Origin of the sequence: Falsiporphyromonas endometrii, assembly GCF_042654485.1 — a bacterium.
Taxonomy (GTDB): Bacteria; Bacteroidota; Bacteroidia; order Bacteroidales; family Porphyromonadaceae; genus Porphyromonas; species Porphyromonas endometrii.
In genome coordinates this window covers 1-57,671 of record NZ_JBHSGO010000217.1, presented here as the reverse complement: position 1 = coordinate 57,671, position 57,671 = coordinate 1, and the positions used below count along the sequence as shown (strand labels likewise).

Sequence of the window (57,671 nt, the reverse complement as noted above, 5' to 3'; positions counted from 1 at the left end):
TGCCATCATAATCCGCAAAGAATTGTTGCTTCCTATCCTTTGTGGCGTTTTTATAGCAGAAGGGCTGTCTGTGATTATTCAAGTATTCTATTTCAAATATACCAAGCATAGGTACGGAACAGGTAAAAGGATATTTAAGATGACTCCTTTGCATCATCATTTTCAAAAGCCGGGAAATGCAGGAATAGATGCAAAGTTGCAACATCCATTGGCTCCTATACCTGAGTCAAAGATTACTATTCGCTTTTGGTTGATTGGCCTATTGTTGGCAGTCATTACCATTGCTACGTTGAAAATGAGATGATAACAAATAAATATATTCGGTATGAGTGATATAAAACAATTCGATATTGTTGTGCTTGGAGCCGGTGAAAGCGGCGTGGGAGCAGCAATATTGGCAAATAAATATGGGTTATCCGTTTTTGTTTCAGATTACGGGAAAATCTCTCCTCGTCATCAAGAGGAGCTTGCAAGATATAATATTCCTTATGAAGAAGGACATCATTCGTTAGATATTATTTGCAATTCAAAAGAGATTGTCAAGAGTCCGGGTGTGGCAGAAGAGACCCCGGTAATGAAAGCGGTTAGAAGTGCGGGTATAAATGTTATTTCTGAGATCGAATTGGCCTCCAGATATACAGACGCCTATATGATTGGTATTACCGGTAGTAATGGTAAGACGACAACAACTATGTGGCTTCATCATACCCTTAGAGAAGCAGGCCTTGATGTCGGATTGGCCGGAAATGTTGGTTTTAGCCTGGCTCGTCAGGTTGCCTATGAGCCTCATCAGTATTATGTGATTGAGCTAAGCAGTTTCCAATTGGATGATATGTATAAATTTAGAGCGAATATTGCTATTCTTTTGAATATCACCCCGGACCACCTGGATCGTTATAATCATAGCTTTGATTTGTATGCTCAGGCGAAGATGCGCATTATGCAGAATATGACTTCTGATGATACCTTTATCTATTGGGCTGATGATCCCTATATCAGTAGAAAGGTTGCCGAAAAGAATCCTAACGTGAAAATCAAACCGTTCTCTATATCAAGGTTGGATAGTAAGGTTTCGGCAATGCTCAATGAAAAGGATGAACTCGAAATAGAGGAAGATGGAGAGTCCGTTTTTACAATCAAGCGTTCTGATTTGGCCCTTCCCGGAGCTCACAATTTGCAAAACGCAATGGCTGTAGCATTGGCCGCCAAAACTGTTGCCATCTCCAACGAAGTGTTGTACAAATCCCTTCATGTATTTAGAAATGTTCCTCACAGACTTGAGTTTGTAAGGGAGTTGAGAGGTGTACGCTATATCAATGATTCTAAGGCTACCAATATTCAGTCTACGGTGGCTGCTCTTGAGAGTATGACGACTCCAATTATTTTGATCTTAGGTGGTACAGATAAGGGTAATGATTATTCTATTATTGAGAAGGATGTCGTAAAGAAGGCCAAAGGATTGGTGTTCTTGGGTGTAGATAATAAGAAGCTCCATGCCGCTTTCGATGGTAAGGTCCCACAGATTGCTGATGCTTTATCTATGCCGGAAGCCGTTCGATTAGCTACCAACATGGCAGAAGAGGGGATGACTGTATTACTATCTCCATGTTGTGCAAGTTTTGACCTATTCAATAATTACGAAGATCGCGGAGACCAATTTAGATCTTGTGCATTGGCTATAAGTTAATAAGTCTATTATATGTCTTCATTCAAACTAAGCAATTTTTTTGCCGGAGATAAATTTCTATGGTCGTTATATGGCATTTTTGCTACTATATCGATTGTAGAGGTCTTTAGTGCCAGCAGCTCGTTGGGGTTTCACTCCGGCCTTTATAAGCCTATCCTTGGGCATATCTTCATTATTATCATGTCTGTTATATTGATGATCTTTGAAGTTAGAGCTTTAAGTAAGCGTAATATGAGGCTTATATTGGCGTTGGTCTATTTGATAGGAACGGTGCTCCTACTTCTTTTGCCGTTCATTGGAGTGTCTATCAACGATGCCAATAGATGGATGAGGATAGGGGGTATCAATATACAACCATCTGAGATCATAAAGATTGGGATGATTTCGGTAGGTGCGGGACTTATGTGCCGTATGAATAAAAATGCCCCTTGCGATTCCAATTCGACCGATCCTCAAGAGATTCTTAAGCAGAAGGAGTTTGATGATGAGCGCAGGAAACTGACCTATTATTATTTCTTGCTCATGTTTATCCCTATATTCCTGATCTTATTTCAGAACTTTTCTACTGCATTTATGTTGGGGGGCTTTACATTTTGTTTTGCTCTGATTGGTAATGCACATCAAAAAGTTGTAGGCAAGATTTTTTTGATTACAGTCATTGTAGGATTGATAGCAGGTATTGCTTTGATGTCATTGCCCGAAAAATCTTTAGAGGGTTTTGGTCGAGCTACGGTGTGGCGATCCCGTATCGAGAGTAAGTTGCAGCGATTTACAGACAAGGAAGCTGCCGATTCAGCCAAGTTTGTTATCAATGATGATAATCTTCAGGAGAAACATGCCTTCATTGCGATAGCCTCCGGTGTTGGCTTGGGGGTTGGTGCCGGCCATAGCAAGGAGCGCTTTATTTTGCCTCAGGCATATGCAGACTATATATATTCCATTATTATTGAAGAGTGGGGTATCCCGGGTTTGTTACTTATACCATTTTTGTATTTGGTATTTTATTTCAGAATAGATTATCTGGCTCGACAAACTAACTTTGCATACTTCAAGAATGTGCTATTTGGAGTAGGATTTTTGTTTGTGTCACAGGCTCTTGTCAATATGACAGTAGCTACGGGAATATTAGTAACCGGGCAGACTTTACCACTGATCAGCAGGGGTGGTAGTTCGTATGTGATGACAAGTCTTTCGTTTGGTGTAGCTATTGCTGTATCCTATATCGTAGAAAAGAAAAAAAGGATGGACAATCAGTCTGCCGACTCTTCGTCTGCTGATCAAAAAGAGAATTTAATTTTGGGGCAGGCACCATTGGAAGGTGAAGAGAAATTGATCAAAGAAGATGATTGCTAATTCTTCACTTGTGAATAATCGCCCTATCTTTGCACTCGCAGAGTTTTTGATGAAGATATAAATTTGAGAAGGGGTATTTCCCCAAAAAGCTGTATCCCATTTTTTGTGGCGTTAGTAAATCATAAGGTTGTTGTCGTGCATCTTACCTTTACTTTGTATCATTGGAATGTACTGAGATTTCAACAACCTAAAACATAAGACTTAACTAAATAATATGAAACGAGTGATCATAAGTGGTGGTGGTACGGGAGGACATATCTTCCCTGCGATTGCCATAGCTGATACGATCAAAAGAAAGTATCCCGATGTACAGATTTTGTTTGTTGGGGCAGAGGGAAGAATGGAAATGGACCGAGTGCCGAGAGCCGGTTACGAGATTGTAGGTTTGCCTATTAAGGGCCTTAACCGCAAAAATCCCCTTAAAAATATCCCGGTTGCAGTCAATTTGGTTAAGAGTCTTATCCTGGCTAAGCGGACAATCAAGCGATTCAATCCGGATATTGCCATTGGTGTCGGAGGTTATGCCAGTGCTCCGGTTTTGAAGGAGGCACAGAAGGCCGGCATTCCTACTCTTATCCAAGAGCAAAACAGCTATCCCGGGGTTACCAATAAGTTGTTGGCAAAGCATGTCAATAAGATTTGTGTGGCTTATCCCGATATGGAGCAGTTTTTCCCGAAAGAGAAAATTATCTTGACCGGTAACCCTATCCGCAAAGATTTAGAGCATATGAATGTGACCAAAGAGGAGGCTATCTATCACTTTAGGTTGCCGAGCCAGTCTGATAAGATTTTGCTTGTATTGGGCGGTAGCTTGGGTGCTCGCACAATCAATGAGTCTGTAAAGTCTCATTTGATAGATTTGGCTGAGGCAGGAGTGACACTTATTTGGCAGACCGGTAAGTCTTATATAGATGAAGCGAGGGATGCTATAGACCGTGTGCCACAATTACATTGTCATGTGACAGATTTTATTGAGCGCATGGATTATGCTTATGTAGCTGCCGACTTGGTAATCTCTCGTGCAGGAGCACTCTCTATTTCTGAGATTTGCCTTCTTCGTAAACCGGCTATTTTGGTGCCTTCTCCCAATGTTGCAGAAGACCATCAAACCAAGAATGCCAAGGCTTTGTCTATGCGTGGAGCAGCTGACCTTATCACAGATGCAGAGGCCAATGAGAAACTTATCCCTGAAGCGATAGAAGCTCTGGATAGGCCTAAGCAACTCGAAGATATGGGTAATGCGGCAGGCAAGTTGGCCACTCCGAATGCAGCGGAGCATATTGTTCGTCAGGTCGAAATCGTCTTGGGCTTGAATAGTTGATCATCTCAGTGGTATTGTAGCGGAATATTGAAAGAAGATGCCTTCTTTCAGTTTCCGCTTTTTTGTGCTTTGTAGATTCTGTACATTTTTTAGCTTAATCATAATATGAAAGTTTGTATTGCCGAGAAGCCTGCTGTTGCAAGAGAGATTGCATCTTGCCTTGGAGCAACGACTAAGCGCGATGGTTATATTGAAGGGAATGGGTATCAGGTAACCTGGACTTATGGACACCTTTGTACACTCAAAGAACCGGATGATTATAATCCGGTTTGGAAAAGATGGGCCCTCAACAACCTTCCTATGATCCCGCAACGTTTCGGTATCAAACCTATTCCACAAGACATCTATATCAAGCAACTCAATATCATTAAGTCTTTGATTGATCAAGCTGAAGAGGTTATTAATTGCGGTGATGCCGGGCAGGAGGGAGAGCTTATTCAAAGATGGGTCTTGCAGTATGTCGGTTGTAAATGCCCGGTTAAGAGATTGTGGATCTCTTCGCTTACAGCAGAAGCCATCAAAGAGGGTTTTGAAGACTTGAAGCCTTCTTCTCATTATGAAACGCTTTATGAAGCAGGTTTGGCAAGAGCTATTGGAGATTGGATGCTTGGAATGAATGCCACTCGGCTTTATACATTGAGATATGGCGCTCCCAAGCAAATACTATCGGTTGGGAGGGTGCAGACTCCAACTCTTGCACTCCTTGTACAAAGAAGATTGGAGATCGAAAATTTTGTTCCTCAACCTTACTGGGAACTCAAGACTACATATAGGGAGGTCGTTTTTAATGCCTCAAAAGGTCGCTTTGAATCGGAAGATGAGGCAAGAAAAGCGGCTGAAAAAATAAAGGATAGTCTTTTTGAGATTACATCAGTAAAGGGGAAAAAAGGGAAAGAACTTCCACCATCGTTGTTTGACCTTACGTCTCTTCAAGTAGAGTGCAATAAGAAATATGGTCTTTCGGCAGAGGAAACACTCAAGACAATTCAAAGCCTTTATGAGAAAAAATTAACAACATATCCGCGTGTAGACACGACCTATTTGCCGGATGATATTTATCCGAAAGTACCGACTATCTTGCAAGGTCTTTTCTTGTATAAAGATTTTATCGAACCACTTTTTGCATCACCTCTTAGAAAAAGTAAAAAAGTATTTGACAATTCGAAAATAACGGATCACCATGCTATTATCCCTACCGGGCAACCGGGCAATTTAGTTGGTAATGAAGCTAAAGTATATGATTTGATTGCGAGGAGATTTATTGCTGCATTTTACCCGGACTGTCTGTTCAACACAACGACGGTAGAAGGAGAAGCTGCAAAAATACCTTTTAAGGCGACCGGAAAAACTATCCTTCAAGACGGTTGGAAAGTTCTTTTTCAAAAAGTTGCCAACAAGGAGGATGAAGAAGATAAGAAGGATGATGATGAGCGGACATTGCCTGATTTTAAGAAAGGGGAGAGTGGTCCTCATACGCCGGATTTGCAAAGTAAGTTTACTCAGCCTCCAAAGCAATATACTGAGGCTACTCTTCTTAGAACGATGGAGACTGCGGGTAAGCTGACGGATGATGAAGATTTGAGGCAGGCAATGAAAGAAAATGGTATTGGCAGACCATCTACCCGAGCAAATATTATAGAGACTCTGATGAATAGAACTTATGTAGAGCGCAAGGGTAAGAGTCTTATAGCAACTGATTTAGGAGTTAAGATGATTGAACTTATTCAGTCGGATTTATTAAAGAGTGTGGAGCTAACGGGACTTTGGGAAAGAAAACTCAGACTTATAGAAAAGAAAGAAGTAAAAGCTACAGACTTTATAGCTGAGCTTAAAAATATGGTTGTGGAGGTTGTTGCTCAAGTCCTTTATCCCCAGATGTTTGTGCCTAAACTTGCAGATGTATCGGGTGTGTTGTGTCCAAAATGCCACAAAGGGCACCTGCTTAGAGGAAACAAGGCTTTTGGTTGCTCTGAATGGAAAAATGGATGTGACTGGGTGTTGCCTTATAGTGCGTGTCCTGCCACGAGTTCGTTGCAGCAAATTGTGGAATTAGCCGAAAAATATAAATAAGAGTAAAGCTTTTTTTAGTGCTCTAAATACCTAATTGATCCTTTATTTGATAATTATTGTTAATATGATTGGCTGTTTTTATGCACTTGAAACAGCCTTTTTTGACCTTAAAAACGGATTCATTCTCTACAAGTCATTGTGTGGATAAGACGTTTTCGTACTATCTAAATGTTAATAGATGTATAAGCTGTTTTTTATGGACAAAATAGCGGCTTAAAAACCCCCTTTAGGCTGCTTTTTTTGGAAGGTCGCGCGACTTGCAATCCATTCTCGCGCTACCTTGAACCTATACTAGCGCGAGGTTGCACCTGAAGTAGCGCGACTTTGCATGTCAAGGTCGCGCGAGATCAGATCGAAAGTCGCGCGAGAATGGATTGCTTCCCGCGCGAGCTTATTTGTTAAAATAGCGCATAAAAAAGCCCGTTTCGTACTAATAAAACGGGCAAAGTGTGTATAAGGTCCGAGTTCTCTAACCTTGAATTATATGAAATCTGAAATGAATAAGTGTCGTTTGTCCTCCTTTTTGAACATTTGAGAGGATAGCGGTATTTAACAAATTAAGACATCTTTTGGAGAGCTTCACAGCCCATAGAAACAGACGAATTGTATGTTTACTTATGAAGATTGTCGAGATGGATATTTTCCGGGAGCCAATGGAATGCACTACAGCCTCTCGGAAGTGTAATCTGCCAAGCTGCACTAAGATCAAAAATATGGTCAGTAGTATGAGTATTTCCATGGTCATTTTGTATATCTATATTGCTAAGGTACTAATAATCATTTGTCTTAGCAATTTCTTTTTTGATTGTTAGGAGTTTTGGATACGGGTTATTTGTCCGAAATGTCTGCCCTTTTTCTTCATGGTCGATTTATCTATATGACAATAAATGCAAGAGTAGGCTTTACTTTTCTCTTTTCTTTAAAAAATCATTATTACCTTTGGGACGGTTCCGGTGGACTCATCGGTTGGGTGTGAGAAACTATTTACATTGTAGTGTGTTATTGATCATGTATTAATTCCAAAATTATATAATAATGAAAGTTCTTAAACGACTTGTGGGTATTTTTGTGTTCTTCACTTTGTTAGGAGTAGTAGCTATGGAGGCACAAAGACTAACACCGAGAATTGATGCGTCCATTGGCTTCAGTAATGGTGATTATAAGGTGAAACATTTAAGGGATTTTAGTGGTAAAACCATTATGGGGTATCGTCTCTCGGCCACATTGGATGTGCCTCTTGTATCGGTACTTTATCTAAATTCCGGTTTGGTGTTTCATTCCAAAGGATCTAAGGCTGATGTTGCTGTCTCTTCCGATATGAAAATGTCGCCGATTAAGACAAAGATCCATTATCTGGAGATCCCGGTCCAGTTAGGGGTGCGTTTCAATCTTCCTTTTAGACTGTTCTGTCAAGTGCAAGCTGGTCCATATTTCTCCTATGCCATGTCAGGAACGGCAGAGGTCAAAGATCTTGGAGTCAAAAACTCTTACGACCTTTTTAAGCACCATGCGGGAGAGTTTTTTAAAGTGAAAGGAAAGCGTTTTGATACAGGTATTGGTGTCAGCGCAATATTAGGAAGAGGTAGATTGTATGCATTGCTTGGTGCTGATTTTGGCCTTGTCAATACAATTGATGATGCTGTGGACAAATTTAATTCGGACAATTTTGATATGACGATGAAGAATGCATCTTTTCATTTTGGTATCGGTTGTCGTTTCTAAGCGGGAATACAGATTTTACGAAATGACACTTTGTAGATAATGTTGTGACAGTTTGCATATTGTAAGGTCTTCATTTGACGAAAATGGGTCCTCTTTGGCAGTGTTTGTACAACATTGATAACAAGATATATCCGTATGGCTGTGCTTTTATATTTGGTCGGTCGTAAATGACGTACTAAATGAGTACATTTGCAGTTTGAAACATGTATTTACTATAGACATAATATGGCAAAGGTTATGAGAATTAAGAAAGGCCTCTCGCTCAATTTGAAGGGTAAAGCCCCGCAAGAGTGCCTGTCTCCTCTCTCTCAAAGCTCTACTTATGCAGTCGTCCCCGATGATTTTCCGGGATTGACGATGCCTAAGATTATGGTGCGTCCGGGGGACCAGGTTAAGGCCGGTACCCCTCTTATGCATTATAAGGGTTGTGAGGAATTGGTATTTACTTCTCCTGTCAGTGGAGAGGTGACAGCTGTCAACCGTGGTGCGAAAAGAAAGGTCCTCAGTATTGAGGTGAAGCCCGACGGCAAGCAGGATTATGAGGAGTTTCAGATTGGAAAAGATCTGAAAGCAGAAGAATTGAAGCAGATATTGCTCAAATCCGGTATGTGGACGCTCTTGCGTCAACGTCCGTTTGATCGTTTGGCTAATCCTGCGATTGAGCCAAGGGACATCTTCGTAACAGCAAATTTTACAGCTCCGCTTGCAGCTGAGTTTGACTACCTTGTACAAGGTAGGGAAGATGATCTTCAGGTAGGTTTGACGGCATTGTCCAAACTGACTAAGGGACAGGTCTATTTCGGAATCAAGTCCGGATCTAAGATTAGTGTGAAGGATGTGGTTACTGTAGAGATTGAGGGCCCTCACCCGGCTGGTCTTTGCGGTACTATGATCAATAAACTTGCACCTATCAACAAAGGCGAGACTGTTTGGACTCTTAAGGCTACTGATGTCTTGGTGATGGGTAGATTCCTTCGCACCGGCAAAGTCGATTATACCAGAAAGATTGCCGTGACGGGTAGCGATGCTGCTCAACATGGCTATGTCGATATTATGCCGGGACAAAAGATTGAAGAGGCTTTTGGCGGAAAACTTTGCGTCAAAGCAGACCATGAGAGAGTGATTGCCGGTGATGTACTTACCGGTCGTCGTGTGTCGTCGGAGTCTCCATTCTTCCCTCAAGGTTGTGATCAGATTACGGTTATTCCGGAAGGGGATGATGTGGATGAATTTTTCGGTTGGGCCACACCCGGTTTTGGCAAATTTAGTATGAGTCGTACATTCTTCTCATGGATGTGTGGGAAGAAGAAAGAATATGTAATGGATGCTCGTATCAAAGGTGGTGAGCGTGCCATTATCATGAGCAACGAGTATGACAAGGTTTTCCCATTGGATATTTTCCCGGAGTATCTTATCAAAGCCATCATTGCGTTTGATATTCCTCGTATGGAAGCTTTGGGTATCTATGAAGTGGCTCCGGAAGACTTTGCTCTTTGCGAATTTGTCGATACTTCGAAAATAGAACTCCAGCATTTGGTCCGCGAAGGATTGGATCATTTGTATAAAGAAATTAATTGATCATCTCTCAAAAGATTACAATTGTGAAAGGTTTAAGAAAAAAACTCAATGAGATAAAGCCCAACTTCGAAGAGGGGGGTAAGTTCTCAGCGTTCCGTTCGGTCTTTGAGGGATTAGAAACATTCCTATACGTTCCGAACACAACATCTAAAACCGGTGTCCATGTGCATGATGCCATTGACTCTAAGAGAACCATGACCGTGGTTATTTTGGCTCTTATGCCGGCACTGCTTTTTGGTATGTATAATGTAGGATACCAACACTACTTGGCTATCGGTGAGTCAGCAGGTTTCTGGGCTCTTTTTGGCTTTGGATTCTTGGCTGTGCTTCCTAAGATAGTCGTATCTTATGTAGTGGGACTTGGTATCGAGTTTGTTGCGGCACAAAAGAAGCGCGAAGAGATCCAGGAGGGTTTCCTCGTTACCGGTATGTTAATTCCGATGATTGTGCCTGTCGACACACCCCTTTGGATGATTGCGGTGGCTACAGCCATGGCAGTTATCTTTGCCAAAGAGGTATTTGGTGGTACCGGTTATAATATCGTTAATGTTGCATTGGTGACACGTGCCATTCTTTTCTTCGCTTATCCGAGCAAGATGAGTGGCGATAGTGTTTTTGTTCGTACAGCAGATACTTTTGGTATGGGCTCCGGACAGGCCGTTGATGCTTTTTCGGGTGCTACTCCCTTGGGTCAGATTGCAGTATCTCACGATGTGGCAACACCTATAGCAGATCAGCTTCACAACATCGTTGGCCAACCTCTTACCATGCTCCAAGAGTTTATTGGTCTTATCCCGGGTTCTATCGGAGAGACTTCTAAACTTTGCATCTTGATTGGTGCCGTTATTTTGATTTGGACAGGTATTGCAAGTTGGAAGATTATGGTATCAGGTGTAGTCGGTGCAAGTGTAATGGCATGGATTTTCAATGCTGTTGGAAGTACAGCATCCATGATGGTAAGCCCACTACAGCATATCTTGTTGGGTGGCTTCCTATTCGGTTTGGTATTTATGGCTACAGACCCTGTTACATCAGCTCGTACAGAGACCGGTAAGTGGATTTACGGATTCTTGGTCGGTGTGATGGCGGTGTTTATCAGAGTATTGAACCCCGGTTATCCGGAAGGTATGATGCTTGCTATCCTATTTATGAATGTGTTTGCTCCATTGATTGACTACTTTGTTGTTGATGCCAATATCAAACGTCGTCTTAAGAGAGCTCAACAGAGTGCTAATGCCAAATAATATAGTCGTATGAATAGAGAAAGTAATTCCTATACAGTTATATATGCCATCATTATGGTGGTGTTGGTTGCTGTTGGTTTGGCTTTTACAGCACAAGTACTTAAGAGCCGTCAGGACAAAAATGTCCAAATAGATAAGATGCAACAGATCCTTGGTTCTGTCGGAACTCACGAAAAGGATATGGCTAAGGTAGAAGGTCTTTATAAATCAATCATCAAACAAGAGTTGCTTGTAATGCCTGACGGCAGTATTAAGGAAACTTTTGAGGGTGATAAGATTGCAGATAATGAAGCCTTCGAAATGAATACAGCAAACCAATTCAAAGAGGTAGCTTCCGGCAAGGATCTTCCACTTCCTGTTTATGTGGCAGAGGTGGATGGTCAGAAAAAGTATATCTTCCCGATGAATGGTGCCGGACTATGGGGCCCGATCTGGGGATATATAGCCGTTGATGCAGACGGAGACACCGTCTTTGGTACCAACTTCAGTCACCAGGGAGAAACTCCGGGCTTGGGTGCTGAGATCGCTACCGCTAAGTTTGAGAATCAGTTTAAGAATAAGAAGCTCTTTGTTAACGGCCAGTTTGAAAGTGTGGCAGTTGTTAAGGCGGGAAGACAGCCTTCCATCCCCGGACAATCTTATGTTGATGGAATCTCGGGTGGTACATTGACTTCTAACGGAGTCAACAATATGCTTCTGAGTTCACTTAAACCCTATGTGAAGTTTTTGGATAGTCTCAAAGCTTCAGTTAGCTCTGACGTAAAAGCAGAAGAGCCTGCTGTAGCAGAAGCTGCTCAAGATATGACACAACAGGATTCAACCACAATTGATAAATAATTATAGCTATGGCTTTTTGGAATAAAAAGAATAAAGAAATTCTGCTTGGCCCGCTCAGCAAAAACAACCCGGTTGTTGTTCAGATGTTGGGTATTTGTTCAGCCCTTGCTGTCACAGCCAAGCTGGAACCGGCAATAGTAATGGCCATCTCTGTAACAGTTGTGGTGGCTTTTGCCAATGTGATTATATCACTCCTTCGCAAGACAATCCCTTCACGTATTCGTATCATTGTGCAACTTGTGGTAGTGGCAGCTTTGGTTACGATCGTCAGTGAATTTCTTCAGGCTTTCGCTTATGATGTAAATAAGCAGCTCAGTGTCTTTGTAGGGTTGATTATTACGAACTGTATTTTGATGGGTCGTCTTGAGGCATTTGCTCTTGGCAATGGCCCGTGGGAATCTTTCCTTGACGGTATTGGTAATGGTGCCGGATATGGATTGATTTTGATTATTATAGGTTTCTTCCGTGAGTTGCTTGGATCTGGTACTTTACTTGGTTTCAAGGTGATCCCCGATGCATTCTACGATATGGGATATATGAACAATGGTTTGATGGTGATGCCTCCTATGGCTTTGCTGCTTGCCGCTTGTGTTGTATGGGTACATCGTTCACGCAACAAAGATTTGCAGGAAGAGAATTAATTCACTGTTGTTTAATTAAGACAATCAAATAGTATGGAATATATAAGCTTATTCGTCCGCTCCATTTTTGTGGACAATATGATCTTCGCCTTCTATCTTGGTATGTGCTCTTTCTTGGCCGTATCAAAGAGTGTGAAGACTTCTATCGGATTGGGAGCAGCAGTGACGTTTGTCTTGGTCTGCACTTTGCCGATTAACTATATGCTCGAAAACTATGTCCTTAAGAGTGGTGCTTTGTCTTCATGGCTTGGCGAATCATTTAAGGATGTGGATTTGAGCTTCCTTTCTCTTATCATCTTTATTGCGGTGATTGCTTCATTTACACAGCTTGTAGAGATGGTGGTAGAGCGTTTTAGCCCATCTTTGTACAATTCACTTGGTATCTTCTTACCTCTTATTGCTGTGAACTGTGCAATCTTGGGAGGATCACTTTTTATGCAACAGCGTGAATTCCCCAATGTAGGTATGGCCACTGTATACGGTCTTGGATCGGGTCTTGGTTGGATGCTTGCTATTGTGGGTATGGCAGCTGTACGTGAGAAGCTTCAGTATTCGAATATCCCTAAGCCTCTTCGTGGTTTGGGTATTGCGTTTATCATTACCGGACTGATGGGTATTGCATTCCTCAGTTTTAGTGGTGTGAAGCTATGATCTTGATGTCTAACTCTAAGTATGCTGTCAATTCATTATGATGCAGATAATTTTAACCAGCGTGGTAGTCTTTGTGGTGATTACTTTGATTTTGGTAATTGCCCTTTTGGTAGCCAAGAGCAAGCTGGTGCCTTCGGGTAACGTTAAGCTCACAATCAATGGCGAAAAAGAGGTTGAAGTGCCTATCGGTGGTACTCTTCTCAATACGCTCCAAAGTAACAATATCTTCCTATCTTCAGCATGTGGTGGTAGTGGTAGCTGTGGTCAGTGCCGTTGCCAGGTAACCCAGGGTGGAGGAGAAATTCTTCCTACTGAGATGCCACATTTCTCTTACAAGGAACAACATAACCATTGGCGTCTCTCTTGTCAGACCAAGGTAAAGGAAGATATGTCAATCATTATCCCCGAAAGTGTCTTCGGTGTGAAGTCTTGGGAATGTGAGGTGGTAAGCAACCGCAATGTCTCAACCTTTATTAAGGAGTTTGTAGTGAAGCTTCCGGAAGGTGAAGTGCTAAACTTCCAATCAGGTAGCTATGCTCAGATTACTATTCCCAAGTACTCTATGAAGTATTCGGATATTCAAGTTGAGGATAAGTTCAAAGGTGACTGGGATAAGTTTAAGATGTGGGACCTTGTCGCTACAAACGATGAGGAGACCGTTCGTGCTTACTCAATGGCCAACTACCCGGCGGAGGGTAATATCATTACTTTGAACGTCCGTATTGCTACTCCTCCTATGGATAGAAATACTCATACATGGATGGCCGGAGTAAAACCGGGTATCTCTTCTTCTTATATCTTCTCCCTCAAACCGGGCGACAAGGTACAGATGAGTGGACCTTACGGTGAATTCCATATCCAAGATACAGATGCCGAAATGCTCTATATCGGTGGTGGTGCAGGTATGGCACCGCTTCGTGCGCAGATTCTTCACCTCTTTAAGACCCTTAAGACAGGTCGTAAGGTATCTTACTGGTATGGTGCTCGTAGTAAGAAAGAGATTTTCTATGAAGAAGACTTTAGAGAAATCGAGAAGGAATTCCCGAACTTTAGCTTCCATATAGCTCTTTCTGATCCACAACCGGAGGATAATTGGACAGGTTATACAGGCTTCATCCACCAGGTGATTTATGACAATTACCTCAAAGATCATGAAGCTCCGGAAGATATAGAATATTACATGTGTGGTCCGGGTCCGATGGCAAATGCCGTGAAGGTAATGCTTGACAACCTTGGGGTAGCGCGTGAACAGCTATTCTTCGACGACTTCGGTTGATGTCGTTATAGTAGATACAAAAGTTAAAGGGAATGCATCCAACGCGAATGCATTCCCTTTATTTATTTACGAAGTACAAAAAACTACAATCTCCTTCGTCGTTTGCAAAATCAAAATGGAAGATAGACCTTTTGCAGTACCTCGTTATATTCATCTTCCGGCTTGCTGTGTATGGTGATACCTCCTCCGGAATGAAATCTAAACATGGGTGTTTGTTCACTTGATTGAGAAGAAGCCTCTTCTTCATCCATTGTCTGATCCACCTGTTCTATATATCGAATCATAACGGCCGAGTCCAATGTCTTGCCATCATAATAGCCAAATACTCCGCTATAAAAACCTCTTTCTCTTTGTTCAGCCTCTCGTATCGCATGGCAAGTAGCCTCTTTGGGAGCTCCACTTATGGACCCTGCCGGAAGGAGTTGGCTTATAACATTGCCCAATCTATTCATGTCTTCGGTGGATAGCTGACCACTAATTTCTGAACTCATTTGCAATATTTGCGAATCAGTCGTTATTATCTTATCGAGATAACCAAAACGATCAACTCTGACATGTTTGGAAACTTTGCTCAAATCATTTCTTATAAGGTCTACAATTGTATAATGTTCGGATTTTTCTTTATAGTCATTCTGAAGAACCTTAGCTGCATTGGGAATCGTGGCGTCTATTGTCCCTTTCATAGGGTAAGACGATATCTTTCCATCTTGAGTTATATGAACAAATGCTTCGGGAGAATAGCAAACCAATCGCTTGGGGATGTGGAGCTTGTACGGCGCTTTGGCATAGTCGTATATTTCATTCAATTGCAAACTGCAATGGATAGGGGTCGCAATAGTTAGGTTGGCAAGAAAGCTATTGCCATCTATTTCTGCCTTATGTATGACTTCAAATCGTTTTAGATACTGCTCATAACTTTCCGGAAATGCCTTGAAAGAATAGGCTTTGTCAGGATTTTTCTCATTTGTAGCATTACCTTTGCCATGAATACAGAAGCGAATCTCTTCTTGTTCGATTGGATTGGGAATGAAATAGGCTTCTTGCATTTCATAATCAATAGCAAACAGGAATGGCTCTTTGGCTTGTGAGAATTTGTCCATCTGAGCAAATAGAGTTTCAGCTGATATTGATTTTGTCGTCATATTGTTATTCTTTTGACAGCAAAAGTAATACCTTTGGTCCGCATATGAAGAATATTCTTTTTATCGACAATCATGACTCCTTTGTTTATAACATTGTTGAGTTGTGTAGAGAGGTGCTTGATTATCCTCTCGAAATTGTCTCTGTCGATGATGTACACATGTTAATGAGTCAACTGCATGAGTATGCCGGGATTATCATATCTCCCGGTCCGGGCTTGCCTCAGGATCGTCCTATCCTAAAAGAGGTCATTCGAGCTTCGGCTAATGACAAATGTCCTATTCCTCTGTTGGGAGTTTGTTTGGGACACCAAGCTATCGCCCAATATTTTGGTGCTGAATTGTACCATCTTGATGCACCTAAGCATGGCCATTTGTCTCATCTCGAGATTATGCCAAGTCGATTTCTTAAGGATGTCTCAGCCGAAGATTGTATTGGTAGATATCACAGCTGGGCTGTGAGCCAAAATCATTTTCCAAAAGATTTGTGTATCACTGCATTGAGTGCAGATGATTGGGTGATTATGGCTTTTGAGCATTGTTCGTTACCGATTGTTGGTGTGCAGTTTCATCCCGAAAGCATTATCTCAACATGTGGAAAAAAGATTGTTCTAAATTGGTCGAAATCACTGAATAACTAAATATTAAATTACATCATGGAATATTTTGAAAAAGCTGATGTCGCTGTGACTGTGTGTGACAAGGAAGGTCGAATCATAGAAATGAACGAACAGTCACGACAAGTCAATTTGAAGCCCGGACAAGATTTAATCGGGAAGAATGTGCTGGATTGTCATCCCGAACCGGCCAGAAGTATGCTTAAGAATATGATGGACAATGAGATTAAGCATGTCTATACCATAGAAAAAGCCGGTAAGAAGAAACTGATATACCAAATCCCTTGGTATGATAATGATGGCAATTATGCCGGTTTTATTGAATTGTCAATGATCATTCCATTTGAAATGGAACACAAGATTAGAAAACCTAAGGCTTAAGAAGTTACTTGTAAAACTTGTATCAGATAGTACAAATATAAACTGCAGGGAAGATATTTTGGATGAATAAATAACTTCTAACTGCAATATGGAAGCAACCTTATCGATGGGACGCAATATTAATATGATAGCGTCCCATTTTTTGTGCCCAATTCTGATACACATTTTGTGGGCTTTGCAAAAAGAATGAGATGTAAGGATTTGAGATTGAATATAGCTTTGACGATAGGAGCCGGATTCTAATGCCGGTCATTAAGAATTGTTTTTCTTCATAAGCTATACCTTTATAAAAGGATTGCTGTCAGATAAATAATGCTCACTATTTGGGTCTGTTATCATAAATCCATAAATGACTTTGGATGCTTGAAAGTAAATGAATCTCTAATCATCTAAAGACAAATTTGCTCTGAAGGGAGTCAACTCATATACCTAACCAAAGTCGAATACCGAAATTAGTGAAGCAGATTACCTTTGTGCAATAGTCTTTATTTGCTTTTTGCGGGGAGTCCTTCTTGATTGACCTCTTCCTCTAAAGATGTATTTCAGTTAAATTGCCTTATTAACTATTGATAATTTGTTCTTGGCCTTACGCAATTATTATTGATGATTGGGCTGTTGTCATATATTCACACTTTCACTTTTTATATATTATGCCGTCATTCTGTTTGAATATGCTTCTAATGATGGCTTTTTGTGAAGAAAAAATGTATGAATATTAGATATAAACAAAATTTTATTCTACATTTGTGTAGAGCTAATGGCACATATGTAAATGAATATTGTTTTACTCTTTATTAATAGTGTGCTTAGCGTATAACGGTTGAATGTAAATTAAGAATATCAATTTAAACCATAATTATTATAAGCTATGAAGAAGAAAGTACTATTGATAGCAGCTGCTTTGCTGTCTATGTCGTTTGCTTTGAATGCACAGAGCGAGCGCAAGTTGGGATTTCGTGTTCAGGCCGGTGCTAATGCATCGTCTATTACAAACTTCGCTTCTAAGATTGACAATCCTAATGTTGGTTTTAGGGCCGGTGTTGCTCTGGATATTCCTGTTCAGGATGTTTTGTCAATTCGTCCTACCGTCTTGTTCGAAAGTCTTGGAGAACGTGTTGATCTAAGCGTTGGTAAGGCTACGGCTCGTCCTATGTATGTGACAGTACCTGTACTTTTGAACTGCAATATGGGTGGTGGTGAGAATCTAAACTTCTATGTGAATGCCGGTCCATATGTTTCTTATGGAGTTTTAGGTAAGCTCAAATCAAGTGGCGGTGATGTTTTTGCTACTGAAAGTGGTCAGTATATCAAGGCTGATTTGGATTTGTTTAAGAAGACACCGGGATATGACAAGGATGGCAATGAAAAAGAGATTGAGCCAATGAACAGATTTGATGTTGGTTTGAATACTAACATTGGTCTCGAGATTGGAAAGTATTTCTTTGTAGAAACCGGTTTCTCATATGGTTTTATGAATTGTGCTAATAGCGTTAAGTATGGTGCATGGCCGAAGCAATCTTCCAAGTATACCTCATCACACAACATTTCTTATCACCTATCAGTGGGTGTTAAGTTTTAATGAATAAACTATTAATCACTATAAGAGCTTATTTGAATTTATTGCAAGACAAACCATAAGAGTTTGAAATAAATACAGATAGCTTTTAAGAGCTGTGGCAAGATCGTTGTCACAGCTCTTTTTTGTTTGGTATGGTGAGTTATTAATCTTTTTTATTTCTCTTCTTCAGTAGGGCTCTTGCTGTTCTCATCAGTCCCTTGTATCCTGCTCTTTTTACGGATGTTCCTGCAAATATCTTGATGTATTGCTGTTCATCAAGATGTTTGAGATTCTCAAAACTTAGATCAAACAAAAGTTTGTTAGGCATAAACTCAGTCTCTTTGGTTGCTTGAGCAAAGCGATTGTGTGGGCATACTTTTTGGCAGGTATCGCATCCATATAGTCTGTTTCCTAATTGTCCGGCTTGAGTATCATTGAGTTCGTCCGATTGTTCGATTGTGAGGTAGCTAAGACATTTGGTAGCATCAAAACCATCTTCGTCGATTGCTTTGGCGGGACAGTTGTCTATGCACTTGGTACATTTGCCACATTCAAAAGTATTTGGTTTATCCGGCTTTAGTTCGGTCGTTATCAGAAGCTCTCCCAAAACAAAAAATGTCCCCTTTCGAGGTAATATGATCATTCCACTTTTCCCTCTAAAGCCTATTCCGGATTTTACAGCCCAGTATCTTTCGAGGATAGGCGCTGAGTCAGCAAAAGATCTTCCTATCACATCTTTATCGATGTTTTCTCTAATGAATTTGAGAAGTTTGTCACTTCTTTTTTTGACAACTTTGTGATAATCTCTTCCATAAGCGTAGTATGCCACTTGGGGGGCTTCTTTATCTTGTTTGAGGGGAGGATAATAATTCATGGCAAGGCAGATGATTGATTTGCATCCTTCTAATAGCTCTGTTGGATCGAATCTTAGATGCTCATTACGTCTTAGATACTCCATATTGCCATATTTTCCACTGACAACTTGTTTGGTATATGCTTCTTTGATCTCATCGGGTATAGGTTCTGCTTTGGCAATACCTATTGCCGAGAACCCCAACCTTAGAGCCTCTTCTTTGATTAGATCTTCTTTGCTGTATTTGCCTGTTGGTACCATTGCCTTACTGTCTCTTATCCTCATTCAAAAATATATGTATGATTCAAATTGACACTTAATAAGTTTCTTTGTTAGATGTGGGGCTGATTCTTACCGAAGTTGTATGTAATCATTCCTTACTCGATCCAATGATATTTTGGGAGTTTATCTGTATTGATACCTCATTCGGATATAGCATTGCATTGATCAAAGATACTTTGTCAAAAGACATAATCATATCTTCGGTTATTTTACATTCTTCTATGGTTCCTTTGTCAAGAAGATATTGTCTTGCTGTCCCATGGAGTAGGGGTGTGTCAGAAGTATAAAGTTTATCTCCTTTCTGAAAGATAAGATTGGCATAGGAGGCATCTGTAACATATCCGTTTTTTATGATGATTACATCCTGGTTAGGGCTAAGTGAAAATGTCAGGTTGTTAAGATTGCTCCTATCTGCATACTTGAGATGATAATCAAAGCTGTCGGCTACTTCTACAATCTTTAGGGAAGTGATTTGTTTCGGAGAGTAAGAGGAAAATTGTATTTCATTGATCCCATCCATATTGTATTGCACTCTGCATTTTGTGCGCCCTTTGCGAAGGTGTTTTGGGCAAAGAGTGTCTAAATCCGGAAGGTCACAGCTTTTGCCAATAGACCTCATCATTCGCATTAGATGATAATTCAATCGCTGCACATTGCCGTCTACAAGGCAAATTGTTTCAATTAGATTATTCATATCGATTTGTTTGTTTGACAAGGTGAATGTTTGGATAACTTAGAATGGATATCCGACAGAAAAGTGCCAAGCAAAATGACTTCCTAAGTTAGGGTGTTTGATGACCCATCTGTGGCCTCTATGCTCCTGTGGATCATAAGCTTTAAATCCCGTGTCAAAGCGGATCAAGAAATAGTCGAAGTCCAATCTGAATCCAATCCCATAAGACAGAGCTATCTCTTTGTAAAATTGGTTGATCCTAAATTGTCCCGATGGTTGTGACGCATAGTCTTTGATCGTCCAAATGTTACCCGCATCTATGTATGTGGCAAGTTGAAACCTCCAGAAGGGTTTAAACCTGTATTCTATATTGCCAAACAATTGAATGTCGCCGGCTTGGTTGAAGATTGATAGAGCTGCCTCCTTGGGCATACTCCCGGGACCAAGTTCTCTGGTTTTCCATCCTCGTACTGTATTTGCTCCACCCCCAAAATATCTCAATTCAAAAGGAATGTGTTTGGCGTTGCCGTATGGGTATGCAATACCAAAAGCCAAGTGAAGAGCCAAGGCACTTTTTGAGGAGGTCTTAAATGATTTTGCAAAATCAAAGTCTGCTTTAGCAAACTGTGCATAGTTGATTTTGAACAAACTGTATGCTCCGTGCTCGTCCTTTTTTGCATGGCTAAGTCTTGATATCATATTCAGCATATTCCCTGCAAGCTGCACATTTATTCGTAAAGAAAAGTCGCTGGAAGCAAAGAGCTTGTCTGCTTTTTTCGACAGAGTGAAGGTATATCCCGATCCTACAATAAATTGATTGGTATAATTATACAATTCGGCTGAAGGGGGCAGTGATGCATGAAATTGAGGATCGATAAATGGCAAGTGCAAAAAGTCTACATCCAATAGTTTGAATTGATGTCTGTACATATATTTGCCATAGCTGTTCCACAGGTAGCTCCATTTCCCGGACAATAATACTCGCTTAAATTCCGGCCTTTTCTGAAAGTTGTAGCTTACATTGAGTTCGCTATTGACTTTCATATTTTCCTTTTGCTTTTTGGATATAAAGGGAACCAGTATCCGTGGAAATCTCAATGACCCGTCTAAGCCGTATTCCAAAAAATTGTTTTTGATTTGACTGATGGCTTCGTATCCTATTTTCCCTTTTATGCTAAAGGTTTCCGATCCTTTGAATATATTTCGATGAGTAAATCCAATACTTGAGGCTACACCAAAATCTCCGGCAGAGTTGAGGCCTATAAGTTCGGCGGTAAATTGTTTTGATTTGCCCATTTGTGTCAGAATATTGACATCCAAATATTTGGTAGAATCCATTGGTGAGGATTCCCTTGGGATCAATCTAATGTTGGAGTATTTGAGAGCTTGCAAGGTGTTGAGGGATGCATAGGTCTTGGATAAGTTTTTGCTTCTATACAGTTGTCCACTTTTTAAAAAGGTGTTTTGTTCGAATACGGAGGTCCTTAATGGAAGTTTTTTGTCGAAAAACACAAACTTATTTCCATCATATTCTATGGAATCAGCCGAGACGCTTTGCCCTTGATAATCGTCATTGAAGCATGTAAATGTAATATTGCCAATCCTATATATTGGAGCATTATTGTCTAATATGCGCAGTCTGACATCTGCTGCAGAAGCCAGCTTCGTTGTGTCAATTTCAAAGAAAACATTGTTTGGATCATATGCGAAGTAGCCGTTCTCGCCAAGAAGGTCGACAATCCGTTTGCGTTCCTCCTCGAGGTGATTGGGTATCAAATATCTACCCTGGCGTATCAAGTCATTTTTTCGATTTGTTTTGATACTATCCTCTTCGATAATAGCTGCTATGTGAGGATCATCAATAATCTTGTTGTATGTATTGATCTTGTATCTCTTCCCCGGGTATATAGTATAGATGAGGCAAGCTTTTTTTGAAGAAATGGTATCAATTTTATAGGTCGTGTGCGCTTGAAGATAACCTTCAGAATACATTACCTCTGTCAGTCGTTCGGCATCTTCTTTGATAAGGGCTTTATTGAGAATTGAGGGCATCTCTCCCAATTTTTTGCAAACACTATTCCACCAACTGTTGCTTTTGGAGTTAGACCAGTTGTAGACATAAAGTTTGACCGGAATAATGCCAAACATTTTGTTGTTGGCTTTAAGGTTGAGGTAATCAGACATGTCGGAAGGCAGCTTGACCTTCTTGTCCGAGGAGACGATTTGGGTCTTTTTTAGAAGGTATTCTCCCTCCGGCAGATTTTTAGTAGTAGAGCATGCCGATATCCCTGTGAGGATGAGCATGCTCACTAATAAATATCTCAATATTTTGGACCTCTTGAACATAAATACTATTTAGTCCAACAAAGATACGCCTCTTCCGCTTGTTTGTAAAGCATTTCTATTCCATTCAAAATCTTTGCTCCTTGCTTTTCGGCTTTTTCCAAGAAAAGGGTTTTCTCGGGATTGTAAATCAAATCGTAGCAAATATGAGATGAGTTGATTTGACTATAATCAATTTGAGGACATTCTTCTTTGTCTTTGTCCATTCCGACAGGTGTGGCATTTACAATAAAGTCGTAAAATGCAAGATCTTTGTTATGCAAGTCTTCATAGCTGAGAATATCCTCTTTTTGTGGATTTCGGCTAACCAGGGTGGTCTCAATATAGAGCTTGTCAAATGCTCTAACAACAGCCATGGCAGCTCCCCCTGTACCCAAGACAAGAGCCCTGGATTTTCCTTTTGTATAAGGTCGGATGCTTTCGGCAAAACCAATCACATCTGTATTGTAACCTTTCAATGTTTTTATGCCGTCCTCATTTACAATTTTAATGGTATTGACAGCTCCAATGTATTCCGCTTCTTCATCCAAAGTGTCAAGATAATTAATTACTTTAACCTTAAATGGACTTGTTACATTTAGTCCAATGAGATGAGGTTGCTCGTCAAGTAGTTGCTCGAGCTCTTCAATCTTACTCAGTTGGAAAAGTTCATAGCGGTCCTCACTCCCTTGTTGCTCAAACTTTTTGTTGAAATAGTCTGCTGAAGCAGAATGTTCTACCGGGTTTCCAATTAATCCGAATTTAATCATTTTAGTCCTAGGTAAATAGTTGCAACACCTAATCGTTGGCTTTGGAAGAATGTGTTTTTAAAGCCAACTTCGTTCATTATCTCTAATAATTTTTCTCGTTGTGGAACATCATGTATGGACTTGGGCAAGTACTCATAAGCCTTTTTGTCTGAAGAAATGATTCGTCCAAGAAGAGGTAAGATATAAAAAGCCCATAGCTTATATCCGCATTTTATGAAGAAATTCCTTGGCTCGGTCAGCTCCAACACTACAAGTGGAGCGTTGGGCTTCAGAACCCGATACATCTCCTTGAGCCCTTTGCGGATATCCTCAAAGTTTCTAAGTCCAAAAGCGGTCGTGACTGCATCAAAGGTATTATCCTCAAATGTCATTTGTGTGGCATCCTCTTTACGCAGATGAATGATCTCTTTTAGCTCGTCACTCATTTTAGATTTTGCATACTGCATCATCTGTTCGGATATATCAATTCCAACAATCTCATCCACCGATTCTCTGAGATCTTGAGCCATATTGATAGCGAAATCTCCGGTACCAATGGCTACATCAAGTATCATCTTGGGATCGTATGGTTTAAGAAGGTGAATGGCATTGCTTCTCCATCTTTTGTCCAATCCCATTGAGATAATTCGGTTCATTCGATCGTAGTCTGCAGCTATATGGTCAAACATCCTTTCGACCTGCTCTCCTTTATTCTCTGTATTGTTGTATGGGTTTGCCATCAGTTAAATATACATGTTATTCATATACCATTTGTTCCAAACGGCTTATGAGGTTGCAAATTTGGGGAGAAAATCTGAATCTTGATGCAGAATCCTTAATTAATTATCCTTTTATCTCCTTGGTAAGCTACGCAAAGATAGTTAGTCTTTATAATACTATAAACTATTGTTGTACGATAAAATGACCTCTTTTACACATCATTATTTTACCAAGTAACTGTTTCTAACCTGAAATATGATTATGTGTTTATACTTATATCGATGGCGTTTCGGTTAAATTGTGTAAATATAATAAGGCTTATTTCAGCCTAAAATCAGCCCTTTTTTGACCTTAAAAGTGGCTATTTTTCCCACAAAAAGAGACGGAAAGAGAATTTATAGATTCCGCCAAATGTTAAATTATATAAAGGCCGTTTTTATTTTACAGTTAATCCACTTAAAAATAGCTTTCAGGCCGCCTTTTTTGGAAGCTCGCGCGACTTGCAATCCATTCTCGCGCTACCTTGAAGGTAAACTCGCGCGAGGTTGCACTTGAAGTAGCGCGACTTCGCATGTCAAGGTCGCGCGACAACGGATCGAAAGTCGCGCGAGAACAGATTGCTCCTTGCGCGAGCTTATTTGTTAAAATAGCGCATAAAAAAGCCTGTTTCGTACTATAAAAACGGGCAAAGTCGTCAAGAAGGTCAGGTGACCCTAACCCTCGAATTTGAGATTTTTGAGTTGAATCAGTGTTGTTTGAGCAGCTTTTTGAGTAAAGCTAAAGGTAACAATATTTAACAAATAAAGCTTTCTCATTATGAGCTTCTCAGTCCTATGAGAAAGACAATTGTGCAGAGAGGTTAGCTTCCAGCCAATGGGACATATCTTACCCTCCTGGAAGAATAATCTACCAAGCGAAATAATTATCAGAAGTATGGTAAGTAATATGGTTATCTCCATGGTTATTAATTCTATATCAGCCTCTAAGATACTAAAAAAGGATTGCTTTTGCAATGATGGATTTCTTGCGTTATGCCCAAAATAGAAAAGGCTGTGCCAATTTGCTTTGACACAGCCTTCCGATAAATCTTATAGATAACTGATCTGTTTTACGACAATCAAAGAGCAGCTTCAATGTTTTTGCGTATTCTTTGTTCCAAGTTCTGGGTATCTTCCTTTACAAACTTCTTTCCGGTGATATGTTCATAAAGTTCGATATATCTATCGGCAACAGACATGCAGTATTCGGGAGTCATTTCGGGTACTTTCTGTCCGGCCTTTCCTTGGAAGCCATTTTCGATAAGCCACTGTCTTACAAATTCCTTGGATAGCTGTTTCTGAGCTTCTCCCTTTTCGAATCTGTCTTGGTATCCTTCAGCATAGAAGTATCTACTTGAGTCCGGGGTATGTATCTCGTCAATCAGATAGATCTTGCCATCTTTTTTACCAAATTCGTATTTGGTGTCTACCAGTATCAGGCCTCTCTCAGCAGCCATCTTTTGACCTCTTTCGAATAGAGCGTAAGTGTATTTTTCGATCTGTTCGTAGTCTTCTTTAGAAACAAGACCTTGTGCGATAATCTCTTCTTTTGAGATGTTCTCGTCGTGACCCTCATCAGCTTTTGTTGTAGGTGTGATGATTGGACTGTCAAACTTTTGATTCTCTCTCAGTCCATCCGGCAATTTGATGCCGCAAAGCTCTCTTGCTCCTTCTTTGTAAGCTCTCCAAGCTGAACCGGTGATATACCCTCTGATTACCATTTCTACTTTGAATGGTTCGCAACGGTGTCCTATAGTTACCATTGGATCCGGGGTGGAAATTTTCCAGTTGGGTACAATATCTTTGGTTGAGTCAAGGAAGTATGCTGCAATTTGGTTAAGTACTTGTCCTTTGAATGGTATACCTTTTGGCAATACGACATCGAAAGCAGAAATTCTATCTGTTGCCAACATTGCAATCTTGTCGCCAAAGAAATATACATCTCTTACTTTGCCATGAAACACTTCAGTCTGGCCATTGAAGTGAAAATCTGATTTTACTAATGCTTCGTTCATTGTTACTTTATTTTGTTTGTTGTTCGATATGTTTCTTCTTCTTTATATCCTTCATAAGCCTCTACGATACGTTCAACCAAAGGATGCCTTACAATGTCTGCCTTAGTGAGGTGAATCATACTTATTCCATCTGTCCCATCAAGGATTTTAAGGGCTCTGATGAGTCCGGATGAGACGCCTCTTGGAAGGTCAATCTGCGTGGTGTCTCCGGTGATAATCATCTTTGCACCCAGACCAAGTCTTGTAAGGAACATTTTCATCTGATGAATTGTTGTATTCTGAGCTTCATCCAAAATAACAACAGCATCGGACAACGTCCTTCCTCGCATATATGCAAGAGGGGCTATTTGAATGGTCCCATTCTCAATGTACTCTCTCAATTTAGCTCCCGGTATCATTTCTCCCAGAGCATCATAAAGGGGTTGTAGATAAGGATCCAGTTTATCCTTCATCTCTCCCGGAAGAAAACCGAGTTTCTCTCCTGCTTCTACTGCCGGTCTTGATAAGATAATTCGCCGTACCTGCTTCGTCTTTAGCGCTTTGACTGCCAAACTGATTGCAATAAAAGTCTTGCCGGAACCTGCGGGGCCAATGGCAAAAAGAAGGTCATCTTTGACAAAAGCATCCACCAACCTTTTTTGATTGTTACTTTTTGCAATGATAGGCTTACCATTGACTCCGTAGAGAATCAAGTGTTGTGGAGCTTTGGGCTCTTGCTCTCCGTGTACAACTCGTATAATATCCTCTTCATTCAGACGATTGTACTTTGCACAAAACGCTTCAAGTTTGCTCACGACAGCCAAAAAGGACTCTGTCTCCTCTTGTTCGCCCAATACCTTTAATACATTGGAATGGGCTACCAATCTAAGTTTTGGAAAAAGGTTGCTTAGTAAGACCAGGTTTGCTTTGTTATGACCAATGAATATGGAGGGGTCGACCTCCTCTAAAATGTATAAGCGTTCTGTCATTGAATGAATTTAAATACAATCAGTTCATACAATAGCTTTTATCGTATCGGCCTGCCTAAATCAAGAATTTGATCTTGAGATTGGTTGAAAGAAGAGTAGTGCCAATACAGATCAAGCTGTTTCTATTGTAGCGCATCTAAAGGGGCTACTCCACAAAAGTAAGTATAAATAAACTAAAGTGAACACATTTGTAGAAAGAATGTGTTTGTCATTTTCTACGCTCTTTGAAAAAGGATACCATGAGCTGCTTTGCCTCATCAGCTCTTATTCCTTGTACAACTTTGCATGATTTGTGCAAGACTTCTGGAGCCCATCTTCGATAGCCGTATTTCTCCTCAGAGGCGCCATAGACAAGTCGCCCGATTTGAGCATTGCCAATTGCGGTGGCACACATGGCACAAGGCTCTATTGTGACATAGATTGTACATCTGGATAAAATCTTGGCGTTGAGAAAGTTGGAAGCTGAGGTAATGGTTAGCATCTCTGCATGTGCCGTGATATCTGTCAAGGATTCTACCTGATTGTGACCTTTGGCTATGACCTGTCCATTGCAAACAATGACGGCTCCAATAGGAACTTCTCCTTCTGAATAGGCTTGGCGAGCTTCTGCCAAAGCAATATCCATAAATCGTGTGTCTTCAGATGTAATCATAGAATTTCATTTTACTTTTAGAACTTCGATCAGCTTGTAAATCACGTAAAATGAATAGGGTTACCACATCTCTTCTTCATCGAAGAGCAATGGCTGGTCCATCTCAAGTCTTTTGATTACCTCCCTCATAATGGTCTCTCTAAACCATCTGCCACGATTGTCTATCTTGTAATGAGCAAGATATGTCTTTATTGCTTCCCATTCTTTATCATTGAATGTTAAGTTCATCGAGTGAGTACGCCGCATCTGTGGAGGGTAAGATTTTTTGACCATTGGAAGATTGATTTTTACAAAAGTAAGAATTATTGTATTTGATAACAATATGATAAACTCGGATTGTTTTTAATCTGTCTTCTTTCTGTTGTTGTGTAATGTTGTGATTTTTGCTTCGTGTGGGGAGTGCGTTTGTGGATGCCAGAATACTGTGTTTACAGCATTGTCGGGCAGATATTGTTGTGGCACATAATGGTTTGGATAGTCGTGTGCATATTTGTATTCCTTGCCATATCCCAATTGTCCCATTAGTTCGGTTGGTGCATTCCTCAGATGAAGAGGGATTGGTAGGTTGCCTGTTTGCTTGACGAAAGCAATAGCCTCATTTATTGCATTGTACGCTGAGTTACTTTTGTCAGAAGTCGCAAGGTAGATAGTCGCTTCTGCAAGAGGTATGCGTCCCTCTGGCCATCCGATCCTTTCTACTGCTTCAGCCGCGGCATTGGCAATAAGCAAAGCGTTGGGATTGGCAAGACCTATATCTTCTGCCGCCGATATAGTAAGTCTTCTTGCGATAAACTTAGGATCTTCTCCCCCTTCGATAAGTCTTGCGAGCCAATAAATGGCAGCATCCGGATCGCTTCCTCTTATACTTTTGATAAATGCAGAGGCAATATCGTAATGAAGTTCTCCGCCTTTGTCGAATGCAGTAGGATTTTCTTGAATCCTTGAGAGAACCTTCTCATTGTCTATGACTAATTGATCTGATGTTTCTGAAGAATAAAGTAGATCTAATATATTCAGTAGTTTTCGTGCATCTCCTGCAGCATATCGTATCAATGCCTCTTCTTCCTTAATTTGAGTCTTTTTTGAAATCAGATTTGGGTCAGTCAAAATAGCACGATTGGCAAGATCTTTGATATCTGTTTCGCTAAGAGATTGTAATACATATACTTGACATCTCGAAAGCAAGGGGCGTATGACCTCAAAGCTCGGATTCTCAGTAGTTGCTCCTATCAAGCTTAGAAGTCCTCTTTCTACTGCGGCAAGCAAAGAGTCTTGTTGACTTTTGCTAAAACGGTGTATCTCATCAATAAATAGAATAGCCCTTCCCTTGGATGCAAAAAGGCTGTTTTGACTCTCTTGTATTTCATCAATCACTTGCCTAACATCCTTGACACCGGAATTGATTGCAGACAGTGTATAAAAAGGCGAATCGACTGTCTTGGCAATAATCTCCGCAAGGGTCGTTTTGCCAACTCCGGGAGGTCCCCAAAGAATCATCGAAGGAATGCGCTTTTGCTCTATCATGATTCGAAGTGGTGCTCCCGGTCCCACAAGATGCTTTTGTCCTACATACTCATCGAGTGTTTTTGGCCTCATCCTTTCAGCCAGTGGTTTTGTTGTCATCATAAGTCAAGTGATTGGAATAAATTGGAAGGTAGAGATTGTAACCTAATTGAGAACTATGTTACAATAATGCGCTAAGCTTTTTCTCCAAGATGATTTTGAATAAACAGATTCTTAGTCCAGACGAAGTAATTTGGCAAATCGCAAGAGAAGTTTTTTTGTTCCTATTGTTTCAAATTCCACCGTCGCTGATTTGTTGGCCCCTTCTCCCTCTACTATTATAACAGTACCGAATCCAAACTTTGGGTGTTTGACTCTGTTACCGGGATAGACACCATAGTCTACATTGTCATAAATGGGATTGTCTAATGTTTTGTCGATCTTACGAAGTCTGCGGCAATTCTTTTTTGTTGCAGTGGCTTCATACCGATCTTGATACTTTGGAGCTCTGTCATAATTTCGAGCCTCTTGTAATTGCCATGAGGGGCGATCAAAAGATTCATGATTCTTTCTTTGGAATCGTTCGACGTCAGGATCGTTGGAGAAATCCGATATATATCCTTTTTCTCTTTCGCATCCATCTCCTTCAATCTCTTTTAGAAATCTGCTTTCGACTGATGATGTCCTGTAACCCGCCTGGTATCTGGATGTGGCATGAGTAATGATGCATTCCTCTTTGGCTCTGGTGATGGCTACATAAAAAAGCCTTCGTTCTTCTTCCAAATCTTTCTCTGATTTGCTGTATGCCGAAGGGAATAGCTCTTCTTCGAGACCGGCAATCATAACCATCGGATATTCCAGTCCTTTGGCAGCATGGACCGTCATGAGTGAGACATAGTCTTGATCTTTGTCATCTTCAGCATCTTGATCGGTAACGAGAGACATATCTGTAAGGAAATCAGATAGCCCGGCATCTTCTCCATTTTCGTGTTGGTTGATTTCGTATTGTGTAATCCCGTTGATCAGTTCATTGATATTTTCCTTTTGAGAGATGGATTCTGTATCATTCCCTTGGCAATAGAAATCATATAGACCTGTCAGTTTGATTGTCTTTGTTACAATTGATTTGAGATCATTTTGGTCGAGGGTTCGAAGAGCTTCGAGCAATTCGTTGTATTGAAGTACATTTTTCGTTGCACCTTTGTTGAGTCCGGCTTGTGAAAGCAGTTTCTCGTCAGCAATGATATCACTCAATGCATATCCTCTCTCTCGAGCTAAGAGCATAATCCTTTCTTGTGATGTAGAGCCAATACCTCTTTTGGGTTGGTTGATAGTCCTCATAATAGCTTCGCTATCATTAGGATTGTTGATAAGTTTGAGGTATGCCATGACATCTTTGATCTCTTTGATGGCAAAGAATGACATACCTCCCTGTATCTTAAATGGTATAGCTCGTTTGCGAAGTTCTTGCTCCAGCAAGCGAGATTGGGCATTTGTTCGGTAGAGGATAGCTATATCTCTATACGAATAATGCTTGCGACTGTGAGCTTCACTTACCTGTTGTGCAAGATATTCTGCCTCTTTGATCTCACTGAAGCATTCTTTTACGAATACCTTTTCCCCCTTATCTCGTGATGAGAAGACCTCTTTTTTTATTTGTCTAATGTTATTTTGGATAAGTCTATTTGCAACATTGACAATGTTTTTTGTGCTTCGATAATTCTCCTCCAACTTAAATATCTTGGTACTGGGATAAGCCTCTTCGAACTTTAGAATATTGTCCAAGTTCGCTCCTCTAAATCCATAAATACTTTGTGCATCATCACCAACAGCAAAAACCAATCCTTGGGGACCCATCAGTTGTTGGATCAGTACATACTGTGAAAAGTTGGTATCCTGATACTCGTCAATGAGGAGATATTTAACCTCATTTCGAAGCGTCTGTCTGACATCTTCAAAGTCTCTTAAAAGTATATTGCTGTAATAAAGAATGTCATCAAAATCGAGAGCATTGGATTCGAATAATCTCTGCTGATAGGCTGTGTAGACATCTACAAGGCTTTCGAGTCTATTGCGTTTGTCAGCTTTTTTCAGAGTGTCGCTATTGCGGTAATCTTCTACCGAGACGAGTCTGTTTTTTGCATTAGAAATGTTGCTTAAACAAATCTTAGGTGTATACTTCTTATCGTCTAACGATAGATCTTTAATGATCTTTTTGATCAAAGATTTTTGCTCCGATGTATCGTAGATAGTAAAGTCACGATTAAAACCAAGCTTATCTGAAAATCTTCTTATAATCCGAAGAAAGACAGAGTGGAAAGTACCAACGCGCAAATCTCTGAACTTAACTCCATCCAATTCAGAAGCAATACGGGACTTCATCTCCCTTGCTGCTTTGTTGGTGAAGGTCAGGGCCATAATGGTCCAAGGTTGGTAACCTAACTTTATAAGGTGCATCATCTTAGCAACAAGGACCCTGGTCTTTCCGGATCCTGCACCGGCCACTACCAATGCGGGACCCGAACAATATTCGACAGCCTCACGCTGTACATCGCTTAATTTATCTAAATAGGAAGGAAATATTTGTTTGGTCATTAATAATTTAAATTAATCGCTTGATCAACTCAAGCAACTTCTCTCGTGCGCTCTCATCGCTAAGTACATGCTCAAGAGCTGCAATAAAGTCGCTCACCGCCTTGTTGTTGACTTCTATACCCGGAGTAAGTGTTTCGGGCTTCATCAAAACAAGTTCTTTTGTGATCTTCGTAACATCATCTTTGTCATGATAAAAGACAAATGGCTTAAGAATCTCCGGAAGATTCTTTCCGTCATTACGAAGTGGGAAGATCGGTCTGTATTTATGAATAAACTTATAAAATGGGCCCAATACATATGGGCTGATATGTTGTAAAATGGAAGAAAGCTGTACCGGTGTAAGTTGTGAAATATTGGTGATCCTCATAAAAAGATGTTCCATCTTCAGCCTCTTAAGTGCTGCTGACACCGGATTTCGCCATTCTTTCAGGCTGTCTGCTTTATCCACATATACAAAGGTACAAGTTGGGCTTGTATTGCTGACCTGTTTGGCAAATTGATGGTCGATAACAACTTGTATGGGAAGGTTGCCAAGACCGGCCTGGTCAAGTACAGCCCTCCAATAATTCATTCTTGTGACACTGTCTACCAAGATAATGCCCAAAGGTTGTCGAGATTGCTCCAAAAAGCAAATGGCTTCTGCGAGTGCCATAATCTCGTGCGTGATGATGGTATCTGTGATATTGACAATCAGGCCATATCCAATCTTGCAATAATCATATACTTTAGACTGTATATACGCCGGTAGTTGTGAAGTATATGGTGTTGTAATCCTATGCTGAGGGAAGTTTTCTTCTACTTGTGCTTCCCAATCTTGCTGATCGAGTACCTCTTTGGCCAGTTCGAATACATCTTCATAACATCTAAATGTATCGTCAATGGCAGTAGCTTTTCTGCAAATCTCATTGAGATCTTTGTATCTGTCAATGGGTAGAGTGTACTCACCATCAAAGTAAGTGTCTCTCAATTTTACAAACTCGTTACGTTGCAGCTCGCCAATTCTCATTTTGATACTTCTACCACCTTTGTAGCTTACATATATGGATGTATATGGCGCTTTGTACTCCATTTTTGCCCATGGGTATCCCTCTACATTTTGAGAAAGGTAGTGTGAGACGGCTTCAATATGTTTGCAAGTACCTAACCCATTAGTTCTAAAATTAAGACATGAACAATAGTTTTTGTCACTTCTTACCCCTCTGAATGCGACTTTGTATTTACCTGTGTTGCTACTTACAAGATAGTCCCCCCATATTCTGTTATTGTCCAAATGGTCGATCTTAAAGTTTGTTTCAATGGCACTTTCTCTTCGAAGTCTAGCTTGCCATTCCTCCACGCTCATCCCTTCGGGACAAACTTTGTTGGATAGTCTTCCTTCGTTTATAGTTTGGTCCATGTTAATAGTACTTATGTATATGAATGTAACGCTTTTGCGTTTCTAAAATAGTAGTACACTTATGTGTAATTTCCGTTGTTTCGTACGGTTTGCCCGTAAACCTTTTGCAAGTTTATGAATTATTTTGTTATTGTCTATCGAATTATACAAAAAGGTTTCATTGTGTTGAATGAGATTTTTATAATTTTACGATTGATAACCATTATAAGATCTGTGTAATTCTTCTTTTACATATGGAGCTGTTTGAGAGGTTTCGACATTGCACAGTTCTTCCGGAGTACCTTCAAACACCAATGTTCCTCCGTTCCTTCCACCTTCCGGTCCTATGTCTATGATGTAGTCAGCACATTTTATGACATCCAAATTGTGCTCGATTACGATGACTGTGTTGCCTCTGTCTACCAGCAACTGAAGGCTTTGCAGCAATACTCTGATGTCTTCGAAGTGAAGACCTGTTGTTGGCTCATCCAGAATATACATTGTTTTGCCCGTATCTTTTTTGCTGAGTTCGGATGCAAGTTTCATCCTTTGACTTTCTCCTCCTGATAAGGTTGCTGATGGCTGACCCAGTTTGATATATCCCAGCCCTACATCCTGCATTGCTTTGAGTTTTCTTTTGATGTGTGGAACCTGATCGAAGAAATCGATAGCCATATTGATGGTCATATCCAATACATCTGCTATCGATTTCCCTTTATATCTGATTTCCAGTGTTTCCCTGTTGTACCTCTTGCCTCCACAGCTTTGGCATGGAGCCAGCACGTCGGGTAGGAAATTCATTTCGATTGTTTTGTACCCGTTTCCTTTGCACTCTTCACATCGTCCTCCCGCTACATTAAAAGAGAAACGTCCTATTTTGTATCCCCTTGCCCGGCTCTCCGGTGTTGCTTCAAAGAGAGTTCTGATGTCTGTGAATACTCCCGAATAGGTTGCCGGGTTGCTCCTTGGCGTTTTCCCAATGGGAGACTGGTCTACAGCAATCACTTTATCCACAAATTCAATCCCTTTGAGTTCACTGTATTTTAGTGGGTTTTGGATAGAATTGTACAAATTTTGACTTAAAATAGGGTAGAGGGTGTCGTTTATAAGTGTGCTTTTGCCACTTCCGGAAACACCTGTAACACAAATGAATGTGCCCAAAGGGAAGTGTACGTCTATCTTTTTTAGGTTGTTACCTTCTGCACCCAAAAGTATAAGCTCCTTACCATTCCCTTTTCTTCTTGTTTTGGGAACATCAATGTTTCTCTTCCCTGATAAGTAATCTGCGGTGAGACCATTGGATTTGGCAATATCTTTTGGTGAACCTTCAAATACCACATGCCCTCCTTTCCTTCCTGCACCCGGACCCATATCAATCAAATGATCGGCATGCTCCATCATTTCTCTATCGTGTTCTACAACTATGACTGTATTGCCTATGTCTCGAAGTTTTTCGAGAGAGTGAATCAACTTGTCGTTGTCTCTTTGGTGCAAACCGATACTTGGTTCATCGAGTATATAGACCACTTCTACCAGTTGAGTCCCGATTTGTGTGGCAAGTCGTATTCGTTGGCTTTCTCCCCCCGACAATGTTGCAGAGGCTCTGTCGAGAGACAAATAACCTAATCCGACATCTTGAAGGAAAACCAGCCTGCCTTTGATCTCTTTGATGATTTCAGAAGCTATCTTTATTTGTCTGCTATCCAATTCTTTGTCCAATCCATCAATCCATTCTACCAGTTCATCGATAGAGAGGTGATTGATTTGTCCGATATTTTTGCCTGCCAAACGAAACTGAAGAGCTTCTCTATTTAACCTCATGCCGTGGCAGTGAGGGCAAGGCTCGGTATGAAGATAGTCTTGCAAAGTCCTTTTCATCTTCGCTGATGTCGAACCGTTGGCCAGCTTATCCTCTATTAGTTTGACAAGTCCCGGTAATTCTTCCAATGGAGAGGTTGGATTGCCGGAGAGCTCGTGATATTCTTCAGTACCATTCAAGATCTCGTCAATCATCTCAGCGGGAAGATCTTTCATAGGGGTCTGCAAGGTTGTATTATACTTTTCGCAAAGTTGGCCCATTAGGTAAAGGATAAATGATTTCTTAGACTTGCCAATCAATGTAATACCACCATCGATAATTGAGAGTTCGGGATTGATAAGTTTTGATCTGTCTGCTACAACTACCTCTCCTAACCCTTTGCATCTCGGGCACCATCCTTGTGGGGAATTGAAAGAGAAATTGTGGGGAGCCGGATCTTTGTAGGCTATCCCTGAAGTTGGGCACATGAGTGATCGGCTGTAGTATCTAATCTGATTGGTATCGACATCCAATACCATCAAAAGACCATCACCCTCTTTGAGTGCAAGAGTTATGGTGGAAGACAATCTCTCCTTGTCCTCTTCTCCTCTTATCTTTAGTTTATCTATTTGTACTTCAATGGAGTGTTGTTTGTAGCGATCCAACTTCATCCCTAACTTTATCTCTCTAAGTTCGCCATCGATGCGGACAGTTAGATAACCTTTTTTGCGAAGTCTTTCGAATAATTCTTTATAGTGACCTTTTCTATCCCTGACGATGGGAGACAAAATCAAGACCTTTTTTCCAATGTAGTGTTCCAAACACAAATCGACAATTTGCTCTTCGGTGTATTTAATCATGGCTTCTCCGCTTGCCCAGGAGTAGGCAGTCCCTGCTCGAGCAAAGAGAAGTCTGAAAAAATCATAGACGTCTGTTACAGTGCCGACTGTTGAACGTGGGTTGCGGTTGGTCGTCTTTTGTTCTATCGAAACTACCGGACCAAGTCCTGTAATCTCTTCAACATCGGGACGCTCCATGCCACCTCCCAGGAAGCCTCTGGCGTAAGTGCCGAATGTGTCAATATATCTTCTTTGACCTTCTGTATAAAGTGTGTCGAATGCCAATGATGATTTGCCACTCCCACTCATACCTGTGATTACAGTCAGAGCGTGTCTGGGAATGGTAACATCTATATTTTTGAGGTTGTGCTCTCTGGCACCATAAATTTCTATATCCATATTGAATACAAATACTTCGTAATAAACTGGTACACTATTGTTTTGGCCGGCACCACTATATTATTGACTTTATTGTCTGAATAAAACCACTTCTTTTGGGAAGTGGCTGTCTCATTGCTGCGTAGGGGGATTGCTTTCTTGGGAAGTGTCGTTGCCATCATAACCAACGATATTGATGTCGCCTTTTTTAAGATAGTCGATCCCATCCGCTCCCTTTGCTTTGATAAGATAAAAATAGACACCGGGAGATACATATTTCCCTTTGTATTTGCCGTCCCAACCACTTGCCGGGTCATCCCAATGGAAAAGTTGGTTGCCATATCGATCATATATATATGCCTCGAATTTGACCAGTGATTTATACTTGACTTTGAATATATCATTGATCCCTGGTGATGCATTGGGGCTAAAGGCGTTAGGTATATCTATAAATGACTCCTTTATGACTACATGGTCTTCAAAAGGATAGTCGCTACAAGATCCATCTCTGTTTGATACCTCAAGGGTGATTGTATATTTCCCCGCCTCTCTGAAGGTATGGGTAAAGTTGGCCCCTGAGTATTTAACAAGTATCTCCTCCGGATTGTTTGAAGGGAAAATTGTCCAAGTGTAGATTGCAGCCACCGGATCGTTTCCTATTGCGATGAAATCTACTTCAAGTGGCGCTGAGACATCACCAAAGTCTATCTCTTGCTGATTGTCATCAGAATCCGGTTCTGTCTTGGCCCTCATAGATTTGATTTTAGGTTGCGGAGCATTATCGGAGTGTACTACCATATACGCATGCACTTCAAGTCTTCTTGATGGGTAGGGATTGGATGTTGTGGGTGAATACTTGAGGCCTAACTTTTCGCCATAGAGATCTGTATGCAGTGTATAAGACGCATCCAAAAGAGATTGTGTCAGCGTAACTTGGTTTCCTGAAACCTCTTTTTGCTCTTCCATCTCTTTATTGTCAAATCTTTTGAGATCTTCATTCCATTCCAAAGACGGATATGTAAAGATAATTTTCCTCTTGATGGATTTATTCAATCCGGCAGGAGTGCAGTAGTTGATGGATTCGATGTCTTTGTCCCAAACCAACGAAACAAGGCTGCAAATGTTCCCTTCACTATCGGTGGCCGATATGGATGTGGGAATGCTATATTTGGAATAGTCTGTCAGCCAATATGCAGCCTCGATGTTGCCGGCATATTTTACCAAATATCCCCCCTCTTGTGGTGACAAAAGATGAAAATTGCCATCCGCTTCACTCAAAACCTGAAGCTTTGTTGCCTGATCTTTGGACTTTGTGTAAAACCATAGCTCTCTATCTTTTCCTCCTTTGATGGATATATCCGAACCACTCATTTGAGATACCAATACAATGTCAATCTGTCCCATGCGGTCATGTTCCACTATGTATGTGCCGGCATTGTTTGAAGATACTTGTGCTTGAAACGGACTAATAGCGGCTATCCCTAATGCTAAAAGAAGGAATGCCTTAATAAGGTAATGAGTATGAGCCAATGTTTTATACATATTCGAATCTTCTTATCGTACAAAGATATACAATCTAAACGGCTCTTGTCGTTGCAATGGCTATCAAGATGATGGCAACTAAAGAATCTTTTTCTTTTAGAAATGGGACAAATAAAAATAGTCCTTGAGTTTTGAACAGAAATCACGGGGTTTTGAACATCTGCATCTTGATATAAAGCTCTGATTGTTATGTGTTTGATAGTCATTATCAACACATCAATAGGTTGTGCCAATGGATTTCTAAAATATCCGTAAAGTATTGTTATATAGTTGTTTATGTCTTTATTAATAGCTTTCCAACTTTTAGGATGTTTCATTTGTATGTACTATTTTTGCAGTCCTTTGTCTTTAATGATGGTGAATTGTTTGAATACAAGGAATGTTTAAAGTGTTAGTATTCGAATAAGCTTGATGATGGTCGAACATTTTGTTTTTACTGAACCTTGTGAAAGGATTTGAACATCTTTTCATCAAGTTATTAACAGCCTATTATTGTGTTATAAGTTTGATTATCATGCTGTTGTTTGTTCTTTTATTGAGATATACACAATTATCATTACTGAGATTCGGCTTTTGTCATTGTCATTAGTGACTTTTTTATCAGGTTATCAACAACTTATTGTGCATATTATTGACAGCTTATAAACAGTAGTTGATGATAACTTAGTCCGGAAAAAGTTGTTATCAACAGTTCCCCTTCCACTATTGAATGGTACTAATTGTATTATAATCAATGCTTTATAATTTGTTATTAACAAGTTGTCAACAAGTTATGATATAATTTTGTCCACAATCTCTCGTTTTAAGTTCCCCTATGATTCTCATCATATGAATGTATTCTCATTGTTTAAGAGAATCCTTTTTAGTATATTAGTCGCTGATATAGAATTAATAACCATGGAGATAAGCATAATACTAACCATATTTTTGATGATCATTTCGCTTGTTGGAACTTTCTTCCAAGCAGCTGAAATATGTCTTATCTCGGAGGAGCAAATCGATCTGTGCAATTGTCTTTCTCATAGGACTGAGAAGTTCATAATGAGAAAGCTTTATTTGTTAAATATTGTTGCCTTTAACTTTGCTCAAAAAGCAGCTCAAACAGCACTGATTCAACTCAAAAATCTCAAATTCATGGGTTAGGGTCACCTGACCTTCTTGACGACTTTGCGCGTTTTTATAGTACGAAACGGGCTTTTTTATGCGCTATTTTAACAAATAAGGTCGCGCGAGAAGCAATCTGTTCTCGCGCGACTTTCGATCTGATCTCGCGCGACCTTGACATGCGAAGTCGCGCTACTTGGGGTGCAACCTCGCGCGAGTTTAGGTTCAAAGTAGCGCGAGAATGGATTGCAAGTCGCGCGACCTTCCAAAAAAGGCGGCCTAAAAGCTATTTTTCAGTCGCCTAAAGGTAAATTAAAAATGGCCTTCATACAATTTAACATTTAGCGAAGTCTATAAATTCTCTGTCCGTTTCTTTTTGTGGGACAAATGGCCACTTTTAAGGTTAAAAAGAGGTTGTTTTTATGCTAAAAAACGGCCGAATAAGTTTACATTATTTATCTAATTGATGGGTGTTTAAGCTAAAAAATCATGTTGAAACAATTCATTTATCAACAGCTTTTGTTTAGATATCAACAGCTGTCACGTTTGCTAATCTATATTTAAATAGCTGTATATAAGTTGGTTGTATTATGTTGTCAACAAGAAATAAACAAGCATGGTTTATTGATTGACTTACATTGTTCAAAGTAGTTACAATTACAAAACTGTAGATTGTGTTGATTGATAGCCATTCTTCTTGTTATCAACAGAGTTACTAACGGCTTATCAACACTTATCCACGCAGCTGTTTTATCCTTAAGGTGTTGATTGTATGGTTGATATAAAATCTTATAAACAGCTATTCAACAACTGTGTTTTTGCTATGTTTCGAGATATGTTGATTCTTTGTCTCTTGATTATCATAACTCTCTTGTCGAGGGGATGGGTCTTGTATAATAACATTGGTTATCAACATCTATTGTAGAGATATGAACAGTTTTACTCAATCTAATTATCTGTTTAATCTATTGATGTATAACAAGTTGAGATATGTAATCAACAACTTATCAACTACTCTTCGTTGAATGTGTTGCTATTTGTTTCAAATGTCCAAGCGACAATCTGTGATTAAAATACCTTATTGTGATGACTCAATATTCTTAATCTTATCTTATCTTTGAATAGGCTACATGAGATTGCTTATGCTGTTGATAAGAGCTGAATATTTAGCTTTGTGGAGATTGTTTGTGTAGTGTGGAAAATTATTTGAACCAAATAAAGAGTATATGATATGAATAGAATTTGCAACCTTTTGAATATTGAAGTCCCGGTAATTTCTGGTGGAATGGTTTGGTGTAGTGGATGGCGACTTGCGTCAGCGGTGAGTAATTGTGGAGGTTTGGGGCTGATTGGAGCCGGCTCTATGCATCCTGACACTTTGGCTTATCATATAGACAAATGTGCTGAGGCCACTTGCAAGCCATGGGGCGTAAATGTTCCACTTATGTATCCGGAGATTGATAAAATCATCCAAATAATAATTGATAAAAGAGTTCCCGTAGTGGTTACCTCTGCGGGTAGTCCCAAAAAGTTTACTGAGAAGCTCCATGATGCAGGGTGTAAGGTGCTTCATGTTGTTAGTTCTGCTGCATTTGCTCTAAAAAGTCACGCTGCCGGTGTAGATGCCGTGATTGCTGAAGGATTTGAGGCGGGTGGTCATAATGGCAGAGAGGAGACAACGACGATGTGTTTGATACCCGAGGTTGTCAATAGTGGGGTTACGATTCCTATTGTCGCTGCCGGAGGTATTGCTCTTGGAAGGAGTGTGGCCGCTGCCATGGCATTGGGTGCGGATGGAGTGCAAATAGGAACTCGTTTTGCCCTTACTGTAGAGAGTAGTGCCAGTGAAGAATTTAAGAGATATTGTCTTGAGCAAGGCGAAGGATCGACCATGTTGGCTCTTAAAAAAGTTTCCCCAACTCGACTTTTGCACAATGCTTTTTATGAAAAGGTATCAGAGCTTGAGCAATCTGGAGCCACTAAGGAGCAGTTGCAGGAGGCAATGGGTAAAGGAAGAGCGAAGTTGGGAATCTTTGAAGGCAATCTTGATGAGGGAATGTTGGAGATTGGACAAGCTGTTTCTCAATTGAAGCAAATGGAGACTGTGGCAGATGTTATGGAAGATCTTAAACTTACTTACCAGGCTGCTGTTAAAAGACTTTCTCCCAGATTGGTTGCTCTTTAATAGGAACGGGAAGTTTTATTTTAATTTATTTGGTTGATAGATGAGTTTATAAGTGCCTTATTTGTAGAGGATTATAGCTATTTGTTATTTAAGTAATAGACTTTATCTATGAATCTATCTCTATTTCACAATGGATATTTTGTGAAATCTCTTTGTACTTTTAGAAGTGCTCTTGGAGCATGGTTTAAATTGATAAAATATTATTCTATGAAACGATTTATTATGGTTGCCTTTATGGCAATAAGCATGGCTTTGACAGCTACTTATGCTCAAAATCCTGTCAAGCAACAGACGACACAGCAGTGCAAGAAGGCATGTAAGGACAAAAAGGAGTGTAAAACAAAGAATTGTTCAAAGGAGTGCGCAGAGGCTTGTGCCAAAGCTGCCAAGCAGTGCAAAAAAGCTTGCTCTTCGGCTTGTACAAAAGGTTGTAAAACTGCGGAGCAATGTGCTAAAAACTGTGGCAATACCTGCATGAAAGAGGTAAAGAGCTGTTGTAAGAAAGAAGCTAAATCTTGTTGTAAAGAAGCTAAATCTTGCTGTAACAAGGAGAAAGCCTCTTGTTGCAAAAAGTCTGAGTCTTGCTGCAAGAAAGGCGACAAGGGCTGTAAAAAAGCTTGTCAACGCTAATTTTGATTTGATCCTTTGATTGTATTGACCGTGGTGTTAGTCGGTCATTTTTAGGTTTATGTAAAGAGGAGGATGTGTCCGATGTTGGTATGCTGAGGACACATCCTTTTTTTGTCATAGTATCATTATACCTATAGAGGTTGTAGCCAAGGTCAATTAGCTTTGGCCAAAAGCTATCAAGCTCTATAGTTTATTGAATGATGACATCTATTTTTATTGGAAGGTGATCAGAAACGCCCCCTTTATAAATGGGGCCCCGGAAGGTCGAAAAGGGTTTTATTCCGCCTTTCATATCTTCTGATTGGATGATAGCTCCCGGCAATTGTATGTTCTGTGCGCTTTCCGGGATTACTTTGAAGTGTTTGCCCTCAAGGCAATTTTTAGTAACAATGATTTGGTCTAACTGATTCCATATTCGTTGAAAGACATGTGATCCGGGAATCTCGAAGGTCTTGTGCTTTTCGAATAGATTGATAAGTGCAGTCTCATCCATGGTTTTATCCCCTATGGAGCTGATTTGGAGCATTGATGGGTTTGATAGTTCTTCCGGTTCGCAGTTGAAGTCACCCATAATCATAATGTATGGTCTTGTTTCTACACTACGGATGCTGTCGATTTTGTTGCTTAGTGTTTTTGCAACGATTTGTCTTCTTTTTGATGATTGTTCGGCTCCTCCTCTTTTGGATGGAAAGTGGCAAACAAAGCAGTGTAGTTTTTCTTTATGAGGAAGTTGCCCGCAAACATAAAGTATATTTCTTGTCTTAAAGGTTGTGCCTTTGGGGTTCTCAATTTCAAATTCCTGTTTGTGGATGGGCTTGAAAAAGTCAACTTGATAGAGAAGAGCCACATCAATTCCCCTTACATCGGGACTGTGAGTCGATAAAAATTGATAATCTTGATCTTTGATATGGTGATGATGCACAAGATCTTTCAAAACGTTGTCATTTTCCACTTCGGCAAGACCAATCATAACAGGCCAATCTTTGCCTCCCGCCCTACAAATTGCGGCAGTGAGGTCTGCAATCTTTCTCCGGTATCTGTGCTTTGTCCATCTGTTTTTGCCATCAGGTAAAAAGTCATAATCCTCTTTGCCATCATCATGGACGGTATCAAAGAGGTTCTCTACATTCCAAAAGACTATTCGATGGAATGTTTGTGAATAGGCATTGAATGCGGATAATAGAAAAAGAGAAGAAAGGAATAAGACAATCTTACGATAAAACAATTATTCGTAGTACCTCCTCAGATATTGTCCTGTAATTGATTCTTTGACTTTGGAAACCTCTTCCGGCCTTCCGCATGCTACCAATTGTCCTCCATTATCCCCACCTTCAGGTCCGAGATCGATCAGGTAATCAGCCGATTTGATGACCTCAATATTGTGCTCGACCACAATAATTGAGTGCCCCTTGTCTATAAGGGCATTGAAAGCCTTTAGAAGAGTCTTGATGTCTGCCAAGTGAAGTCCTGTGGTAGGTTCGTCGAAAATAAATAATGTCGGAGCCGAAACAGATAGATCGAGATAGGACGCCAGCTTAACTCTTTGATTTTCACCTCCGGACAGGCTGGAGCTGTTCTGACCAAGTTTGATATATCCCAATCCCACTCTTTGTAGATTTAGCAACTTGTCAACAATCTTTTGGTTGAGAGTCGTCTTATCTTCAGAGAAGAATTGAATGGCATCATCCACGGTCATTTCCAATACATCATAGATGTTCTTACCCTTATACTCGACTTCCAAGATCTCCTTCTTAAACCTTTTGCCGTGGCATTCTTCGCAAACGAGCTGAAGATCTGCCATAAATTGCATTTCTATCGTAACGATACCTTCACCCTTGCAGGTTTCACATCGACCCCCCTCTTTATTGAAACTGAAGAAGTACGGCATATATCCCATTTGTTTGGAAAGAGGTTGAGATGCATATAGCTCTCGAATGAAGTTGTATGCCCCAACATAAGTAACCGGGTTGGAACGGGTGGATGTCCCAATGCTGTTTTGATCAATATATTCGATACCATTGATCAGGTGAAAGTCTCCAAAGATATTTTTGCAACCCTCTTTAGATATTTGGTCTCCCTCCAGAACTTGTTTTGCTCCCTTATATAAAATGTCTTCCACCAAGGTACTCTTGCCGGATCCACTTACACCGCTCACCACTGTAAGGCATTTGAGAGGAAACTTGACCTCAATGTTCTTTAGGTTATGCATAAAGGCTCCACTTACTGTAATGGTGCGATTGATTGGTCTAAGTTGATTGGGTAGTGGTATCTTTTCTTTGCCACATAAAAAAGATGCCGTATGTCCGGGAGTTGTCTCTTTGACATCATTGGGTGAGCCGATATATACAATTTCTCCTCCATGGCTTCCGGCATCAGGACCAATGTCAATGATAAGATCAGCAGATCTAATGACCTCTTCGTCATGTTCTACCACGACGACCGTATTGCCTGCATCTCTCAAGTCATGCAATACACCTATCAATCGTTGAGCATCTCTTTGGTGGAGACCTATGCTTGGTTCATCTAACACATAAAGAGAGCCAACCAGACTGTTGCCAAGTTGAGTGGCAAGGCTTATTCGTTGGCTTTCGCCTCCCGAGATTGTGGACATTGTCCTATCGAGCGTAAGGTAGGTCAACCCCACCTCCATAAGGAATTTGATCCTCTGTCTGATCTCAGTAAGTAGCCTTTTTGCTATAAACTCATCTTGTTCTGTAAGTTTGAGTGAGAGAAAGAAGTCGTTGAGTTTTGAGATACTCATTGAGCATAGTTCTCCAATGTTTTTACCTCCAACCTTTACGCATAATGCCTCTTTCCTTAGCCTTGCTCCTTGGCAGTCGGGACATAACGAAACTCCTCTGAAGTGAGCAAGTCTGACTCTGTTTTGTATCTTGTGCAGCTCTCTTTTGAGCATCTGGAAATATTGGTCTATTCCCTCTACTACGGGAGTATTGTCTATGATCTTTCCATGCCACAAAAGGTTTTTTTCTTCTTGGGTAAGATCATAGTAAGGTTTGTGGATCGGAAAGTTGTAAGCAAAAGAGTTTTTGATAAATGCTTTTTGCCACTCACTGCTTTTGGGACCTATCCAACATGCAACACAACCTTCAAAAAGCGATAAGGTCGGATCGGGAATGACAAGGTGTTCGTCAATACCCAAAACTTTGCCAAAACCTTCACATGTGGGACATGCGCCAAATGCATTGTTGAAGCTGAATAGCTGAGGTGTAGGATCTTCAAAGGTGATGCCGTCTTCTTCAAATTTGTCACTGTAGGATTGCGTAAAAGTTTCTCCGGAAGGGGTTTCGATACGGAGGAAACAGGTTCCATGACCTTCGAAGAAAGCCTCTTCTGCCGAATCGGCTACGCGGGTCTTTAGCTCCGTCAGGTCTCCATCAACTTTGAAACGGTCGATAAGCAACTGCAACTCTTCTCTTTTAGGCCAATCCTTTTTGTATTTGATTTGCAGGCAATCATCGATACGAAGGACCTCTCCATCTTTCATCAGCCTCGAATATCCTTGCTGTTGATAAATTTCCAGATCTTCTTTGAGGCTTCGTTTTTGTTTGTTGCTTATATTTACAAGGAGGTAGCATTTGGTTCCTTGAGGGAGTGAAGATGCTTTTGCTACCACATCGGGGACTCCTTCGTGTTTTACCTCTTTTCCGGATATGGGTGAGAATGTGTGTCCTATGCGAGCAAATAGAAGTCTGAGATACTCATAGATCTCTGTGGAAGTACCCACGGTTGATCTTGAACTTCTTGTTGAAACGTGCTGTTGTATCGCAATAGCGGGGGGTATTCCTTTGATATAATCGCAGTCCGGCTTAGGCATTCTTCCTAAGAATTGCCTCGCATAAGCCGAAAGACTTTCGACATATCTTCTTTGACCTTCTGCATACAAGGTGTCAAAGGCCAGAGAGCTTTTTCCGCTCCCTGACAATCCGGTTATGACGATAAATTTACCTCTCGGAATCTCCAATGAGATGTTTTTGAGGTTGTTTACACGTATTCCCTTTAACTCGATGTTCTCTTCTTGAGTATTCTTCTTTTGCTTTAGCATAATGTTAATAGGACATAGCGTTAAATCCCAATTTGTTAAGAACTGCGATTTCTTCCTCTGAAGCTCCTCTTACGGTATAAGCTTTCATCTCTCTCGGATAGCTATAGGTTTTGCGAAGTGTCTCAAAGTTTTCGGGATGCAGTCTTAATATCTTGTCAATCTTTTCCGGATTGAATGACTCTAATTGGGTTCGATAAACTCTGTTGTCTTCAAATTGATTGATGTTGATAAGTGGATTTTCAGGGTCTTCCGGTTGCATTTTCCTTAATGCTTCAGATGGAATATCAAAGAATTTGGAGATGTTTTCCAGACACATCTTTGCTCCATTGCATTTGCCATCGGCAGAAAAACCGGCGATATGAGGTGTTGCAATATCAGCAAGGCTGAGAAGTTGTCTGTTGATATCCGGCTCGCCCTCCCAGCAGTCAATGATCAATGCTTTGATGATACCTTCGTTTTTGGCCTTTATCAATGCTTTGCTGTCTGCTACTGCTCCGCGACAGGCATTGATAAGTATCGGTGTCTTTTGGGCTTTCTTCAAAAGTTCATCGTTGATCAGATGATATGTTGGGAACTTGCTATCCCTATTTAGTGGTGTATGAAAAGTCACTACATCACTCTTTTTCATAATCTCATCTATGGAACAAAAGCCATGACTCCCTTCCTTTTCTTCTCTGGGTGGGTCATTGCGCAATACCTTCATACCAAATGCTCTTGCAATGAGTTCGACTCTTCTTCCCACATGTCCAACACCGACTATACCAATAGTTAAGCCTTCGAGTGATGTTTTAAGACGAATGGCCATCAGAGATAGGGCTGAGGCAACATATTGTGCCACGGCATCTGCATTGCATCCGGGAGAGTTTTTCCAAACAATACCATTCTCTTTGCAGAATGTCTGATCGATATGATCAAATCCCGCAGTTGCTGTGGTAATTAGTTTGACGGAAGTTCCTTCAAGGTTTTGAGCATTACATTTGGTGATTGATCGGATAATCAGGGCATCGGCATCTTTAAGATGCTCTTTATCAAAGTCATTGGATTGCAAATATTCTACATCTCCAAACTGCTCGGCAATGCCACGCAAATAGGGGACAGAAGCTTCAATTACAATTTTCATAAGATATATTTTGCTTTATGCCTCTCCTTTTATGTTGGAGGGTGATGGACCTATTTGTTCTTCAGGAAGTTCGATCTTCCCATAGTTTCTTTCGTATTCTTGAACATTACCCATAAGCATTTTTGCCAGTCTCTTGGCATTGTCCGGTGTAAGAAGTACTCTTCCGGCTAATGTGGGTTGCTCTTGGCCGGGGAGGATACGAGCAAAGTCAAATATAAACTCACTTGGAGAGTGCATTACGATACATAAATTGGAATATATGCCCATCTGTTTATCTTCCGGCACTCTTATCTCCGGCATTTGTTTGTTGTCATTCATACTTTGTAATATTAATAAGACTTGGTTGAGACAGATTATTCGTCCCAATCAAATTCGTTTGATTCGGAACCCCAAGATTCTAATTCTCCGTTATAGTATTCTGCTCCAAATTGTTCCATCTCTCTGCGCTCTCGTTTTGTAGGCCTTCCAAGTCCTTTGGCCCTATTTACGAATCCCGATATCTTGGTCATTTCCAATACCTCATATTCCTCTTTCGGAGTGATATTCTTCATAAAACCAGGGACCAACTTGGCTCCCATGCGATTTTGGCTTATCCCAAGCACTTCAAAACTATAGGTGATAGGTGCTTTCTTGACTTTTACGATATCTCCAATATGCACCATGCGAGAAGGTTTGACTTCTTGATCATTGATGAAGACTCTGTTTAGCTTGCATGCTTGTGTGGCTATTGATCGAGTCTTAAAAATCCTGACAGCCCACAGCCATTTATCTATTCTTACTTCTTCCATCTAATCTCATTAAGTACCGATACACAATTTGAAATATACGAAGCGTGCCTCGTTTGCTGATACGGCATCCGTCGTCAAAGATAATCATTATAAAGAAGCTGTTATTCTTAGGATGAAAAATCAGAAGAATTGAATACTTAAGAGATGCCTTTGTAGTCTATTTTGGCTTTTTTATCTTTTAACGCGCAGTTTTATATCCGTAACACTCCTTCATTAGATGCCAAAGTCTGATTAAAAATAGTTTGTTAGAGATTTTAATCAAGCCTATGTTAAACTTTAAGGAGAGCTACTCCCTTATTATAACGATGTATCGTTTCAGAATCTTTTGATGAATAATCTGTGGTGTGACGGATTAAGGATTGAAAGGCTTTCTGAATGAGTTTACTATCAAAAAGAATGTTTATTATCTATATAATATTTTGATAATCTCTTATTTAACTTGTCGTCAAAGGATTAATATCTAAATAGATTGACTTTGTCTTTTTGTGTATTTGTGTCAGCATCCTTCATGATTGCCTCAAAAGTTGTGTCCATAATCTCTGCTACATTGTTTGGGATCTCTTTAGTCCCTAACTTGCTCACCTCTTGCATGGCTATTTCTTGGTTTTTGTTGAATGGGATCAAGCTTTCGCAAGTCGAAATTGCAGAGGATAATGCACTACTGACAAATGCCATTTTTGCCAAGAGTTTTTGTCCGGTCTCTTGTGTTTGCTCATCGGAAGATATGTTTTGAAATCTAATTACCATTTCGTCAAGTATGGATTCGAGTTTCATAGCTGTCTTTATAGATTCTTTGTATATGAGCTCCAGATCAATATGTGTCTTTATCTTTTCCTTTTTCATAGCTGTTTCAATTTGTTTTGTAGTCGTGATAGTCTTCAAATCTTCAACAAATTAATAGTCTCTATCGATACGATGAGGCGACAAATGTACTTTATTATTTTGTTGTGGAGGCAGTTTGACTTTTATAACTAAGCCATTTACCACTATTTGAAGAATTATTTTTGTCTGATTTGACTCTTAAGTACAGCCTTTATGAACAATAAATATAGATTTATCAACAGTTTTGAATTACAACTGTTCATTCTTTTGTGCTCTATATTCTATTGATATAATGCTTGTTAATCTGCTTATCAACAAGTTATCAACAGGAAGCAGTCTTATTGATCCCAATATCAATGAGAGAGCCTTGTTCATTCAATCTATTCACATCAATGAAAGAGGTAGGAAAGTAGGGTTATGAACTTTCCTTTTCTGTTTGTCCCAATGTGTTTTAGTGCTTTGATTGGAGTTGACATGTTTATGATATGAATGGGATGAAGCACAATATTTCGGATAAACTATTGCCCCACATCTATATTGCTTGTGATTTGATAATGGGGTCACAAAAGACTATAGGATTTGCGTTTGTGTAATAGTTCAAGTAACTATCTCTGTAATGGGCATCATTGTGAATGAGGATCTTTTTTGGTATCTTAGTCATTGATATAGAATTAATAACCATGGAGATAAGCATATTACTTACTGTACTTCTGATGATCATTTCGCTTGTGAGATTGTTTTTTCAAGCAGGTGAGATATGTCTTATCTCAGAGGAACAAATCAATCCGGACGGTTGTCTTTCTCGTAGGGCTGTGAAGTTCGTAATGAGAGACCTTTATCTGTTAAATATTGTTGCCTTAAACTTTGCTCAAAAAGCTACTCAAATTACACTGATTCAACCTCAAAATCTTAAATTCGAGGGTTAGGGTCACCTGACCTTTTGTCGACTTTGCCCGTCTTATTAGTACGAAACAGGCTTTTTTATGCGCTATTTTAACAAGTAAGGTCGCGCGAGAAGCAATCTATTCTCGCGCGACTTTCGATCCGTTGTCGCGCGACCTTGACATGCGAAGTCGCGCTACTTCAAGTGCAACCTCGCGCGAGTTTACCTTCAAGGTAGCGCGAGAATGGATTGTAAGTAGCGCGACCTTCCAAAAAAGGCGGCCTGAAGTGGGTTTTTAAGCCGCCAGTTTGTCCATAAAAATCAGTCTATACATATATTAACATTTAGATAGGACGATTTCGTCCTATCTTCTATGAGCTTTGTAGAGAATAGGCCACTTTTAGATTCACAAAAGGGCTTGTTTTTAGGCTGAAATAGGCCTTAATATGTTTACATTATTTATCTAATAAAGTGTGGTTTAAGTAAAATTTATAGTTTTATTATCCGATTCAAGTCACTCTATTTGGCAAGGAATACATTCTAATTATGCTAATTATGATCTCTAACGACAATTACTTGACCAATCTTTGGATTGCTTCCTGCTTGAGAGAAAGTTTGCGTCAGCGGCAATAATGCTCTTTTAAAAGACATTTCTGCCTTAATGCATATGGAGATAATATTTCGATTTGTAAAGCTATCTTTGTGCTCACATAGAGTTTGTTGAAAGGAGATATTTACCCCTAAGTTTCTCAATAGTTATGGCCAAGATAGTTTACATAAGTGGTGGTCAGCGATCAGGTAAGAGTCAGTTTGCTGAGGAGTTTGTACTTCATGCATCGTCTCATCCGGTCTATGTGGCTACAGCTCGTGTGTTGGATGATGATTTTCGTGAGCGTGTACGTATACATCAAGATCGTCGTGGACCTCAGTGGACCAATATAGAAGAACCGCTCTATTTGGGAAGACTTCGATTGGACCATAGAGTTGTATTGGTAGATTGTCTTACTCTTTGGACCACTAACTTTTTTTTCGACAAAGGAGAAGATCGTATAGAGGAAGCTTTTGAGTGTATAAAGTCAGAGCTTGATATCTTCTTGCAATCTTCCGGAGCCCAAATGATTGTTTTTGTTTCTAATGAAATTGGCCTTGGTGGAACATCTCCCAACAGGATGCAACGCAAGTTTGCTGATTTGTTGGGGCTCGTTAATCAATATGTTGCCAAGCAGTCAGATGAAGCGTATCTCTGTATTAGTGGCATTCCTGTTAGAATCAAGTAAATATAATGCGTTAAATTATGAAGCAGTTTGATATTAGTCGTCCCAATCAGTCTATATATCCTGAAGTTGTTTTTCATATCAATGACCTCACAAAACCTAAAGGATCGTTAGGAGTATTGGAAAGTTTGGCAGAGCAAATTTGTATGGTACAACAAACCTTGTCCCCCAAGTTGAATAAGCCTGTCAATATTCTTTTTGGAGCTGATCATGGAATTGAAGTTGAAGGGGTTAGTTTTTCACCTCGATGTATTACATGGCAGCAAATGATTCACTTTTCAAAAGGCGGAGCCGGAGTCAATTTTTTGTGCAATCAGCATCATTTTGGTTTGAGGCTTGTTGATGGTGGCGTCGATTATGATTTTCCGTCAGATCTTGGCATTATCAATCGTAAGGTTAGGAAGGGAACTTCCAATTATCTTTATGAGCCGGCAATGAGTATGGATGAGGTGGATAGGTGTCTGAGGATCGGAGCAGAAGAGGTAGATGCTGTCTATAATCAGGGTACTAATATCATTTCCATTGGAGAGATGGGAATTGCAAATACTTCGGCTTCTTCACTTTGGATGAGTTGTATTACGGACATGGATATAGCTACATGTGTTGGTGCCGGGAGTGGCTTGGACTCTCAAGGTGTAGCACACAAATTGGATGTGTTGACTCGAGCTCAAAATCGATTTGAAGGTAATCGTCACGATCCTTATGCTTTGATGAGTGAGTTTGGAGGCTTTGAGATGGTGATGGCTGTTGGTGCTATGCTTCGTGCAGCAGAACTTAAAATGCTTATTCTAATAGATGGTTTTATTATGACCTCATGTATTTTGATGGCCCGTGCCATCGCTCCCGAGGTGATGGAATATGCGATCTTTGGGCATGAAGGAGATGAAGTAGGTCATAAGATCCTTATTGATTACCTTGGTGTGAGGCCTTTGTTGCATTTGGGATTTAGATTGGGTGAAGGAACAGGTGCTATATGTGCTTATCCCATTGTGCAAAGTGCTGTTTGTATGGTAAACAATATGGATACCTTCTCGGCAGCATCTGTTCAGAAATATTATTGATAAGAAGCTGTTTTAAAGCTCTCGCATCGATTATCTATTGTCTTTGTTATATATAGGAGATAATTATTGGTCATCGCATGCGAATTGATTACTTTTGCAGTAAAAACAGCAGAAAAGCTAAAGATATATGAATGTATCATACAACCGATTACGTCGGTACGTCGATATTGACCTTACACCATCAGAGGTGGCTGAAGTGCTTACTTCAATTGGGTTGGAGGTCGCTAAAGTAGAAAAAGTAGAGTCTATCCCCGGAGGTCTCAAGGGCCTTGTGATAGGTTATGTCACAAGTTGTGAAGACCATCCCAATAGTGACCATTTGCATATAACGAAAGTGGATCTTGGTTCGGAAGAGCCGGTTCAGATAGTATGCGGTGCTCCTAATGTGGCACAGGGACAATATGTCGTTGTAGCTACGATAGGTACCATCTTGGGACAAGGATCTGACGATCCGTTTATGATTAAGAAATCTCGTCTGCGCGGAGTAGACAGTTTTGGTATGATTTGCTCTGAGTCCGAGATAGGTGTAGGATCGGACTTGTCCGGGATTATTACCTTGCCGAAGGATAAAGTGCGCGTGGGAATGCCGGCTGCAGAATATTATAATGTAGAAGAAGATTATGTCATAGAGGTGGAAATAACACCTAATCGTATTGATGGAACTTCTCATTATGGAGTGGCCAGAGATTTGGCTGCTTATCTGAGTCTTCATAGTGGAAAAGAACAGGTGGCCAAATTGCCGGAATTGCCTCGCCTAAACTTTTTGATTGATGCTCCTGTCCCGGTTCAGATAGATTGTCCGGATGATTGTTGCTCTCGTTTTCAGGCATTGAGAATAGATGGCATAAAAGTGCAAGAAAGCCCCGAATGGCTTCAAAACTTTCTTCGTACCATCGGTATGAAGCCTATTAATAATGTAGTAGACATTACCAACTTTGTATTGATGGAGTATGGTCAGCCTTTGCATGCCTATAATGCAGATATGGTTGGACATACCGGATTTAGAGTGAGGTTGGCTGAGTCAGATGAACCATTTATAACTTTGGATGGCATTGAACGCAAGCTTCATGCCGATGACATTGTGATTGCTGATGCCAAGGGTAAGGCTCTATGTATAGCCGGTGTGTTTGGAGGTCTAAATTCGGGATGCACTGATCAAACCACATCTATTATATTGGAAGCTGCAAACTTCAATGCCACAAGAGTACGTAAGACAGCTCGAAGATTAGGACTAAATACCGACTCATCATTCCGCTTTGAGAGAGGACTTGATGCTAATATGACATCATATGCCATCAAGAGAGCTGCTTCTCTTATCTTGGAAATTGCAGGAGGACAAATCTCAAGCTCATTGACTGATATTTATCCGGTTCCTGTTGAGCCGTGGAAGGTCAATCTGAGTTACGATAAGCTTTGTCGCTTGGTTGGTAAGAGAATACCTATGGATGATGTTAAGAAGATTCTTAAGTCATTGGAGATTGAAGTTGTCTCGGAAGAGGGTGATTTGATGCATCTTGCAGTACCTCGTTATCGTACTGATGTAACAAGAGATGTGGATGTGATTGAGGATATTCTCAGAATTTACGGATATAACAACATTGAGCTTCCCAATCATGTCAATATGGCATTGGTAAATAGGACCCAAGAGGATAAGAGCTATCATCTGTCTCTTGTCATATCTGAGCAACTTGTGGGCGCCGGCTTCAATGAAATTTTGTGCAATTCGTTGGTCTCTTCTGCCCCTTATGAAAAACTCGAGTCTTACAAATCGGACAATTTGGTGCGATTGCTCAATCCTCTTTCAAATGAGTTGGATGTGATGAGACAAACACTTTTGTTTGGGGGACTTGCAAGTATTGCTCGTAATGAACATCGCAAATCGAAGCGTTTCTATTACTTTGAGTGGGGTAATACCTATAAATATGATGGTACGATTGAAGAGAGGGATGAGGATAGAGGACTAAGTCGCTATTCGCAAACCAATCAATTGGGCATCTGGATTGCCGGCCAAAAGGTGTCGGGATCTTGGGCTCACCCTGATGAAGTCTCTGATATAGCCGAACTCAAAGCTCACATTGAGAATATATTGAAAAGAGCTTCAGTACAAAAAGAGGATGTTGTCTATGGCAATTCTGATATGGATATTTTCAGTCAGGGATTGGATATCTATACTAAGGCAAACAGAATCAAGCTGGGTAGCTTTGGTGTAGTCGATTCTCGATTAGCAGAGAAATACGAAGTTGAGACAGAGGTTTACTTTGCTGAGCTTAACTGGGAAGAAATCTATAAACTCGGAGCTCGAAGTAAGTTTGAAGCTCAGCCACTTCCAAAGTTCCCTGAGGTTAAGAGGGACTTGGCTCTCTTAGTGGATAAAGAGGTTTCGTATAAGGATATAGAAGAGGCTGCATTCCAATGTGAAAAGAAACTTTTGAAAAGAGTAGAGCTTTTTGATGTCTATGAAGGCAAAAACCTTCCAAGTGGCAAGAAGAGCTATGCTTTGAGTTTCTATTTAAGAGATGACAATCGCACCATGAGTGATAAGCAGATTGACAACATTATGCAAAAGCTTATCAAGACAATGGAAAAGCAGTTTGATGCAACATTGAGATAATAGAAAATGGAAATAGAGCTTGCAAAATTCGTATTGCAGGCTCTGTTTTTTCAATATATTTGAAGTCGTAAAAGAGTAAAAGAATTATTTTTAATAAGCTACCAGGAATATAATATGGGAAGAGCGTTTGAATATCGTAAAGCAAGAAAGTTGAAACGTTGGGGCAATATGGCCCGCGTATTTACAAAGTTGGGTAAGGAAATTACAATTGCTGCAAAAGCAGGTGGTCCGGATCCTGACGCCAACCCTCGTCTTCGTGTTTTGGTACAAACTGCGAAGAAAGAGAATATGCCTAAGGATAATGTTGAACGTGCTATCAAAAGGGCTACTGAAAAGGATGCCGGAGATTACAAGGAAATAAACTATGAAGGATATGGTCCTCATGGTATTGCCATCTTTGTAGAAACAGCAACAGACAACAATACCCGTACAGTTGCAAATATCAGAAGCTATTTTAATAAACATGGTGGCAACTTAGGTACAACCGGCAGTTTGGAATATCTTTTTGATCATGTGTGTGTATTCCACGTTGCTATGCCTGAAAATGTTGATTTGGAATCTCTTGAACTTGAACTTATTGATTTTAATGTTGAAGGTGTTGAAGAGGATACCGAAGAAAACGAATTGGTGATCACAGGAGACTTCAATTCAAATGCGGCAATCCAGAGCTATCTGGAAGAGCATGGATTTGAGATCAAATCGGCTGAGTTTTTGAGAGTTCCCAACGATACTAAGTCTGTGACAGATGAAGAAAGGGCTGCTGTCGATAAACTCATAGAGAAGATCGAGGAAGATGAAGACGTTCAAAATGTCTTTACCAATATGGAAGAAAAGGATGAAGAGTAAGATTGAGTTTCGAGTTTATTGAAGTTTAGAAAGTAAGAGCTTGTCTTCAAACTACTGAAGTGAAATAACTCGGGATTCGCTTCTCAGTCTTAGTATTTGACAATAAGAGGGCTGCACAAAGAGCAAACAAACTCTTGGTGTAGCCCTTTTATTAATGACTAATAGATATCTTTGTCTAAGTTTTGATTCAATCTCAAAATGTCATTTGACCATTGGAGATTTGGAACTGTTGTATTGTTTAAGATAATTGTGTTAGTCGCAAACAACTAAAGCAAGATATTACTCAGATACCGGGAGAATTATTTGGATGATGTCTCCAATGAATGAAATTGATTTTGTATTCATCGCTAAATAATTGGTGCGATAAGGACTGCGACGCAAAATTTATACATATAATATATGATAAATATTTCATATCCATTGATGTTTACTCCGTACTTCAAAGAGGTAATTTGGGGAGGAACAAATCTGTTGAAACTCAAGAATGTATCCTCCGAAGCACGGTGGAAAGATTGTGATATGAAGATTGGGGAGACTTGGGAAATCTCCGGATTGCATAGCCACACATCTAAGATTGCAAATGGACCATTGAGAGGTCTGTCGCTCAATGATGCTGTAAGTCTAATGGGAGTAGACCTGCTCGGAACAAAAGGAATGAGGCATAATTGTGGAGAATTTCCGCTTCTTGTCAAGTTTATCGATTCGAACGATCAGTTATCTATTCAGGTGCATCCGAATGATAAATTGGCTTCGGAGTTGCATGGGCCCATGGCAAAAGGAAAAACCGAAATGTGGTATATTATTGATGCTGAGCCCGGTGCTTATATCTATTGTGGATTGAAACACAAAATTGATGAAGCTAATTATAGAGAGGCGATTGCCAACAGTACGATAGAGCAACTTTTGGTCAAGCATGAGGTCAAATCGGGCGATGTGTTTTTTATCCCTGCCGGACGTATTCATTCAATCGGTGCCGGATGCCTGTTGGCAGAGATTCAGCAAAGTTCTGATTATACTTATCGTATCTATGATTTTAATCGTAAAGATAAAGATGGCAAACCTCGTGATTTGCACACAGACTATGCCGCCCGTGCCATAGTATATGATGATGTGGTTGCTTTGGGTAGATGTTTCGATGATTCTCTTAAGGCCTGTGATGATGTGACCAAGCCACTTGTGAGATCAGACTTCTTCAATACGGATCTAATCTCTTTGTCGAATGAGACTTATAATCTGAAGTTTCAACAATTGGAGACTTTCAAAATATTCCAATGTGTACAAGGACAAGGCACAATGTTGGACGACAGTGGCTATAGGATTGTCCTGTCCAAGGGTACAACTTTGTTGTTGCCGGCGAGTGTTGAGAAAGTTACACTGACAGCAAATACTGATAGTTTTAAAGTTATAAATGCTTATTTACCTTAAGAAGCAAAGATCTGAGGTGGAGTATCGGTAGTAATTCGACGTGCAAAAATATGTTTGTATGAGGATTATCCAAATAGTAAAGTTATCTTTGTAGAAGTAGGTAGGTTAAATACGTTCTCCTAAATGTAGAAAAACATAGCCGAAAGTAGTTGATATAATTAGAATTCATTTAATGATAACCCATAAAATAACAAATTAATTATCCATATGGTAAGTTACAAAGAACTTGGATTGGTAAACACAAGAGAAATGTTTGCCAAAGCAATGGCTGGTAAATATGCCATTCCTGCGTATAACTTTAATAACATGGAGCAATTGCAAGCTATCATTCAAGCGGTAGTTGCCACAAAGTCTCCGGTAATCTTGCAAGTATCAAGTGGCGCTCGTAAATATGCCAATCAGACTTTGCTGCGATATATGGCGCAAGGTGCTGTAGAATATGCCAAAGAACTTGGCTTGGAGCATCCACAAATCTGTTTGCATCTTGACCATGGAGATACATTTGAGCTTTGCAAGAGCTGTATCGAGATGGGCTTCTCATCTGTGATGATTGACGGAAGTTCTAAGCCTTATGATGAGAATGTTGCATTAACCAAGAAGGTTGTGGAATATGCCCATAAGTATGATGTTACGGTAGAAGGTGAATTGGGTGTTTTGGCAGGTATTGAAGATGATGTAGTTGCCGAATCACATACATATACTCGTCCGGAAGAGGTTGAAGACTTTGTTTCTAAGACCGGTGTTGATTCACTTGCTATTTCTGTTGGTACATCTCATGGTGCTTATAAGTTTACACCGGAGCAGTGCACAAGGAATGAAAAGGGTGTTTTGGTACCACCACCACTACGTTTTGATATACTTGAAGAAATAGAAAAGAGAATACCGGGCTTCCCGATCGTGCTTCACGGATCAAGCTCTGTTCCTCAAGATAAGGTTGCCATTATTAATAAGTATGGTGGACAGCTCAAGGATGCTGTTGGTGTACCGGAAGATCAACTTCGCAAGGCTGCAACAAGCTCTGTATGTAAGATTAATATTGACTCAGACGGTCGTTTGGCTATGACTGCTGCTGTGAGAGAAGTCTTTGCAAATAAGCCTGCAGAATTTGACCCACGTAAGTATCTTGGTCCGGCAAGAGATAGCCTTAAGGAACTCTATATGCACAAGATTACTGATGTGTTAGGTTCGGATAATAAGATTTGATTATCTATGTAGATAGGTCATTAACCTGTCTAATCTCGTTATATTAAGAGAGGCTGTGTCGATGTGTTGCAACATCTGGCACAGCCTTTTTTGTGTATGCCTGGTGTACTGTCAAAATGTCACAACCATTGTTGTCTGTTGGTTGGCACTTCTTGGTAGTATCCCAAAAAGTGTGTAAAGGAGGTTTATCTTTGAGTCAAAATTAATCATTTCATTTCATTGTTTTGTTCATCCGTCAGGCGGACATGAAAAACACCGGGGGGATTGGCGTCCGCCCGG

Annotated in this window: 48 protein-coding genes (1 of these 48 running past the window's edge); 25 read left to right on the top strand and 23 right to left on the bottom strand. The window is 40.2% G+C overall.

From position 1 onward, the window contains the following. The 5 genes from mraY to ACFO3G_RS09845 form a co-directional block, all read left to right on the top strand. Nucleotides 1–304: the end of a phospho-N-acetylmuramoyl-pentapeptide-transferase gene (gene mraY / locus ACFO3G_RS09865; RefSeq protein WP_380080430.1), read on the top strand. It extends 956 nt beyond the left edge of the window; the window shows 304 of its 1,260 coding nt (coding positions 957–1,260); the start codon falls outside the window, past its left edge; the stop codon is at nt 302–304. A gap of 21 nt (nt 305–325) precedes the next feature. Beyond that, nucleotides 326–1,687, top strand: a complete 1,362-nt coding sequence (gene murD, locus ACFO3G_RS09860) for a UDP-N-acetylmuramoyl-L-alanine--D-glutamate ligase (protein ID WP_380080427.1) — start codon at nt 326–328, stop codon at nt 1,685–1,687. 12 nt (nt 1,688–1,699) lie between these two features. After that, the gene (locus tag ACFO3G_RS09855; protein WP_380080425.1) at nt 1,700–3,040 is read left to right on the top strand and encodes an FtsW/RodA/SpoVE family cell cycle protein; all 1,341 of its coding nucleotides are present in this window, start codon (nt 1,700–1,702) and stop codon (nt 3,038–3,040) included. 214 nt (nt 3,041–3,254) lie between these two features. Next, nucleotides 3,255–4,361: an undecaprenyldiphospho-muramoylpentapeptide beta-N-acetylglucosaminyltransferase gene (gene murG / locus ACFO3G_RS09850; RefSeq protein ID WP_380080422.1), complete on the top strand. Its 1,107-nt coding sequence runs from the start codon at nt 3,255–3,257 to the stop codon at nt 4,359–4,361. Between the two features lie 105 nt (nt 4,362–4,466). Then, the gene (locus tag ACFO3G_RS09845) at nt 4,467–6,431 is read left to right on the top strand and encodes a DNA topoisomerase 3 (protein ID WP_380080420.1); all 1,965 of its coding nucleotides are present in this window, start codon (nt 4,467–4,469) and stop codon (nt 6,429–6,431) included. A gap of 469 nt (nt 6,432–6,900) precedes the next feature. Here ACFO3G_RS09845 and ACFO3G_RS09840 read toward each other — a convergent pair whose 3' ends face one another. Next, nucleotides 6,901–7,170: a hypothetical protein gene (locus tag ACFO3G_RS09840; RefSeq protein ID WP_380080417.1), complete on the bottom strand. Its 270-nt coding sequence runs from the start codon at nt 7,168–7,170 to the stop codon at nt 6,901–6,903. A 296-nt stretch (nt 7,171–7,466) separates the two neighbouring features. Here ACFO3G_RS09840 and ACFO3G_RS09835 point away from each other — a divergent pair, with 296 nt between their 5' ends. The 7 genes from ACFO3G_RS09835 (at nt 7,467) to nqrF (ending at nt 14,380) form a co-directional block, all read left to right on the top strand. Continuing rightward, nucleotides 7,467–8,153 (top strand): outer membrane beta-barrel protein, encoded by a 687-nt coding sequence (locus tag ACFO3G_RS09835; RefSeq protein ID WP_321741202.1) that lies wholly within the window; start codon nt 7,467–7,469, stop codon nt 8,151–8,153. Between the two features lie 225 nt (nt 8,154–8,378). Next, nucleotides 8,379–9,731, top strand: coding sequence for a Na(+)-translocating NADH-quinone reductase subunit A (locus ACFO3G_RS09830; protein WP_380080415.1), 1,353 nt, complete (start codon nt 8,379–8,381; stop codon nt 9,729–9,731). Nucleotides 9,732–9,754: 23 nt separating this feature from the next. Next, nucleotides 9,755–10,975: an NADH:ubiquinone reductase (Na(+)-transporting) subunit B gene (locus tag ACFO3G_RS09825; RefSeq protein WP_380080413.1), complete on the top strand. Its 1,221-nt coding sequence runs from the start codon at nt 9,755–9,757 to the stop codon at nt 10,973–10,975. A gap of 9 nt (nt 10,976–10,984) precedes the next feature. Next, nucleotides 10,985–11,812, top strand: coding sequence for an NADH:ubiquinone reductase (Na(+)-transporting) subunit C (gene nqrC / locus ACFO3G_RS09820; protein WP_380080411.1), 828 nt, complete (start codon nt 10,985–10,987; stop codon nt 11,810–11,812). Nucleotides 11,813–11,820: 8 nt separating this feature from the next. Further along, nucleotides 11,821–12,453: an NADH:ubiquinone reductase (Na(+)-transporting) subunit D gene (locus ACFO3G_RS09815; RefSeq protein WP_380080409.1), complete on the top strand. Its 633-nt coding sequence runs from the start codon at nt 11,821–11,823 to the stop codon at nt 12,451–12,453. Between the two features lie 33 nt (nt 12,454–12,486). After that, nucleotides 12,487–13,104: an NADH:ubiquinone reductase (Na(+)-transporting) subunit E gene (gene nqrE, locus ACFO3G_RS09810; protein WP_380080406.1), complete on the top strand. Its 618-nt coding sequence runs from the start codon at nt 12,487–12,489 to the stop codon at nt 13,102–13,104. Nucleotides 13,105–13,141: 37 nt separating this feature from the next. Continuing rightward, nucleotides 13,142–14,380: an NADH:ubiquinone reductase (Na(+)-transporting) subunit F gene (nqrF, locus tag ACFO3G_RS09805; protein WP_380080404.1), complete on the top strand. Its 1,239-nt coding sequence runs from the start codon at nt 13,142–13,144 to the stop codon at nt 14,378–14,380. Nucleotides 14,381–14,490: 110 nt separating this feature from the next. Here nqrF and ACFO3G_RS09800 read toward each other — a convergent pair whose 3' ends face one another. Next, nucleotides 14,491–15,522 (bottom strand): aminodeoxychorismate synthase component I, encoded by a 1,032-nt coding sequence (locus ACFO3G_RS09800; protein ID WP_380080401.1) that lies wholly within the window; start codon nt 15,520–15,522, stop codon nt 14,491–14,493. 44 nt (nt 15,523–15,566) lie between these two features. Between ACFO3G_RS09800 and ACFO3G_RS09795 the strand changes: the two genes are divergently transcribed. From ACFO3G_RS09795 to ACFO3G_RS09785, 3 genes are all read left to right on the top strand, one after another. Beyond that, nucleotides 15,567–16,160 (top strand): anthranilate synthase component II, encoded by a 594-nt coding sequence (locus tag ACFO3G_RS09795; protein WP_380080398.1) that lies wholly within the window; start codon nt 15,567–15,569, stop codon nt 16,158–16,160. Nucleotides 16,161–16,175: 15 nt separating this feature from the next. Next, complete coding sequence (locus ACFO3G_RS09790; RefSeq protein WP_380080396.1) at nt 16,176–16,517, top strand: PAS domain-containing protein; 342 nt, start codon at nt 16,176–16,178, stop codon at nt 16,515–16,517. Between the two features lie 868 nt (nt 16,518–17,385). Next, nucleotides 17,386–18,096, top strand: a complete 711-nt coding sequence (locus tag ACFO3G_RS09785; protein WP_380080393.1) for a porin family protein — start codon at nt 17,386–17,388, stop codon at nt 18,094–18,096. Nucleotides 18,097–18,238: 142 nt separating this feature from the next. On the opposite strand, the gene queG is transcribed toward ACFO3G_RS09785, so the two are convergent. The 15 genes from queG to ACFO3G_RS09710 all read right to left on the bottom strand — a co-directional run bounded on the left by queG (nt 18,239) and on the right by ACFO3G_RS09710 (nt 37,377). After that, nucleotides 18,239–19,213 (bottom strand): tRNA epoxyqueuosine(34) reductase QueG, encoded by a 975-nt coding sequence (gene queG, locus ACFO3G_RS09780; RefSeq protein ID WP_380080390.1) that lies wholly within the window; start codon nt 19,211–19,213, stop codon nt 18,239–18,241. An 85-nt stretch (nt 19,214–19,298) separates the two neighbouring features. Further along, the gene (locus ACFO3G_RS09775; protein WP_380080388.1) at nt 19,299–19,904 is read right to left on the bottom strand and encodes an aminotransferase class IV; all 606 of its coding nucleotides are present in this window, start codon (nt 19,902–19,904) and stop codon (nt 19,299–19,301) included. 39 nt (nt 19,905–19,943) lie between these two features. Continuing rightward, complete coding sequence (tamL, locus tag ACFO3G_RS09770; protein WP_380080467.1) at nt 19,944–22,187, bottom strand: translocation and assembly module lipoprotein TamL; 2,244 nt, start codon at nt 22,185–22,187, stop codon at nt 19,944–19,946. Nucleotides 22,188–22,234: 47 nt separating this feature from the next. Then, entirely contained in the window at nt 22,235–22,975 is a 741-nt protein-coding gene (locus ACFO3G_RS09765; RefSeq protein ID WP_380080385.1) for a shikimate dehydrogenase family protein, read from the bottom strand. After that, complete coding sequence (gene ubiE / locus ACFO3G_RS09760; protein WP_380080383.1) at nt 22,972–23,694, bottom strand: bifunctional demethylmenaquinone methyltransferase/2-methoxy-6-polyprenyl-1,4-benzoquinol methylase UbiE; 723 nt, start codon at nt 23,692–23,694, stop codon at nt 22,972–22,974. The genes ACFO3G_RS09765 and ubiE overlap by 4 nt, the downstream gene beginning before the upstream one ends. A 693-nt stretch (nt 23,695–24,387) precedes the next feature. Continuing rightward, a complete protein-coding gene (locus ACFO3G_RS09755; protein WP_380080381.1) occupies nt 24,388–24,633 on the bottom strand; it encodes a hypothetical protein in 246 nt (81 codons plus the stop codon). A 158-nt stretch (nt 24,634–24,791) separates the two neighbouring features. Then, the gene (locus tag ACFO3G_RS09750; RefSeq protein WP_380080379.1) at nt 24,792–25,727 is read right to left on the bottom strand and encodes a phosphoribosylaminoimidazolesuccinocarboxamide synthase; all 936 of its coding nucleotides are present in this window, start codon (nt 25,725–25,727) and stop codon (nt 24,792–24,794) included. A gap of 2 nt (nt 25,728–25,729) precedes the next feature. Further along, nucleotides 25,730–26,695 carry a PhoH family protein gene (locus ACFO3G_RS09745; RefSeq protein ID WP_380080376.1) on the bottom strand — a complete coding sequence of 322 codons (966 nt, stop codon included), beginning with the start codon at nt 26,693–26,695 and terminating at the stop codon, nt 25,730–25,732. Between the two features lie 208 nt (nt 26,696–26,903). Then, a complete protein-coding gene (locus tag ACFO3G_RS09740; protein ID WP_380080374.1) occupies nt 26,904–27,347 on the bottom strand; it encodes a nucleoside deaminase in 444 nt (147 codons plus the stop codon). 60 nt (nt 27,348–27,407) lie between these two features. Then, nucleotides 27,408–27,620 carry a hypothetical protein gene (locus ACFO3G_RS09735; RefSeq protein ID WP_380080372.1) on the bottom strand — a complete coding sequence of 71 codons (213 nt, stop codon included), beginning with the start codon at nt 27,618–27,620 and terminating at the stop codon, nt 27,408–27,410. 69 nt (nt 27,621–27,689) lie between these two features. Beyond that, a complete protein-coding gene (locus tag ACFO3G_RS09730; protein ID WP_380080369.1) occupies nt 27,690–28,973 on the bottom strand; it encodes a replication-associated recombination protein A in 1,284 nt (427 codons plus the stop codon). 111 nt (nt 28,974–29,084) lie between these two features. Beyond that, entirely contained in the window at nt 29,085–31,445 is a 2,361-nt protein-coding gene (locus tag ACFO3G_RS09725) for an ATP-dependent helicase (protein WP_380080367.1), read from the bottom strand. A gap of 7 nt (nt 31,446–31,452) precedes the next feature. Next, the gene (locus ACFO3G_RS09720; RefSeq protein ID WP_380080364.1) at nt 31,453–32,841 is read right to left on the bottom strand and encodes an SWIM zinc finger family protein; all 1,389 of its coding nucleotides are present in this window, start codon (nt 32,839–32,841) and stop codon (nt 31,453–31,455) included. A gap of 186 nt (nt 32,842–33,027) precedes the next feature. Continuing rightward, entirely contained in the window at nt 33,028–35,856 is a 2,829-nt protein-coding gene (uvrA, locus tag ACFO3G_RS09715; RefSeq protein WP_380080361.1) for an excinuclease ABC subunit UvrA, read from the bottom strand. Nucleotides 35,857–35,967: 111 nt separating this feature from the next. After that, on the bottom strand, nt 35,968–37,377 hold the full coding sequence (locus ACFO3G_RS09710; RefSeq protein WP_380080359.1) for a T9SS type B sorting domain-containing protein: 1,410 nt from the start codon (nt 37,375–37,377) through the stop codon (nt 35,968–35,970). 897 nt (nt 37,378–38,274) lie between these two features. On the opposite strand from ACFO3G_RS09710, the gene ACFO3G_RS09705 reads away from it, so the two are divergent. The 3 genes from ACFO3G_RS09705 (at nt 38,275) to ACFO3G_RS09695 (ending at nt 41,296) form a co-directional block, all read left to right on the top strand. Next, nucleotides 38,275–38,520, top strand: a complete 246-nt coding sequence (locus ACFO3G_RS09705; protein ID WP_380080357.1) for a hypothetical protein — start codon at nt 38,275–38,277, stop codon at nt 38,518–38,520. 1,192 nt (nt 38,521–39,712) lie between these two features. Further along, nucleotides 39,713–40,666, top strand: coding sequence for an NAD(P)H-dependent flavin oxidoreductase (locus tag ACFO3G_RS09700; RefSeq protein ID WP_380080355.1), 954 nt, complete (start codon nt 39,713–39,715; stop codon nt 40,664–40,666). Between the two features lie 207 nt (nt 40,667–40,873). Then, nucleotides 40,874–41,296, top strand: coding sequence for a hypothetical protein (locus ACFO3G_RS09695; protein ID WP_380080353.1), 423 nt, complete (start codon nt 40,874–40,876; stop codon nt 41,294–41,296). Nucleotides 41,297–41,486: 190 nt separating this feature from the next. Here ACFO3G_RS09695 and ACFO3G_RS09690 read toward each other — a convergent pair whose 3' ends face one another. From ACFO3G_RS09690 to ACFO3G_RS09665, 6 genes are all read right to left on the bottom strand, one after another. Further along, complete coding sequence (locus ACFO3G_RS09690) at nt 41,487–42,521, bottom strand: endonuclease/exonuclease/phosphatase family protein (protein WP_380080351.1); 1,035 nt, start codon at nt 42,519–42,521, stop codon at nt 41,487–41,489. Continuing rightward, a complete protein-coding gene (uvrA, locus tag ACFO3G_RS09685) occupies nt 42,522–45,359 on the bottom strand; it encodes an excinuclease ABC subunit UvrA (protein WP_380080349.1) in 2,838 nt (945 codons plus the stop codon). 4 nt (nt 45,360–45,363) lie between these two features. After that, entirely contained in the window at nt 45,364–46,479 is a 1,116-nt protein-coding gene (gene pdxB / locus ACFO3G_RS09680; RefSeq protein ID WP_380080347.1) for a 4-phosphoerythronate dehydrogenase PdxB, read from the bottom strand. A gap of 15 nt (nt 46,480–46,494) precedes the next feature. Continuing rightward, entirely contained in the window at nt 46,495–46,797 is a 303-nt protein-coding gene (locus ACFO3G_RS09675; protein ID WP_380080345.1) for a DUF3467 domain-containing protein, read from the bottom strand. A 35-nt stretch (nt 46,798–46,832) separates the two neighbouring features. Next, entirely contained in the window at nt 46,833–47,267 is a 435-nt protein-coding gene (locus ACFO3G_RS09670; protein ID WP_380080343.1) for an RNA-binding S4 domain-containing protein, read from the bottom strand. Between the two features lie 453 nt (nt 47,268–47,720). After that, nucleotides 47,721–48,110 carry a hypothetical protein gene (locus ACFO3G_RS09665; protein WP_380080341.1) on the bottom strand — a complete coding sequence of 130 codons (390 nt, stop codon included), beginning with the start codon at nt 48,108–48,110 and terminating at the stop codon, nt 47,721–47,723. Between the two features lie 659 nt (nt 48,111–48,769). On the opposite strand from ACFO3G_RS09665, the gene ACFO3G_RS09660 reads away from it, so the two are divergent. The 7 genes from ACFO3G_RS09660 (at nt 48,770) to ACFO3G_RS09630 (ending at nt 57,392) form a co-directional block, all read left to right on the top strand. Next, nucleotides 48,770–49,015, top strand: coding sequence for a hypothetical protein (locus ACFO3G_RS09660; protein ID WP_380080339.1), 246 nt, complete (start codon nt 48,770–48,772; stop codon nt 49,013–49,015). Nucleotides 49,016–49,730: 715 nt separating this feature from the next. Then, nucleotides 49,731–50,249: a bifunctional adenosylcobinamide kinase/adenosylcobinamide-phosphate guanylyltransferase gene (locus ACFO3G_RS09655; RefSeq protein WP_380080337.1), complete on the top strand. Its 519-nt coding sequence runs from the start codon at nt 49,731–49,733 to the stop codon at nt 50,247–50,249. Between the two features lie 17 nt (nt 50,250–50,266). Continuing rightward, nucleotides 50,267–51,307 carry a nicotinate-nucleotide--dimethylbenzimidazole phosphoribosyltransferase gene (cobT, locus tag ACFO3G_RS09650; protein WP_380080336.1) on the top strand — a complete coding sequence of 347 codons (1,041 nt, stop codon included), beginning with the start codon at nt 50,267–50,269 and terminating at the stop codon, nt 51,305–51,307. A gap of 127 nt (nt 51,308–51,434) precedes the next feature. Beyond that, a complete protein-coding gene (gene pheT / locus ACFO3G_RS09645; RefSeq protein WP_380080334.1) occupies nt 51,435–53,918 on the top strand; it encodes a phenylalanine--tRNA ligase subunit beta in 2,484 nt (827 codons plus the stop codon). Between the two features lie 114 nt (nt 53,919–54,032). Beyond that, on the top strand, nt 54,033–54,764 hold the full coding sequence (locus ACFO3G_RS09640) for a YebC/PmpR family DNA-binding transcriptional regulator (RefSeq protein WP_380080332.1): 732 nt from the start codon (nt 54,033–54,035) through the stop codon (nt 54,762–54,764). Nucleotides 54,765–55,163: 399 nt separating this feature from the next. After that, nucleotides 55,164–56,189 (top strand): type I phosphomannose isomerase catalytic subunit, encoded by a 1,026-nt coding sequence (locus ACFO3G_RS09635; RefSeq protein WP_380080330.1) that lies wholly within the window; start codon nt 55,164–55,166, stop codon nt 56,187–56,189. A 207-nt stretch (nt 56,190–56,396) separates the two neighbouring features. Next, complete coding sequence (locus ACFO3G_RS09630; protein ID WP_380080328.1) at nt 56,397–57,392, top strand: class II fructose-bisphosphate aldolase; 996 nt, start codon at nt 56,397–56,399, stop codon at nt 57,390–57,392. Nucleotides 57,393–57,671 lie beyond the last annotated feature (279 nt).

Bases quoted from the DNA above. Each gene is read 5' to 3' on its own strand.
- murD (WP_380080427.1), top strand. From the start codon at position 326: ATGAGTGATATAAAACAATTCGATATTGTTGTGCTTGGAGCCGGTGAA.
- ACFO3G_RS09855 (WP_380080425.1), top strand. From the start codon at position 1,700: ATGTCTTCATTCAAACTAAGCAATTTTTTTGCCGGAGATAAATTTCTA.
- murG (WP_380080422.1), top strand. From the start codon at position 3,255: ATGAAACGAGTGATCATAAGTGGTGGTGGTACGGGAGGACATATCTTC.
- ACFO3G_RS09845 (WP_380080420.1), top strand. From the start codon at position 4,467: ATGAAAGTTTGTATTGCCGAGAAGCCTGCTGTTGCAAGAGAGATTGCA.
- ACFO3G_RS09840 (WP_380080417.1), bottom strand. From the start codon at position 7,170: ATGGAAATACTCATACTACTGACCATATTTTTGATCTTAGTGCAGCTT.
- ACFO3G_RS09835 (WP_321741202.1), top strand. From the start codon at position 7,467: ATGAAAGTTCTTAAACGACTTGTGGGTATTTTTGTGTTCTTCACTTTG.
- ACFO3G_RS09830 (WP_380080415.1), top strand. From the start codon at position 8,379: ATGGCAAAGGTTATGAGAATTAAGAAAGGCCTCTCGCTCAATTTGAAG.
- nqrC (WP_380080411.1), top strand. From the start codon at position 10,985: ATGAATAGAGAAAGTAATTCCTATACAGTTATATATGCCATCATTATG.
- ACFO3G_RS09815 (WP_380080409.1), top strand. From the start codon at position 11,821: ATGGCTTTTTGGAATAAAAAGAATAAAGAAATTCTGCTTGGCCCGCTC.
- nqrE (WP_380080406.1), top strand. From the start codon at position 12,487: ATGGAATATATAAGCTTATTCGTCCGCTCCATTTTTGTGGACAATATG.
- nqrF (WP_380080404.1), top strand. From the start codon at position 13,142: ATGATGCAGATAATTTTAACCAGCGTGGTAGTCTTTGTGGTGATTACT.
- ACFO3G_RS09800 (WP_380080401.1), bottom strand. From the start codon at position 15,522: ATGACGACAAAATCAATATCAGCTGAAACTCTATTTGCTCAGATGGAC.
- ACFO3G_RS09795 (WP_380080398.1), top strand. From the start codon at position 15,567: ATGAAGAATATTCTTTTTATCGACAATCATGACTCCTTTGTTTATAAC.
- ACFO3G_RS09790 (WP_380080396.1), top strand. From the start codon at position 16,176: ATGGAATATTTTGAAAAAGCTGATGTCGCTGTGACTGTGTGTGACAAG.
- ACFO3G_RS09785 (WP_380080393.1), top strand. From the start codon at position 17,386: ATGAAGAAGAAAGTACTATTGATAGCAGCTGCTTTGCTGTCTATGTCG.
- queG (WP_380080390.1), bottom strand. From the start codon at position 19,213: ATGAGGATAAGAGACAGTAAGGCAATGGTACCAACAGGCAAATACAGC.
- ACFO3G_RS09775 (WP_380080388.1), bottom strand. From the start codon at position 19,904: ATGAATAATCTAATTGAAACAATTTGCCTTGTAGACGGCAATGTGCAG.
- tamL (WP_380080467.1), bottom strand. From the start codon at position 22,187: ATGCTCATCCTCACAGGGATATCGGCATGCTCTACTACTAAAAATCTG.
- ACFO3G_RS09765 (WP_380080385.1), bottom strand. From the start codon at position 22,975: ATGATTAAATTCGGATTAATTGGAAACCCGGTAGAACATTCTGCTTCA.
- ubiE (WP_380080383.1), bottom strand. From the start codon at position 23,694: ATGGCAAACCCATACAACAATACAGAGAATAAAGGAGAGCAGGTCGAA.
- ACFO3G_RS09755 (WP_380080381.1), bottom strand. From the start codon at position 24,633: ATGGAGATAACCATATTACTTACCATACTTCTGATAATTATTTCGCTT.
- ACFO3G_RS09750 (WP_380080379.1), bottom strand. From the start codon at position 25,727: ATGAACGAAGCATTAGTAAAATCAGATTTTCACTTCAATGGCCAGACT.
- ACFO3G_RS09745 (WP_380080376.1), bottom strand. From the start codon at position 26,695: ATGACAGAACGCTTATACATTTTAGAGGAGGTCGACCCCTCCATATTC.
- ACFO3G_RS09740 (WP_380080374.1), bottom strand. From the start codon at position 27,347: ATGATTACATCTGAAGACACACGATTTATGGATATTGCTTTGGCAGAA.
- ACFO3G_RS09735 (WP_380080372.1), bottom strand. From the start codon at position 27,620: ATGGTCAAAAAATCTTACCCTCCACAGATGCGGCGTACTCACTCGATG.
- ACFO3G_RS09730 (WP_380080369.1), bottom strand. From the start codon at position 28,973: ATGATGACAACAAAACCACTGGCTGAAAGGATGAGGCCAAAAACACTC.
- ACFO3G_RS09725 (WP_380080367.1), bottom strand. From the start codon at position 31,445: ATGACCAAACAAATATTTCCTTCCTATTTAGATAAATTAAGCGATGTA.
- ACFO3G_RS09720 (WP_380080364.1), bottom strand. From the start codon at position 32,841: ATGGACCAAACTATAAACGAAGGAAGACTATCCAACAAAGTTTGTCCC.
- uvrA (WP_380080361.1), bottom strand. From the start codon at position 35,856: ATGGATATAGAAATTTATGGTGCCAGAGAGCACAACCTCAAAAATATA.
- ACFO3G_RS09710 (WP_380080359.1), bottom strand. From the start codon at position 37,377: ATGTATAAAACATTGGCTCATACTCATTACCTTATTAAGGCATTCCTT.
- ACFO3G_RS09705 (WP_380080357.1), top strand. From the start codon at position 38,275: ATGGAGATAAGCATAATACTAACCATATTTTTGATGATCATTTCGCTT.
- ACFO3G_RS09700 (WP_380080355.1), top strand. From the start codon at position 39,713: ATGAATAGAATTTGCAACCTTTTGAATATTGAAGTCCCGGTAATTTCT.
- ACFO3G_RS09695 (WP_380080353.1), top strand. From the start codon at position 40,874: ATGAAACGATTTATTATGGTTGCCTTTATGGCAATAAGCATGGCTTTG.
- uvrA (WP_380080349.1), bottom strand. From the start codon at position 45,359: ATGCTAAAGCAAAAGAAGAATACTCAAGAAGAGAACATCGAGTTAAAG.
- pdxB (WP_380080347.1), bottom strand. From the start codon at position 46,479: ATGAAAATTGTAATTGAAGCTTCTGTCCCCTATTTGCGTGGCATTGCC.
- ACFO3G_RS09675 (WP_380080345.1), bottom strand. From the start codon at position 46,797: ATGAATGACAACAAACAAATGCCGGAGATAAGAGTGCCGGAAGATAAA.
- ACFO3G_RS09670 (WP_380080343.1), bottom strand. From the start codon at position 47,267: ATGGAAGAAGTAAGAATAGATAAATGGCTGTGGGCTGTCAGGATTTTT.
- ACFO3G_RS09665 (WP_380080341.1), bottom strand. From the start codon at position 48,110: ATGAAAAAGGAAAAGATAAAGACACATATTGATCTGGAGCTCATATAC.
- ACFO3G_RS09660 (WP_380080339.1), top strand. From the start codon at position 48,770: ATGGAGATAAGCATATTACTTACTGTACTTCTGATGATCATTTCGCTT.
- ACFO3G_RS09655 (WP_380080337.1), top strand. From the start codon at position 49,731: ATGGCCAAGATAGTTTACATAAGTGGTGGTCAGCGATCAGGTAAGAGT.
- cobT (WP_380080336.1), top strand. From the start codon at position 50,267: ATGAAGCAGTTTGATATTAGTCGTCCCAATCAGTCTATATATCCTGAA.
- pheT (WP_380080334.1), top strand. From the start codon at position 51,435: ATGAATGTATCATACAACCGATTACGTCGGTACGTCGATATTGACCTT.
- ACFO3G_RS09640 (WP_380080332.1), top strand. From the start codon at position 54,033: ATGGGAAGAGCGTTTGAATATCGTAAAGCAAGAAAGTTGAAACGTTGG.
- ACFO3G_RS09635 (WP_380080330.1), top strand. From the start codon at position 55,164: ATGATAAATATTTCATATCCATTGATGTTTACTCCGTACTTCAAAGAG.
- ACFO3G_RS09630 (WP_380080328.1), top strand. From the start codon at position 56,397: ATGGTAAGTTACAAAGAACTTGGATTGGTAAACACAAGAGAAATGTTT.